Source organism: Streptomyces albus subsp. chlorinus (assembly GCF_013302895.1).
GTDB lineage: Bacteria > Actinomycetota > Actinomycetes > Streptomycetales > Streptomycetaceae > Streptomyces > Streptomyces chlorinus.
This window is the reverse complement of record NZ_VJOK01000001.1, coordinates 3087683-3145353: the sequence shown is the minus strand read 5'-3', so window position 1 is coordinate 3145353 and position 57671 is coordinate 3087683. Positions and strand designations below refer to the sequence as shown.

Annotated in this window: 49 protein-coding genes, 1 tRNA gene and 2 pseudogenes (2 of these 52 running past the window's edge); 25 read left to right on the top strand and 27 right to left on the bottom strand. The window is 70.3% G+C overall.

The window, feature by feature from the left end; translation table 11 throughout:
* Positions 1-697: the end of a hypothetical protein gene (locus FM076_RS14005; protein WP_173870787.1), read on the top strand. The gene continues 3449 nt to the left of window position 1, outside the view; 697 of the gene's 4146 nt are visible here — the last part of the coding sequence; its start codon lies beyond the left edge, outside the window; its stop codon occupies positions 695-697.
* Between the two features lie 280 nt (positions 698-977).
* Here the strand turns inward: FM076_RS14005 and FM076_RS14000 are convergent, their stop codons facing one another.
* A complete protein-coding gene (locus FM076_RS14000) occupies positions 978-1772 on the bottom strand; it encodes an SDR family oxidoreductase (RefSeq protein ID WP_173874733.1) in 795 nt (264 codons plus the stop codon).
* 383 nt (positions 1773-2155) lie between these two features.
* Between FM076_RS14000 and FM076_RS13995 the strand changes: the two genes are divergently transcribed.
* On the top strand, positions 2156-2959 hold the full coding sequence (locus tag FM076_RS13995; protein WP_173874732.1) for a hypothetical protein: 804 nt from the start codon (positions 2156-2158) through the stop codon (positions 2957-2959).
* Positions 2960-3275: 316 nt separating this feature from the next.
* On the opposite strand, the gene FM076_RS13990 is transcribed toward FM076_RS13995, so the two are convergent.
* The 3 genes from FM076_RS13990 to FM076_RS13980 form a co-directional block, all read right to left on the bottom strand.
* Positions 3276-3479 (bottom strand): DUF397 domain-containing protein, encoded by a 204-nt coding sequence (locus tag FM076_RS13990; protein ID WP_173870785.1) that lies wholly within the window; start codon positions 3477-3479, stop codon positions 3276-3278.
* Between the two features lie 151 nt (positions 3480-3630).
* Positions 3631-4491 (bottom strand): Scr1 family TA system antitoxin-like transcriptional regulator, encoded by an 861-nt coding sequence (locus FM076_RS13985; RefSeq protein WP_173870783.1) that lies wholly within the window; start codon positions 4489-4491, stop codon positions 3631-3633.
* Between the two features lie 564 nt (positions 4492-5055).
* On the bottom strand, positions 5056-5832 hold the full coding sequence (locus tag FM076_RS13980; RefSeq protein WP_173870781.1) for a GOLPH3/VPS74 family protein: 777 nt from the start codon (positions 5830-5832) through the stop codon (positions 5056-5058).
* A gap of 335 nt (positions 5833-6167) precedes the next feature.
* Between FM076_RS13980 and FM076_RS13975 the strand changes: the two genes are divergently transcribed.
* On the top strand, positions 6168-9077 hold the full coding sequence (locus tag FM076_RS13975; RefSeq protein ID WP_243274492.1) for a D-alanyl-D-alanine carboxypeptidase family protein: 2910 nt from the start codon (positions 6168-6170) through the stop codon (positions 9075-9077).
* 842 nt (positions 9078-9919) lie between these two features.
* Positions 9920-11674: an MFS transporter gene (locus FM076_RS13970; protein WP_345945001.1), complete on the top strand. Its 1755-nt coding sequence runs from the start codon at positions 9920-9922 to the stop codon at positions 11672-11674.
* 182 nt (positions 11675-11856) lie between these two features.
* Here the strand turns inward: FM076_RS13970 and FM076_RS13965 are convergent, their stop codons facing one another.
* From FM076_RS13965 to FM076_RS13955, 3 genes are all read right to left on the bottom strand, one after another.
* A complete protein-coding gene (locus FM076_RS13965) occupies positions 11857-12252 on the bottom strand; it encodes a VOC family protein (protein ID WP_173870777.1) in 396 nt (131 codons plus the stop codon).
* A 178-nt stretch (positions 12253-12430) separates the two neighbouring features.
* Positions 12431-12835 (bottom strand): VOC family protein, encoded by a 405-nt coding sequence (locus FM076_RS13960; protein WP_173870775.1) that lies wholly within the window; start codon positions 12833-12835, stop codon positions 12431-12433.
* A 715-nt stretch (positions 12836-13550) separates the two neighbouring features.
* Complete coding sequence (locus tag FM076_RS13955) at positions 13551-14156, bottom strand: flavoprotein (RefSeq protein WP_173870773.1); 606 nt, start codon at positions 14154-14156, stop codon at positions 13551-13553.
* 200 nt (positions 14157-14356) lie between these two features.
* On the opposite strand from FM076_RS13955, the gene FM076_RS13950 reads away from it, so the two are divergent.
* Both FM076_RS13950 and FM076_RS13945 read left to right on the top strand, forming a co-directional pair.
* Positions 14357-15733 carry a helix-turn-helix domain-containing protein gene (locus FM076_RS13950; RefSeq protein ID WP_173870771.1) on the top strand — a complete coding sequence of 459 codons (1377 nt, stop codon included), beginning with the start codon at positions 14357-14359 and terminating at the stop codon, positions 15731-15733.
* Between the two features lie 298 nt (positions 15734-16031).
* Positions 16032-16451, top strand: coding sequence for a hypothetical protein (locus tag FM076_RS13945; protein WP_173870769.1), 420 nt, complete (start codon positions 16032-16034; stop codon positions 16449-16451).
* Between the two features lie 103 nt (positions 16452-16554).
* Here FM076_RS13945 and FM076_RS13940 read toward each other — a convergent pair whose 3' ends face one another.
* Positions 16555-18030 (bottom strand): MFS transporter, encoded by a 1476-nt coding sequence (locus FM076_RS13940; RefSeq protein WP_202034917.1) that lies wholly within the window; start codon positions 18028-18030, stop codon positions 16555-16557.
* A gap of 168 nt (positions 18031-18198) precedes the next feature.
* Between FM076_RS13940 and FM076_RS13935 the strand changes: the two genes are divergently transcribed.
* The 3 genes from FM076_RS13935 to FM076_RS13925 all read left to right on the top strand — a co-directional run bounded on the left by FM076_RS13935 (position 18199) and on the right by FM076_RS13925 (position 23089).
* A complete protein-coding gene (locus FM076_RS13935; RefSeq protein WP_173870766.1) occupies positions 18199-19026 on the top strand; it encodes an ArsR/SmtB family transcription factor in 828 nt (275 codons plus the stop codon).
* Positions 19027-19294: 268 nt separating this feature from the next.
* Positions 19295-20449 (top strand): hypothetical protein, encoded by a 1155-nt coding sequence (locus tag FM076_RS13930; protein ID WP_173870764.1) that lies wholly within the window; start codon positions 19295-19297, stop codon positions 20447-20449.
* Positions 20450-21535: 1086 nt separating this feature from the next.
* Positions 21536-23089 (top strand): hypothetical protein, encoded by a 1554-nt coding sequence (locus FM076_RS13925; RefSeq protein WP_173870762.1) that lies wholly within the window; start codon positions 21536-21538, stop codon positions 23087-23089.
* A 375-nt stretch (positions 23090-23464) separates the two neighbouring features.
* Here FM076_RS13925 and FM076_RS13920 read toward each other — a convergent pair whose 3' ends face one another.
* From FM076_RS13920 to FM076_RS13915, 3 genes and pseudogenes are all read right to left on the bottom strand, one after another.
* The gene (locus FM076_RS13920; RefSeq protein ID WP_173870760.1) at positions 23465-24481 is read right to left on the bottom strand and encodes a Shedu anti-phage system protein SduA domain-containing protein; all 1017 of its coding nucleotides are present in this window, start codon (positions 24479-24481) and stop codon (positions 23465-23467) included.
* Between the two features lie 857 nt (positions 24482-25338).
* Positions 25339-25473, bottom strand: a complete 135-nt coding sequence (locus tag FM076_RS34960; RefSeq protein WP_345945000.1) for a hypothetical protein — start codon at positions 25471-25473, stop codon at positions 25339-25341.
* 154 nt (positions 25474-25627) lie between these two features.
* Positions 25628-25970, bottom strand: a pseudogene (locus FM076_RS13915) (hypothetical protein); the annotation flags it as partial.
* Between the two features lie 515 nt (positions 25971-26485).
* On the opposite strand from FM076_RS13915, the gene FM076_RS13910 reads away from it, so the two are divergent.
* Positions 26486-26893, top strand: coding sequence for a hypothetical protein (locus FM076_RS13910; protein ID WP_173870758.1), 408 nt, complete (start codon positions 26486-26488; stop codon positions 26891-26893).
* Positions 26890-27675, top strand: a complete 786-nt coding sequence (locus tag FM076_RS13905; protein WP_173870756.1) for a hypothetical protein — start codon at positions 26890-26892, stop codon at positions 27673-27675. Before FM076_RS13910 ends, FM076_RS13905 begins: the two co-directional genes overlap by 4 nt.
* A gap of 199 nt (positions 27676-27874) precedes the next feature.
* On the opposite strand, the gene FM076_RS13900 is transcribed toward FM076_RS13905, so the two are convergent.
* Both FM076_RS13900 and FM076_RS13895 read right to left on the bottom strand, forming a co-directional pair.
* Positions 27875-28117, bottom strand: coding sequence for a DUF397 domain-containing protein (locus tag FM076_RS13900; protein WP_173870754.1), 243 nt, complete (start codon positions 28115-28117; stop codon positions 27875-27877).
* Positions 28114-28986 carry a Scr1 family TA system antitoxin-like transcriptional regulator gene (locus tag FM076_RS13895; RefSeq protein WP_173870752.1) on the bottom strand — a complete coding sequence of 291 codons (873 nt, stop codon included), beginning with the start codon at positions 28984-28986 and terminating at the stop codon, positions 28114-28116. The genes FM076_RS13900 and FM076_RS13895 overlap by 4 nt, the downstream gene beginning before the upstream one ends.
* A 289-nt stretch (positions 28987-29275) precedes the next feature.
* Between FM076_RS13895 and FM076_RS13890 the strand changes: the two genes are divergently transcribed.
* From FM076_RS13890 to FM076_RS13860, 8 genes and pseudogenes are all read left to right on the top strand, one after another.
* Positions 29276-29485, top strand: a complete 210-nt coding sequence (locus FM076_RS13890) for a hypothetical protein (protein WP_173870750.1) — start codon at positions 29276-29278, stop codon at positions 29483-29485.
* A complete protein-coding gene (locus tag FM076_RS13885; RefSeq protein ID WP_173870748.1) occupies positions 29482-29739 on the top strand; it encodes a hypothetical protein in 258 nt (85 codons plus the stop codon). Before FM076_RS13890 ends, FM076_RS13885 begins: the two co-directional genes overlap by 4 nt.
* A 387-nt stretch (positions 29740-30126) precedes the next feature.
* Entirely contained in the window at positions 30127-30288 is a 162-nt protein-coding gene (locus FM076_RS13880) for an FxLD family lanthipeptide (protein WP_173874729.1), read from the top strand.
* 77 nt (positions 30289-30365) lie between these two features.
* A pseudogene (locus tag FM076_RS33760) lies at positions 30366-32379 on the top strand (lantibiotic dehydratase family protein); the annotation flags it as partial.
* Between the two features lie 69 nt (positions 32380-32448).
* Positions 32449-33447, top strand: coding sequence for a thiopeptide-type bacteriocin biosynthesis protein (locus tag FM076_RS33755; protein WP_428815153.1), 999 nt, complete (start codon positions 32449-32451; stop codon positions 33445-33447).
* The gene (locus FM076_RS13870) at positions 33444-34679 is read left to right on the top strand and encodes a lanthionine synthetase C family protein (RefSeq protein WP_173870746.1); all 1236 of its coding nucleotides are present in this window, start codon (positions 33444-33446) and stop codon (positions 34677-34679) included. The genes FM076_RS33755 and FM076_RS13870 overlap by 4 nt, the downstream gene beginning before the upstream one ends.
* Before the next feature lie 21 nt (positions 34680-34700).
* Positions 34701-35525: a thiopeptide-type bacteriocin biosynthesis protein gene (locus FM076_RS13865; protein WP_173870744.1), complete on the top strand. Its 825-nt coding sequence runs from the start codon at positions 34701-34703 to the stop codon at positions 35523-35525.
* Entirely contained in the window at positions 35522-36664 is a 1143-nt protein-coding gene (locus FM076_RS13860; RefSeq protein WP_173870742.1) for a hypothetical protein, read from the top strand. Before FM076_RS13865 ends, FM076_RS13860 begins: the two co-directional genes overlap by 4 nt.
* 114 nt (positions 36665-36778) lie before the next feature.
* Here FM076_RS13860 and FM076_RS13855 read toward each other — a convergent pair whose 3' ends face one another.
* The 4 genes from FM076_RS13855 to FM076_RS13840 all read right to left on the bottom strand — a co-directional run bounded on the left by FM076_RS13855 (position 36779) and on the right by FM076_RS13840 (position 41266).
* Complete coding sequence (locus FM076_RS13855; protein ID WP_173870740.1) at positions 36779-38488, bottom strand: relaxase/mobilization nuclease domain-containing protein; 1710 nt, start codon at positions 38486-38488, stop codon at positions 36779-36781.
* Positions 38478-39011: a hypothetical protein gene (locus tag FM076_RS13850; RefSeq protein ID WP_173870738.1), complete on the bottom strand. Its 534-nt coding sequence runs from the start codon at positions 39009-39011 to the stop codon at positions 38478-38480. The genes FM076_RS13855 and FM076_RS13850 overlap by 11 nt, the downstream gene beginning before the upstream one ends.
* 383 nt (positions 39012-39394) lie before the next feature.
* Complete coding sequence (locus FM076_RS13845; protein WP_173874728.1) at positions 39395-40888, bottom strand: DUF3631 domain-containing protein; 1494 nt, start codon at positions 40886-40888, stop codon at positions 39395-39397.
* A gap of 159 nt (positions 40889-41047) precedes the next feature.
* Positions 41048-41266, bottom strand: a complete 219-nt coding sequence (locus FM076_RS13840; RefSeq protein ID WP_173870736.1) for a helix-turn-helix transcriptional regulator — start codon at positions 41264-41266, stop codon at positions 41048-41050.
* A gap of 379 nt (positions 41267-41645) precedes the next feature.
* Between FM076_RS13840 and FM076_RS13835 the strand changes: the two genes are divergently transcribed.
* Positions 41646-41900: a helix-turn-helix domain-containing protein gene (locus tag FM076_RS13835; protein WP_173874727.1), complete on the top strand. Its 255-nt coding sequence runs from the start codon at positions 41646-41648 to the stop codon at positions 41898-41900.
* The gene (locus tag FM076_RS13830) at positions 41900-43138 is read left to right on the top strand and encodes a tyrosine-type recombinase/integrase (protein WP_173870734.1); all 1239 of its coding nucleotides are present in this window, start codon (positions 41900-41902) and stop codon (positions 43136-43138) included. Before FM076_RS13835 ends, FM076_RS13830 begins: the two co-directional genes overlap by 1 nt.
* Before the next feature lie 97 nt (positions 43139-43235).
* Here the strand turns inward: FM076_RS13830 and FM076_RS13825 are convergent, their stop codons facing one another.
* The 3 genes from FM076_RS13825 to FM076_RS13815 all read right to left on the bottom strand — a co-directional run bounded on the left by FM076_RS13825 (position 43236) and on the right by FM076_RS13815 (position 45495).
* Positions 43236-43568: a hypothetical protein gene (locus tag FM076_RS13825; RefSeq protein ID WP_173870731.1), complete on the bottom strand. Its 333-nt coding sequence runs from the start codon at positions 43566-43568 to the stop codon at positions 43236-43238.
* 114 nt (positions 43569-43682) lie between these two features.
* Positions 43683-43755 (bottom strand) — tRNA-Arg (locus FM076_RS13820).
* Positions 43756-43833: 78 nt separating this feature from the next.
* On the bottom strand, positions 43834-45495 hold the full coding sequence (locus FM076_RS13815) for a glycoside hydrolase family 3 protein (RefSeq protein WP_243274489.1): 1662 nt from the start codon (positions 45493-45495) through the stop codon (positions 43834-43836).
* 881 nt (positions 45496-46376) lie between these two features.
* On the opposite strand from FM076_RS13815, the gene FM076_RS13810 reads away from it, so the two are divergent.
* From FM076_RS13810 to FM076_RS13800, 3 genes are all read left to right on the top strand, one after another.
* Entirely contained in the window at positions 46377-47036 is a 660-nt protein-coding gene (locus FM076_RS13810) for a TetR/AcrR family transcriptional regulator (protein ID WP_173870727.1), read from the top strand.
* Between the two features lie 248 nt (positions 47037-47284).
* Positions 47285-48832: an MFS transporter gene (locus FM076_RS13805; RefSeq protein WP_173870725.1), complete on the top strand. Its 1548-nt coding sequence runs from the start codon at positions 47285-47287 to the stop codon at positions 48830-48832.
* An 832-nt stretch (positions 48833-49664) separates the two neighbouring features.
* The gene (locus FM076_RS13800) at positions 49665-50681 is read left to right on the top strand and encodes a sigma-70 family RNA polymerase sigma factor (RefSeq protein WP_173870724.1); all 1017 of its coding nucleotides are present in this window, start codon (positions 49665-49667) and stop codon (positions 50679-50681) included.
* Between the two features lie 183 nt (positions 50682-50864).
* Here the strand turns inward: FM076_RS13800 and FM076_RS13795 are convergent, their stop codons facing one another.
* Positions 50865-51986 (bottom strand): P1 family peptidase, encoded by a 1122-nt coding sequence (locus FM076_RS13795; protein ID WP_173870722.1) that lies wholly within the window; start codon positions 51984-51986, stop codon positions 50865-50867.
* Positions 51987-52033: 47 nt separating this feature from the next.
* On the opposite strand from FM076_RS13795, the gene FM076_RS13790 reads away from it, so the two are divergent.
* Positions 52034-52237, top strand: a complete 204-nt coding sequence (locus FM076_RS13790) for a hypothetical protein (RefSeq protein ID WP_173870720.1) — start codon at positions 52034-52036, stop codon at positions 52235-52237.
* A 106-nt stretch (positions 52238-52343) separates the two neighbouring features.
* Here FM076_RS13790 and mscL read toward each other — a convergent pair whose 3' ends face one another.
* From mscL to FM076_RS13760, 6 genes are all read right to left on the bottom strand, one after another.
* A complete protein-coding gene (mscL, locus tag FM076_RS13785) occupies positions 52344-52928 on the bottom strand; it encodes a large conductance mechanosensitive channel protein MscL (protein ID WP_173870718.1) in 585 nt (194 codons plus the stop codon).
* Positions 52929-53096: 168 nt separating this feature from the next.
* Complete coding sequence (locus FM076_RS13780; RefSeq protein ID WP_345944993.1) at positions 53097-53510, bottom strand: hypothetical protein; 414 nt, start codon at positions 53508-53510, stop codon at positions 53097-53099.
* Between the two features lie 387 nt (positions 53511-53897).
* Entirely contained in the window at positions 53898-54734 is an 837-nt protein-coding gene (locus tag FM076_RS13775; protein ID WP_173870713.1) for an S-methyl-5'-thioadenosine phosphorylase, read from the bottom strand.
* A 101-nt stretch (positions 54735-54835) separates the two neighbouring features.
* Entirely contained in the window at positions 54836-55192 is a 357-nt protein-coding gene (locus FM076_RS13770) for an FmdB family zinc ribbon protein (protein WP_173870711.1), read from the bottom strand.
* A 67-nt stretch (positions 55193-55259) separates the two neighbouring features.
* Entirely contained in the window at positions 55260-56522 is a 1263-nt protein-coding gene (locus tag FM076_RS13765) for an MFS transporter (protein WP_180218302.1), read from the bottom strand.
* Between the two features lie 460 nt (positions 56523-56982).
* Positions 56983-57671, bottom strand: partial view of a potassium/proton antiporter gene (locus FM076_RS13760; protein WP_243274487.1) — the final stretch only. Its footprint extends 928 nt past the window's final position; only the last 689 of its 1617 coding nucleotides appear in the window; its start codon lies beyond the right edge, outside the window; the stop codon is at positions 56983-56985.

The window sequence follows — 57671 nt, the reverse complement described above, 5'->3', positions numbered from 1 at the left end:
TGCCCCGCCCTCCATCGAGCCGCTCACGGCCCACCCGGCGGTCACGGTCGCCGACGACGAGACGTACGAGATACGGCACGTCCTCGTGGACCCCGCGCACCTGACAGGCGCCGACGACCCGGTCCTCCAGAAACTGGACACCTACCTGGAGGGCCTCTACCCCTCCCAGTGGCTGCCCACCCCCTCCGGCCTCCCCGCCCTCGCGGACCTGCGGCTGCTGCTGAGCGAGGACTTCGCGGCCCTGGGCGCCCATCTGGAAGCCGACCGGACGCTGCCCCCGGGATGGGAACAGCACCCGGCCCGCTCGGTCCCCCACCTGGTGACCCGGTGCGCGGAGCGCCACGGCCTCGGTGAGGACGCCGCCGCGCTCTATCTGATGCTGCTGGCCCTGCCGGACCCGACCGACCGCAATGTGAAGACGTGGACGGGCTGGAGGCCGGCCCGCTTCAAGGAGGCGGCGGCACAGCTGGCGGCCACCCCGCTGGTCGTGCGGGCCGCCCGCTCCCGGGCGGGCCGCGCCCTGTTCGTCCCCGGCGCCTGGCACGAGCGCGCGGCACCACGCCTCCCGCTGGAGGCCGGCAAGCTCCCGCTGCTCCCCCAGGCGGAGAACCGCCGCTCGGCCACGCACATGGCGGTGGTGCCGTCGATGCCGATACCGAGGCTGTTCGAGCGGGCGTGGGAGCGGACGGGGGCGTAGCGCCCTGGTGTGTGGGTCCCCGACGTGCGAGCCCGTGTGCAGGTGCCGGCTCGATGCGGCCTCGGCCCGGGGCGGCCTCTGGCATGACGCGGCCCCGGCCCGAGGCGCTCCCGGACCGAGGCGCTCCCGGACCGGGGCAGCCACGGTTCCCCGACAGCAGCCGGAAGCGCGCCGGCTCCTCCACGGCCTGCGGCGGGCTCTTCAACGGGCTGCGGCCGGCTCCTCCACGCCCTGCGGTTCCGAGGGCGCGCTCGGAACGAGGGCGCGGGTGGGCGGGTGGTCAGCGCATGTGCTCGCCCGCGTTGACCAGCAGGCACTGCCCCGTGATCCCGCGGGCCCGCGCGGAGGCGAAGAACGCGACGGCCTCGGCCACGTCGCCGTCCTCCGCCATCCGCGGCAGCGCCATGCGCGCATCCAGCCGGGCGCGCACCTGCTCGGGTGCCGTGCCCTCCGACTCGGCCGCCCACGCCACGTAACCCTCGACCATCGGCCCCCACATCCAGCCGGGCTGCACGGTGTTGACCCGTACGCCGTGGGGTCCCAGTTCCCGGGCGAGGGAGTACATGGCGGAGACGAGGGCGCCCTTGGAAGCGGCGTAGGCGGCCTGTCGCACCTGGGTCGGGGCCGCGACGGAGGACTGGGTGCCGATCATCACCACGGAGCCGTCCCCACGGGCCCCGGCCTCCTTGAGGGCGGGCAGGCAGGCCCGTGTCATGCGCAGGGTCCCCAGCAGGTTGACGTCCAGGACGCGCTGCCATTCGGTGAGGTCGGCATCCTGGAGCCCGCCCATGACGGTGTCGAGGGCGGCGACGTGCACGACGGCGTCGATGCCGCCGAACCGTTCCACGGCCAGCGCGGCGAGCTGCTCGCACTGCGCCTCGTCGCGGATGTCGGCGGTCCGGTGGGCGCTGCGGGTGCCGTCCGGGTCGACGGCCTCGGCACACGCGCTGAGCCTGGCCTCCGTGCGGGCGCCGAGGACGACGCGGGCGCCTTCCCGTACGCAGGCGGCGGCCACCTCGTGTCCGAGTCCGGCACCGACACCTGAGACCACCACGGTCCTGTCCGCGAGCAGCACGCCGGATCCCTCCCGCACGGGTAACGAATTCTGACGCCTCGTCAGTTACACAGCTGGGTACACCGTACGGGAGGAACCGAGGGGGAGGAAGAGCCACGATGGAGCCATCGGCCGACCGGCCCGCACCCGGCACCGCACCACCACCCACCGCCGCGACCGGCGGCACACCCGCCACCGCACCGGACACCCCGTCCCCCTCGGGCCCGGACGTCCCGGGTTCCCCGGGTTCCCCTGCCGTCTCGGGTTCCCCGGCCTCCCCGCATTCCGCGGCCTCCTCGGGATCCGCGGCCTCCTCGGGCTCCCCGGACGTCACGGGGGCTGCCGACGGGCGGGGTGCCGGGGCAGGGCGAAGCGCCGGTACGGACAGCGAGGACTACGCGCGGCTGGCCGCTGTCGGATCGTACGGCGTGCGGCCCGGCCACGCGCTGATCACCATGGTCGAACCGCACCCGGGCCATGAGTACGCCTACAACCGCTGGTACGAGGACGACCACTACATCGCCGGCGCCATGGCCATGCCCTGGATCTACGCGGGGCGCCGCTGGGTGGCGACCCGTGAGCTGCGGAGTCTGCGCTCTCCGGCGGATTCGGCGGTGGCCCGGCCGGTGACGGCGGGCTGCTACCTGTCGACGTACTGGATCACCGAGGGCCGCTACGCCGAGCACATGAAGTGGACCGTGGCGATCAACAAGCGCCTCAACCGCGACGGGCGCGTCTACCGCGACCGCACCCACGTCTTCACCAGCTTCCAGGACCACGAGGCCACCGTCTACCGCGACGGCGCGGCCGGACCGCGCGACCACCACGCGCTCGACCACCCCTACCGCGGGCTGATCCTGCAGGTCGTCGAGGCCGCGGGCCCGCGCGAGCGGGCCGCCCTGCTGGAGTGGCTGCGCGCCCGGCACCTCCCGGCGCGGCTGGCGGGCTCACCGGCCGCCATGGTCACCGTCTTCCGGCCCACCCCGCTGCCGGTGGACAGGATGTCGTACGTCAAGCAGGTGGAGGGCGTGGACACCCGGCTGACGCTGCTGTGGTTCCTCCAGGAGGATCCGCGCGCCTGCTGGGAGCCATGGTTCGCGGACCTGGGGGAGGCGCTCGCGGAGGGTGGGGCGGGGCGGACGGAGTTGGTGGCACCGTTCATCCCGACGATCCCGGGCACCGACACCTACGTGGACCAGCTCCGCTGAGCCACGGGGCACTCCGCTGAGCCACGAGGCACGGTTCCGGGCCGGGCTCCGGGTTCCGTATCGGGTTCCGGTTCCGGTTCCGGGCCCCCGACGTCGGACCTCCTGCCGCAGACCCCCGACATCGGGCCCCGCTTCGGGCCCCCGTCTTCGGGACCCGGTTTCCGGGGCCGCGTCGCCGGCCCGGACGCGTGGAGCGGTTCAGCGAACTCATGGCTGCTCCAGGGGGAACAACTCACGGCTGTTCCCAGGGAAGTGAAAAGCCCTCTCGGCGGGGACGGCGAGTCTGTCGAGAGGGCCGGATCGGTGGCGGGGTCGCTCAGAGGTCGAGGGACCCGGTGCTCACCGCCTGGACGAAGAGGTTCCAGGACGCCTGGTCGAACCCGAGGTGGGGTCCGTCGGACGCCTTCGAGTCACGCACCGCGATCGTGCGCACGGTCGTGGGCCTTACTTCGACGCATGCGCCATTTGCCGAGTACGACGACTTGATCCACGTCTGACCTGGTCCCTGCGGGATTGTCATCTCAACTCCGGTTCTGAGTCCGTTTGCGGGTGGTGTGGCGGTGACGCTACCGCCCTGCTGTCGGACTCCGGAGCAGCCGTTCACTCGACCGGATGGCATATACCAAGAGACTCTTCCCAGCGTCTCTCAGGCAGGTGTACAGTCCCCGGACTCAGCCGCGGGCAAAGTCTTTTGCCACGTTTCCGATGAACTCCCGTGTCTGTTCGGGGTTGAGAGCCCCCGCCCTCAGGTGCTCGTACATCATGCTGTAGCGCTGGACGTCCTGGGTCTTCTCCAGGTACAGGTCGCTGGTCACGCCCTCCAGGTACACCACGGAGGAGTCCGTGGCCTCGGGGAACTCCAAGATGGCGTACTGGCCGTTGACGCCCGGGTGGGCACCCATCGAGAACGGCATGGCCTGGATCGTCAGGTGCGGCACATGGGACAGCTCGATCAGGTACTCCAGTTGCTCCACCATGATCTGCGGCCCGCCGACGGCCCTCCGCAGCGCCGCTTCGTCCAGGACCGCCCAGACGCGCAACGGGTTCTTGGGGTCCTTGATGCGCTCCTGCCTGCGCATGCGCACCTGGACCCGCTTCTCGACCTCGGTGGTCGACGCCTCGGGCAGAGCGCCCTCGCACACCGCCTCCGCGTACTGCCGGGTCTGCAGCAGGCCCGGGACGACCTGGGGTTCGTAGACGCGCAGCGAGGCGGCGTCGGTCTCCAGGCCGATGTAGACGCTGTAGGGGATGTCGCCGAAGGCGTGCCACCAGCCCTGCTGGCGGGACTCCTTGGCCATCTGCATCAGCGAATCGACTATGCGGTGGTCCTCGACCTCGTAGACGCCGCACAGGTCGCGCACGTCCCGCTGGCTGATGCTGCGCCTGCCGTTCTCCAGACGGCTGATCTTCGACTGGGACACCAGCAGCCGGTCCGCGACCTCCTCGGCCGTCATACCGCTCTGCTCGCGCAGGCGACGCAACTCCTGGCCCAGTCGGCGACGCCGGACTGTGGGGTTGACGTTCGACGCCACGGGACCGCACCTCCGTGTAAGTACGACTACTCCCAGCAGGTTGCCATCAACATGTGCGCCCGCGCTGGGAAATGACAACAGAGAGTGCGGGATCGAGTACGGAATCGGGCGGACGGCACCCGCGCGGGGGTCACGCGCGGGTGGGGTTGCCGGCCCTCGTCCTCGGGGCCGGACCGCCCTCCCGCGCGTGCGCCCGGGTTCCTCGTGCGCGCCACTCCGTCGTACGGCACCTTCGCGCAGCACCTCCATCGGGCACATGCCGACGGCAGGCTCCACCGGAGCCCGTCGGCCCCCGTCAGACGCCCTTTCCCCTGCCTTGCGGGTGCCTCCGTGCGGGGCCCTCGGACCACGCGCCACGCCCGCCGTCCTCGCGGACGAGGCGGAGCGCGGTGCCCGTGGACGCGGTGCCCCGGTGGCCCGTGGCGCGGTCCGCGGACTGCCCGGAGCACGGGCCACCGGGGCCTGTTCATGTGCCTTCTCGGATGCCGCCGACGGAGGCGACTTACGGAAGCGAGACGCTCGGTCGGCGCGCCGCGCGGCTTCGCGTGCGCCGGAGCGAACCGCTCAGCGTGCGCCCGCGCGGACCATGCCGCCCGCCAGGTGCCGTGCCTGTTCCGGAACGCGCCGTCCCGTGGTGGTCGCGGACGCGGAGACCGACGCCCGGGCCGGGGAGCGGCCGGCCGTGGAGCCGCCCGCCTGGGCCCTGCGCGGCTGCGCCGCGGCGCCGTTCTGGACGTCCATCACCGCGTGCGCGACGAGTCCGCCCATCGGGTCGTGCCTGATCAGGTCCCGTAGCCGGGAGCGGCAGGACCGCCCCTCGTTGCCGGGATAGAGGTGCTTGCCGAGGCCGACCGCGTGGGCCAGCGCGGCCAGCGCCGCCGTCCGCGGGTCCGGCGGGACCCCGGTGCGGATCGCGGCGTCGAGCCGGGCCCTGATCTCCCGGCTGATGGCCGTGTCCGTCGCCTGGTAGCGCGTCGTCGGCAGCACCCCGCACATGTGGCCGGAAACGGCATGCACCATGCCGCACCGCTCCAGATGTGTGAGATAGGTTTGGCGCAGCCCCAGCCGGGGCCCGCCGATCCAGTGGACCGCGCGCACGGGGCTGCCGCGCCTGCGCAGCAGTTCCAGCGCGGAGTCCAGTGTCGGATCTCCGGTCGGCCGTGGCAGTACCACGGCGATACGATCCCCATCCGGGGCTATCCGTCCCGCCAGGGCCAGCTCCACTAGCTGTGCCCCGGCCAGACCGAGGTCAAGCGACTGCGGCTGCGCCGTGGTACCCGTGGCCGGGTCCAGGGCGAGCAGCAGAAGCTCCTCAGGAATTGTTCTGCGGCTCCTGCCCATCCATGCCTCCCCGCGTGGATGAATGACAGGGTGACCCCTCTCACAATGGTCTGTCGAGAGTGCCTGGATGTTATGGGCGGGAACCAGTAGGTATGTCGTTCTCGTCTGCCGTCAGGGGAGGCTGTTGGAGCCGCCCCGAGAGGAGCGCCGCCACGCCGGTGGCGGCTTCTGTGCACGGGACACTGTTAACTGGTATGGCGAGCGGCGAGCAGCTTCAGGAGGCATTGGTGGCGGGCGAATCCCCCGACAGGTCGGATCGGGAGAGGTCGTCGGGGGAGACGACGGGGAGTGGCGGCACGGTTGCGCGCCCGGGTGAGACGGCCGAAAACGAACGGTTGAGCGGCGCCGAATCGGAGAAGAGCGCCGGCTCGGGCTCCGAGGGCACCTCTTCTTCCCCGACTTCTTCCTCCTCGGCGTCCTCTTCCTCGACGTCGTCCTCTTCCTCGACGTCTTCCCCGGCGCCGTCCTCGGGTGCGTCGGGCTCCTCGGCGTCCTCGCGGATCCCCGCCCCGGCGTCCCCCGCCGGAGAAGAGGGCGAGGCGCCGGCGGCCGGCGAGGCCGGGCGTTCCGGCGCCGACGGTGGCCGGGACGGCGACGGAGGCGGCAGCGGCGGTGGACGTGCGGGCGACGAGGGTGACGAGGGTGACGAGCGGCTGAAGTCGGCCGTGGCCGCCTGGGTCGCCGGCGACGACAGCCACCCGGAGGAAACCGGGGACTCCCCCGACGACGGGGACGGCAAGGGTGCGATGAGCGCGAAGGGTGCGAAGGGCTCCGGGAGCGGTGCGGGTTCCGACCGCTCCGGTGGCGCCGCGACCGCCTCGGACCTCCCGGTCCGGCCGAAGTCACCGGACGCCGGGCAGGGCGGGGGCCAGGGTCCGTCCGAGCGAAACGGGAAGGCCGGGAAGGCCGGAAAAGCCGCGCAGGCCGCGCGCGCGGCGGACAACGGCGCCCAGGCGGACCCGCCGACCGCGATGTTCGGGATCATCCGCCGCGGGGAGGAGAAGCCCGGCACGGAGGACGAGGCGGCGGCCGACCGCGCCGAACGGCTGACGTCGGCCTTCTTCGGCGCGCCCAAGAGCACCAAGGACGACGGCGCCGGGACGCGGACCGGCAGCCGCGACGGCGGAAGCGGTACCGGGAACGGCAGCGGCGGCAGCGGTGACGGCGGCAGGAGCGCCGGCAGCGGGAAAGCCGACGGCAAGGGGTCCGGCGCCAAGGGTTCCGCGACCGCCGGGCAGTCCGCGGGCGCGCGGGAGAAGCCCGCCGTCGACCAGCCCACCGCGGTCTTCCGTACGTCCGACGTCGAGTCCCGGGTGGCGCAGCAGTCCGAAAAGGGCGGTAAGTCGGAAAGCTCCAAGAGAAAGGGTTCAGCCACCCCCGATCCCCGTACCGCCGCCGCACAGGGCACCGGCACCGCGGCGGACAGTGCGGGCAAGGGCGCGGTGGCCGACCCCCGCAAGCCGGAGCAGTACCGCTCCGACCAGGGCAAGCCCGTGCCGGACAAGCCCGTCCAGGACAAGCCAGCCCAGGACAAGCCCGTCCAAGACAAGCCGGGTCAGGACAAGACCGGCGGGAGCCGGTCCGGCCAGGACAAATCCGGCGGGAACGAGCCCGGCCCGAAGGCGGGCGCAGGCGCGGGACGGGCGGACGAGCGGGGCAGTGACGAGTCGGACGCGGAGCGGACCAGTCAGTTCGTCCCGCTGAGGTCCGCCGACGAGCCGCGGCGGCCCGTGAACCCGCTGCCTCCCACCGCGTCGGCGGCCCCCACGGCGCCGGCCAAGCCCGCGACGCCTCCGGCGGGCGGCACCACGAACCCGTGGGCGACAGCTCCGTCGCGCCCCGCGGGCCCACCGCCGGCCCCCGGCGCCGCCGAGGCGCCGGCTGCCGCCGAGAGCGAGGTGGAGCGCACCCGGCAGCAGCCCATGCCGGGCACGCCGGAGGCCGAGGCGGCAGGCCGGGCCGGGCCGCAGCCGCAGCCGCTGGATCTCCTCGCGCAGCTCACCAACTCGCCGCCCCCGCCCGAGACGCCGCTGCGCACGGTCGCCCGCCGGGTGAAGATCTGGACGCCGCTGGTGCTGCTGCTCGCGGTGGTCTTCGTCGTCGTGCAGGCCGTGCGTCCGCTGCCGGACCCGAAGCTGTCGATGACGTCGTCGGGGACGTACACGTTCTCCGGCTCCAAGCCGTCCATGCCCTGGCCCTCCGAGGGGCAGGCCGTGATCGACGTGGACGGGCTGGGCTCGTTCGGCTCGTACGGCGAGCAGAAGCCGGTGCCGATCGCGAGTGTCGCGAAGGTGATGACGGCCTATGTGATGCTGCGCGACCACCCGGTCAAGAAGAGCGGCAAGGGGCAGCTGATCCCGGTCGACCAGAAGGCCGAGAAAGAGGCGGGGCTCAGCGCCCAGAACGAGTCGACGGTCGAGGTCGAGGCGGGGCAGAAGATCTCGCAGCGCGAGGCGCTCAACGCGATCATGATCGCGTCCGCGAACAACGTGGCGCGGCTGATCGCACGCTGGGACGCGGGTTCGGAAAAGGCGTTCGTGAAGAAGATGAACGCCGCCGCCAAGGACCTGGGCATGACGAACACCCACTACACCGACCCCTCCGGTCTGACGGCCTCGACGGTCAGCACGGCCGCCGACCAGGTGAAGCTGGGCAAGAAGGTCATGGAGTACCCGGTCTTCCGCGACGTCGTACGGCAGCCGCAGTACACCGACACCAACGGCAAGGCGCAGCCCAACTGGAACCGGCTCGTCCCGATGGACGGCGTCGTCGGCATCAAGACGGGTACGACCACCAAGGCGGGCGGCAACCTGCTGTTCGCGGCGGAGAAGGAGATCGGCGGCACGAAGCAGCTCATCATCGGTGCCGTGCTGGGGCAGTACAAGCCCTCGATCCTGGACAGCGTGCTGGCCGCCAGTAAGAAGCTGATCGACGCGGCACAGGACTCGCTCACCTCGCGGACGGTGGTCAAGAAGGGCGAGGTCGTCGGCTATGTGGACGACCAGCTCGGCGGCAAGACCCCGGTCGTGGCCACCAAGGACGTGACGGCGGTGGGCTGGCCCGGCCTCAAGGTGAAGCTCGGACTGACCGACAGCGGGAAGGGCGTTCCGCACACGGCGGAGCCCGGCACCAGGGTCGGTACCCTGACCGCGGGTGACGGCCCCGGCCAGGTGAAGGTCCCGGTGGCGGTCAAGGACGGCCTCAGCGAGCCCGGTTTCCCGGACAAGCTGACGCATCTCGGCTGAACCTTTCCGCGTGCTGCGGCGTCCCCCGTTCCAGTCGGCACGCCCGGTTCGTCCGCGCGTCCCGCGCGCCCCACACGCTCCCTGTGGTGAATCACGGGGAGCGTGTTGGGGCGTCGGGGGAGCGTCGCGGCGTGGTCCGGTAACGTCATGCGGATCTGAGCCGCACATCTGTACGGGGAGGACGGGGAGAGAGCGCAGTGGCCACCGTGCACCCACCTCCGACGCCGGAGTCGGGGCCTGACTCCGGCGCCGGCGCCGGTGAGATAGCCGGGAGTCCGGGCGTGGAGGACGCCTTGGATGCCGTTCGCGCACCCGTTCCCGGGCAGCGCCCGCAGGGGAACCGGCCGGAACCGGATCCCCTGCCCCCGCCCGCCCGCGAACGGACCGCGGCCCCGGCGACGTCCGGGCTCCCAGGGCGCTCCGGGTCCTCCGGGTCCCCTGGGCTCTCCGGGACTTCCGGGTCCGCCGGGATCTCCGAGTCCTCCGGGGCTTCCGGGCCGTTCGGGACTTCCGAGCTTTCCGGGGCGGCCGACCCGGCCGAGCCGGCGGGGGCCGCCGCATCCGTCGGGACCGAGGCACCTGTTGGGACCGGGGGGTCCATCGAGACCGAGGCGCCCGTCGGGCCCGGCGTACCCGTCGGGACCGAGACACCCGCCGAGGCTGGCGCGCCCGTCGGGACCGAGGCACCCATCGGGGGCGGCGCACCCGTCGGGACCGGGACACCCGCCGAGGCCGGCGTACCCGTCGGGACCGAGGGGTCCGTCAGGGCAGCGGCGTCCGCCGAGGGTGCTCCGGCAGTCGAGCGCGGCACCGAGCGGCGGCTGTCGCGCTGGTGGAGCGGCGTGCGCCATGTGCTGTCCCGGCCGTACGGCGTCGTCGGCGCCGCCCTGGCGGCAGGGGCCCTGCTCCATCTGCTCTGGCTCTGGTTCCTGGCCAGCGGCGGCGGCGACCTGGCCGCGCAGGACGCCTGGGCCGAGTTCGCGGGCGAACACCCGGGCTCCGCCTACAACCTCGCCTGGTACGGCGGGATGCACCCCGTCTCCTACAGCGTCATCTCGCCCTATTTGATGGCGGTGCTCGGCGTCCGCTCGACGCTGATACTGGCCGGTGTGCTCTCGGCCGGGCTGCTGGCCCTGCTGCTGGCCCGGACGGTGCCCGAACCGCTGGTGCCCTCGCTGTGGGGCGCGTTCGCGTTCGCGTGCAACGCGGCCTCGGGACGGGTGACCTTCGCGCTGGGCATGCTCTTCGGCCTCGGCGCGGTCGCGGTCGTGTGGACGTGGCCGGGGCGCTGGCGCGGGTCACGTGCCAGCCGCCCGGCGCGGTATGTGCGGGCGGCGCTCGCGATACTGCTGGCCGCGCTCGCCACCGCCGCCAGCCCCGTCGCCGGGCTCTTCCTGGAGGTCGTCGCCGCCTCGCTGCTGCTGGCCCGCAGGCCCGCGGCCATGTTCGCGGTGGCCGTGCCGCCGCCGGTGGTCGTCGCCGCTTCCACCCTCCTCTTCCCGTTCACGGGCGTGCAGCCGATGCCGTTCGTGTCGCTGATCTTCCCCGTCCTCGGTGCCGTCGCGGTGACGCTGATGGTGCCCAAGACCTGGATGGCCGTCCGCGTCGGCGGCGCCATCTACGCGCTGGGTATCGTGCTGACCTGGGCGATCCCCTCGCAGGTCGGCTCGAACGTCGAACGGCTCGGGCTGCTGTTCGGGGCGGTGGCGCTGCTGGCGGCGGTGCCGATCGTGGTGGGCCGCGGCTGGCGGCCGTGGAAGTCACGCCGGGGGCTCGCCATGGCCCTCGCGCTGCTGGTGACCATGGGCTGGCAGATCGCCAAGCCCACCTGGGACGTCCTGCACACCACCCCCGACACCGACTGGTCGGCGGAGCTGAAACCCCTGGTCGCCCAGTTGAAGAAGGCCGACGCGGACCGCGCCCGTGTGGAGGTCGTCCCCGTCAACAGCCACCGCGAGGCGTCGGCCCTGGCGCCGTACGTCAACCTCGCCCGCGGCTGGAACCGCCAGGCAGACCTGGAGCGCAACCCCCTCTTCTACGAGAAGGAACTCAGCCCCGACCGCTACTACGCGTGGCTGCGCCGCTGGGCCGTCCACTACGTCGTCCTGCCCGCCGACCCGCCTGACATCGCGGGTGGTGTCGCCGAGGCCAAGCTGGTGAGCGAGGGCCAGCCGTACCTGGAGGAGATCTGGTCCGACGACAGCTGGCGCCTCTTCCGCGTCAAGGGCGCCGTGCCCCTGGTGGATGCCTCGGCGTCGGTCGAGCGGGCCGACGCCGAGAGCGTCACCGTCCGGGTGCGGGAGAGCGGGCGTGTGCTGGTGCGGGTGCCGTACTCGCCGTGGCTGGGGCTGGTCGACGCGGACGGCGACCGCGTGGTGCCGCCCTCCCGGGAGGAGGACAACGTCAACGGATGCCTGCGCGAGGCCGAACCGACCTTCGGAGGCCCGCCGCCGCAGGGCAAGGACGAACCCGTACAGGACACCTGGACGGTGCTGGACGCGCCACGCCCCGGCGTCTACCGCATCGCAGCCCCCTACGAGCTGCCGCGCGGCACACCGTGCCCCGACCGGGAGGATGCCGGGGACTCGCGGGACTGACGCCTCATGGGCCCGCCCGGAGCCGCACGGGGCCGATGCCTCACGACCGGCATCTCACGGGACCGCTGCCTCACGGGACCGCTGCCTCACCGGATCGCCGCTTCACCGGATCGCCGCTTCACCGGACCGCTGCCTCGCGGGACTGACGGGTGCCCGCCCCGGGCCCCCGCGGCTTCCGGGCGTCAGCCGGTCCGGCCCTCGGCGCCGTAGTGGCGGGTGATGATCTCCAGGACGTGGCCGTCCGGGTCGAGCCAGTACACGCCCCGGCCGCCGTCGTTGTGGTTGATCTGACCGGGCCGCGTGCGTCCCGGGTCCGCGTAGTACGCCAGACCGGCGGCCTTGATCCGGCCGAAGATCGCGTCGAACTCCTCCTCGGACACCAGGAACGCGTAGTGCTGCGGAACGACGGGTTCCGCACCCGCGTCGGCGAAGTCCAGGGCCACGTCGTTGGCGGTGACGACCGGGAGGAACGGCCCGAACTGGGGCTGCACCTCGAGGTCCAGCAGCTCCGCGAGGAACTGGGCGGACCGCTTCTTGTCGCGGGCGCGCACGATGGTGTGGTTGAGCTGGACCGGCATGGCCGCCTCCTCTTTCACGCTTCGTACCGGGTCGGTCACCGAGATCAACGACCGGGAGCCGGGCGGAATTTCACCTTCCGGCTCGGTACTTCGGCGTACGTCTGTCGTCGGAGGCAGTGCAGCGCGCCGGCGGGCCCGTCGCGGACCGCGGGACCGCGGGACCCGCCCGGCACGGCCGTCAGCCCTCGAGGGCCGTCGGGTCCATCCACATGACCTCCCAGATGTGACCGTCCGGGTCGGTGAAGGAACGGCCGTACATCGGGCCGTCCGCCTGGGGCTCGCCGTGAGCCTCGGCGCCGGCGTCGAGCGCGCGCTCCACCAGCTCGTCCACCTCCTCGCGGCTCTCGGCGGACAGAGCGACCAGCACCTCGCTGGTACGCGCGGTGTCGGGGATCTCCCGCCGGGAGAAGGAGCGGAAGAACGGCTCGACGAGCAGCATCACGCGGATGTCCTCACCGACGACCATGCAGGTGGCGTTCTCGTCGGTGAACCGGGGGTCGAAGGAGAAACCGCACTTGGTGAAGAAGTCGATGCTGCGGTTCAGGTCCTTGACCGGCAGGTTGACGAAGATCTTCCGGGACATGGCTGCCTCTTCTCTCGGGTTCTCACGTGTTCACTCAGGTTCTTCACGGGCGCCGCCCCTGGGGCGGTGAAGCTTCACACAGAGACAGACCGGCCGACGCGGCGGAACTCATCGCGCGGGCGGAAGAAAACCGGAAGAAAACCAGAAGAAACCCGGAAGTGCAGCGGAAGAAAGAGCGGCCTTCGCCGGACGGTGCGCCCAGACACGTCCTCGTCCGACCCCGGCCGGTCAGCCGTCGGCTCCCGCCATTGTCAGTTCCGCCACCCTCCGCCAGTTCCGCCACCCTCCGCCAGTTCCGCCAGTTCCGCCAGTTCCGCCAGCTCCGCCAGCTCCGGCGGCTCGGACGGCTCGCGTTCCCGTGGGCGCTCCCGCGCGCATCCCCGAGCGCGCTCCCGCAGGCGCCGGCCAGTTGCGTCGCCAGTACGTGCGCGCCGGCGATCCCGAGGGAGGCGTCTTGGCCCGCGCCAGCAGGGAGACGGCCAACAGGCGTCGCCGAGCAGCACCGTCCGGCCCGTGCTCGGCGGTGCACGACTGTCTGCGCCACGCAGTCGGTCGTGGGAGACCTCCTTCGAGGAACCCACGCGCAGCCCGCAGTCGCCTCGCATGCGGCCCGCAAACCGCAGCCCGTGAGCACCGGACAGAGTCACCCCCCATCGGGACAACGGAAAGGACCCGGCGAGATCCGCCGCGGCGGGCTTCCGCGGTCGCGTCCGGTTCAGTTCGTGACTTCTCCCGGACGGTGCCCGGCCGGCTCGGCTCCCTCGGCCCACCCGGACCCCTCTCCCCCTTCGGCCTCTCCTGCGGCCCGCAGTGCCAAGTCCCAGGGGAACGCGCCCGGGCGGCCCTCACCGGGAGGGTTCGGCACGAAACCGCCCTCCCCGTACAGGACTCGTACGCCCGCCCCGCGCAGCACGTCGAGGGAGCGGGCGAACTGAGGGTGCCGGGCGTAGGCCGCGTTCACGCACGGCATGGTCACCAGGGGGATGCTTTTGCCGATCGCCTCGGCGGCGAAACCCACCACGAACTTGTCCGTGATTCCTAGCGCCCACTGGTTGACGGTGTTGAACGTCGCGGGCGCCACCAGGGCCACCGTCGCGGGCGGCCACACATCGGGCCCGCCGGGGAGCTTGTAGCGGGAGCGCACGGGGTGTCCCGTCCGGCGCTCCAGGGCGGGCAGGCGGTCCTCCAGCCAGAGCGCCGCCGTGGGGGTGAGCCCCAGGCACACGTCCCAGCCGGCGCGTTGGGCGTCCTCGACGACATCGGCCACCCGGAGAACGGGAGGTGCCGCGCAGGCGAGCAGGTACAGGACGGGTGAGGGCATAGTCGCATCCCACCACGAATGCCTGCGGTTTCGCCCTCTGCCGGGCCCTCTGCCGTCTCCTCTGCGCGCATCTCCCACAACGCGCCCCCCGGCGCAACTCAACTGAACACGATCGGGTGGAACCTCCGGCTGAAAAGCACCTACTTGCCACAACGTGCGTACCGTGCCGGGTCATCGCAGGGAGCGGAACGGAGACGCTGATGCGCGGGCCGAAGGAAGAACACGCGGGCGTCCGTATCGCCCACCAACGCAAGCTGGCAGGGCTGACCCAGCGCGGACTGGCGGCGAGACTCCCCTACTCCTACAGCCTGTTGCGCCAGGTCGAGGAGGGCCGCAAGAACGCCTCGCCCGACCTGATCTCCGCGGTGGCGCGGCTGCTGCGGATCGACGTGACGGTGCTGACCGGGCAGCCGTACGTCAACGAGCTCCAGCAGGACAAGCTCGCCGCACTCATCCGTCCCATCCGCGAGTCGCTGGACCTCTACGACCTGGAGGACGGTCTGGAGGGCCGCCCGGTGAGCGATCCGGGTGACCGCCGGGGAACCGGTACGGGAACCGACCTGGACAGCTGTCCGGGCAGCGGCCCCGCAGGTGGCCCTGCGGGCGGCGCGCGGGACGGGACGGGAGGCGGACCGGCGGGCCGGCTGACGGGCGGACGGGGTGAGCTTCGGGGCGGCGGCGCGACGGAGCGGGAACGCACCCCCGCCGAACTCGCCGCCCAGGCCGACGACCTGTGCCGGATGGTGCGCGCCACCCAGCTGAGCAAGGCCGCCCACGTGCTGCCCTCCTTCATCGCGGAGGTCACCACAGCCGCCCACCGCACGCCCAGTACCGAGCTGTGGCAGACACTGGGCTCGGCGTACCGCACGGCGCACGACATCGCCACCAAGCTCGGCTTCTACGATCTGGCCACCATCGCCCTCGACCGGCTGGGCTGGGCCGCGGAGCGCGGTTCGGACCCCCTGCTCGCGGCCGTACGCCAGTACATGCGCGCCCTCGCGTACTTCCGCGAGGGTGAGCACACCATCGGTCTGCGCCTCATCGAAGCGGGTCACAAGGCGGTCTCCCGTACGGACGCCGATGCCCGGGAGGCGCGGGAGACCCTCGCCGTCCGGGGGCAGTTGCACCTGGGAGCGAGCGTCATCGCCGCCCGTGCGCACGACGCCGACGCGGTGGCGGCCCACCTGCGCGAGGCCGCCCTCTACGCCGGACGCACCGGAGAGGCGGGCCGTGTCCACTGGCTCAGCTTCGGACCGGCCAATGTGGCGGTGCACGAGGTGTCCGCACAGGTGGAGATGCGGCGGTACGGGGCGGCGCTGGAGCGGTCCCGCACGGTCCGCCTCCCCAACGGGTGGCCGATGTCGCGGCGTGCGCACTTCTATGTGGACCGCGCCCGCGCGGAGATGGAGACGGGACGCTGCGACGCCGCCCTGGAGTCGGTGATGGCGGCCCGCAAACTGGCGCCGGAACAGACCCGTTACCACCCCGGCGCCCGCGAGACCATCAACGGCCTGGTCGCCCAGCGCCGCCGCACCCCCGACACGCTCGACAACCTGGCGGCATGGCTCGGCCTGTGAGCATGGTGCCGGGGCAACGGGGCAACGGGGCAACGGGGCAACGGGGCAACGGGGCAATGCGGTAGGCGGGAGCGGGACTTTCGCGGTGATGTGGTGCGGGGCATTGGGCAAGTGACTACACTGTGCGAGCAAAGTGTCACTCAGTGGTGACACTTTGCCACTTGCCTCGTAGGCAAGCTGAGCGGGTCACAACCTGAGGCGCCGACGGTGCGGTGGTTGTCGGCGCCTCGGGAGCCGACGAAGCCACCGACGGCGACGCTTAAGACGCATACGAGGCGCAAGACGCACAGGAGAAGCCGTGACCGTATGGTGGCCGCTGCCGAAGGGCCTGGATGCCGTGCTGTTACCCGCGGGGGAGTGGTGGGACGCCGTACGGGTCCCCGCCTACCTCGGCGAGGGTGTACTGGCCCGGATCGGCGCCTTGTCAGGAGCCGTCATCCGCGATCCGTACGGCAGCCGCCTCTACTGGCTCATCGAGCCGGGCAGCGCCAACGAGTGGTCGTTCGACGAGTTCACCGCCGTCCAGGTGCTGGGCACCGCGAACTGGGTGACCGTACCGCCCAGGAACCGTCTGCACCCGCCCGGCCCCCACTGGGCCGTCCCCTGCTCCCCGGCGGCCTCCCTCACACCCGCGGCGTGCCTCCACGCGGCGCTCCAGGCGACGATCCACCACACCCTCGGCCCCCGCCACGGCTCGACTCCCCGGAGCCGCGGATGACGGCGCACCCGGCCCGCCGCGTACCCCCCGCCCGCCGGGGGCCACTGGCCGACCGGGGACCGCTGGCCGGCCAGGCGGCGTCAGCGCGCCAGGCGCCGTGGCCTCATTCCCGTCTCGGCACGCGCCGAAATTCCTGTTCCGGCACGTGCCGAGAGGCGGCGCTGTCCTGCCCGGGGGACGTCTCCCCGGGGAACGTTTCCCGTGCCGCCTCACGGCCCCGTGGCACCGTCACGGCGGTGAGCGCGAGGACGGCGGCCCACAGCACGGCTCCCAGCAGCCCGAGATGACGCAGCGCAGCGGTGAAGGCCGCCGGGTCGTCCGGCGACCCGGCGACAGCGCCGAAGACGGCGATGCCGAGGGCCGTACCCGTCTGCCGGGCGGCGTTGTTGACGCCGCCGGCCAGCCCCGAGCGGTCGTCGGGCACGGCGGCGACGGCGGCGGTGACCACAGCGGCCGTGAACAGCCCGGCCCCGGTACCGAGTCCGGCCAGTCCGGGTGTCAGGACGGCGATGCCGCTGTCGGCCCGTACGAAGAGCAGGGCAGCACACCCGCAGGCGGCGGCGCAGGCACCGGCGACCATGGGAACGCGCGGCCCGTAGCGGGCGGTGAGCCGTCCCGCGACAGGTGCGAGGAGGGCGAGCGGGATGAACAGCGGCAACAGTGCCACGCCGGCGGCGAGCGGGGAGCGGTGCTGCACGGACTGCAGGTACAGCGTCGTCACGAAGAGCGTTCCGTTGGCGACGGCGTTCATCACCAGGGCGGCGATGTTCGGCCCCGCGAAGGCGGGACGGCGCAGCAGAGGGAGCGGCAGTACGGGGGCGGGCGCACACCGCTGGGCCCGCGAGAGACCGGCCCCGGCCACTACGGCGACCGCGAGCGCGCACGCGCCCACGGCGCGCGGCCCGTGGTGCCCGGCGTCGATCACGGCGAAGACGACCGCGGCCGGCAGCAGGGCGGTGCCGGCCGTCCCCAGCCAGTCGGTCCGGTTCCCGGCCCGCCCTCCGCGGCCGGGCACCAGCCGTGCCACAGCGACCAGTGCAGCGGCCACGACGGGCAGGTTGACCCAGAACACCATCCGCCAGCCCACGGTCCCGACCAGCGCGCCGCCGAGCAGCGGTCCGGCGGGCAGCGCCAGCGACGAGACGCCCGCCCAGACACCCAGCGCGCGGGCGCGGGCCGCCGGGTCGGTGAAGGTGTCCGTGATCACCGCGAGGCTGCCGGGCAGCAGCAGCGCGGCCCCCGTGCCCTGGACGGCCCGTGCGGCCACCAGGACCTCGGAGCCGGGCGCGAGGGCGCACCCGGCGGAGGCGAGACCGAACAGCGCGAGCCCGGCCAGGACGACCCGTCGGTGTCCCACCCGGTCGCCGATCGCGCCCGCACCCAGCAGGAGGCCCGCGATGGCCACCGCGTAGGCGTCGACCACCCACTGCACCGTCCCTGTGCCCGCACCCGTTCCGGGTCCCGGCGTCGTCCCGGACGACGCCGCACCGAGGGAACGCCCGATCGACGGGAGCGCGACATTGACGACGGTGACATCGAGCAGCACCAGGAACATGCCCGTGCACATCACCCCCAGCACCCACCGGTCCCTCGTCCGGGTCCGGACAGGGGCTGGGGCAGACGAAGAGGAAGGAGGGGCGGAGTGGCCACCCGAACGGTTGGGAAAACGAGCCGAGGTCATGGCTCCCCACCCTCACCCGCGAACGTTTCCACGCGGCCCGAAGTGTCCCCGACCCAGACTGGAGCCATGACGACAACCGGCACCCATCCCACCCCGTCCGCTCCACAACAGCAGCGCGGCGGCGAGGCGGACCCGGCGACAGCGGCGTCCCTCTTCGCGGACCCCGCCCGCGCCCGGGTCCTGATGGCCCTGGTCGACGGCAGGGCCCTGCCCGCCTCGGTGCTGGCCGACGAGGCAGGTGTCTCGGCGCCGGCTGCCAGTGCGCACCTGGCCAAGCTGCGGGACGGCGGCCTGGTCACCATGGAGAAGTCGGGCAGGCACCGCTACTACCGGCTCTCCGGACCCCAGGTCGCCACGGCACTGGAGGCGCTCACCGCCCTCTCGCCTCCCCGGCCGGTCCGCTCCCTGCGCGCCCACACCCGTGCGGCCGCCCTGCGCCGGGCACGCAGCTGCTACGACCACCTCGCGGGCGACCTCGGCGTCCAGATGACCGCCGCCCTGGTCACCGCCGAAGCCCTCCTTCCCACCGACGGCATCCCCGACACCCGCCGCCGCCCCCGCGACCCCCTCTCCGCCCAGCTCCGCGACCACCCCTACGCACTGGGCCCCCGGGCCGAAGAGGTCTTCACGGCCCTCGGTGTCGACCTCGCGGGAACCACCCGCCCCTCCAGCCCGACCCGGCGCCCCCTGCTGCGCTTCTGCCTGGACTGGACGGAACAGCGCCATCATCTGGCGGGGCGCCTGGGCGCGGCCCTCCTGACCGCCTTGCTGACCCGCTCCTGGCTCACCCCCGGACCCCGCCCCCGTACGCTCATCCTCACCGCCGAGGGGCATCACCACCTGCCCGACATCCTTCCGCTGTCCCCCGAGGAGCTGGCCTCCACAAACACCTAGCCCTCCAGGCCCAAAAGCAGTACCTCTTTCGCTTGAAGCCGGTGGCCACGACCGTGGAGTCGCCGGAACGGCCGCAAAACTCGGCTGCATGAGTGAGGACAGCGCAAAAGGGCCGGAAGAACGCGAGGAAAGTGCCGACTCCGCGAAGCCCGCGGGTTCTGAACCGGCGGAATCCGAACCGGCGGGACCTGAACCGGCGGGATCCGCGAAACCGGTGGGATCCGCGAAACCCGCGGGTTCCGCGGAATCCGCGAAATCGGCGGAGTTCGTGAAGCACGGCCGGTCGGCGACGCCCGCGGAGTCTGCGCACTCCGCGGGCGCGGCACGGAACACAGGCACCACCACGGAGAACGGCGCCGCGCCGAAGACCGCGTCCTGTTCGGCGGCGGAACACGGTTCATGGGAACTCCGCCAGGTCCTCATCGCGCGGACGAACGAACTCCAGGCCCTTCTCGAAGACCGGGTGCGCACCCACGGAAAAGAGCGGAAAGACCTGCTGGAGAAGGCGAAAGGAGAGCTGAGAAGCGCCCGCGACGTGCTGTCCCATGAGCACGGCCGAAGGAAGTCCGCCGCGCACATCGCGGTGGGCCAGATCCACGTGGACACCGCGCACAATCTCCTGCTGCGCCTTTCCGGACCGGAAGAGATCACCGCGATGATGCCGGGGGTGCTGGCATCGGTGAGAGAGGCGCTGCACGTCGAGGACCCCCGGCGGGTGGCCGTCGAGCGCATCGCCAGGTCCCCCGCGGACATCACGGACGCCGAACGGGAATCCATCCTGGACGCCGTGAGCGTGGCCCGGCAGGTCCGCATCCAAAAGACGCTCCGGGTCCGCAGTTTCGTCACCATCGTGCGCTGGGTCGCGGGCGGCCTGGCGACGGCGGCGGTTCTTGTGGCGGTTTTCGGATGGTTCTTCGACGACACCGTCCCGCTGTGCTTCTCCCCCGACCGGGCCTCGGGCGCCGCCGAATACCACGTCGTCTGCCCTACGGGTTCCGAACCGGAGGCGAAGGCGAAGAACATCGATGCGAGCCTCGCGGCAACAACCGCGCCCGCCGACTATGTGGTGATCGAATTCGTCGGGCTGGTGGCCGCGGGAATCGCCGCCGCGGCGACGATCCGACGCATCGGTGGAACCGCGGAACCCTACAACGTCCCGTTCTCCCTCGCCCTGTTGAAACTCCCCTTGGGCGCACTGACCGCCGTCCTCGGTCTCCTCCTCATGCGCGGCGGCTTCGTACCCGGCCTGACCGCATTGGACTCCTCGGCCCAGATCATTTCCTGGGCGATCATCTTCGGCTACGCGCAGCAGATCTTCACCCGGCTCGTCGACACCCAGGCCCAGAACGTCCTGTCCGCCGCCGCGAACACCTCCACCACGACCCCCCGGCCCGCCCCCAAACCACGCCCCCGTACGGAGTGACCGCCCGGGGGCTCATTCATTTCTGGCGCTCAGACAGCGCGGGCCGTGCGTTCGCCAACCACCGAGGTCCGCACCAACAGCCGTCCCCGTCGCGGTCACCCGCGGACGGCACAGTGCGGTGCGGTCACGTCTTGTCGCCCTTCCACCCCTCGCCACGCTTGGGCTCCATCTTCCGCCACCCTGCAGCCTCCCTTGCCCGCGGACCGCACCGACCCGGAAGTGGGAAGCGGCAGGGGCAGCGTCTGCCCGAGGAAGGTGGCGAGGTCGTCGAAGACAGTGAGGGCACCGACGATGCCGCAGACGCCGCGCAGGAGGCGGGCCGAGAAAGCGTGGGCGAGTCCCTTGAGAGGCATGGGGCGCCCTGGTCGATAGTGCTGCGCCTGCGAAGGCCCTCCCGTCCGACGGACGGAAGGGCCCCATGCCAGGTATGTCCCTGTGCCCCCGGCAGGATTCGAACCTGCGACACCCGCTTTAGGAGATTTCCTGGGGTGGGGCTGTGACCTGCCGAAACGTTGGCTGTGGGGTGTCTGGCCTGGGGAAACACCCCTCCGTAGTTCTCACGTGTTCATGGGGTTTCCCGTCCCCATGTGTGCTGAATCCGTTTCGGCGAAACGAGGTGTAGCCGGTACGGCAGAGCTCCGCCATGCCGCCTTCGGTGGAGTACGGGCCGGTATGGTGGATCATCATGCAGTGGACCGGGCCCAGGCGCCTTGGCGGGTACGCCGGTTGCAGTGCCCGACGACGCGGACGCCGGACCTTTTCAGGACGGCGAGGAACTGGTCGGCGGACAGTGGCTGGGCCACGGTGGGGCGCTTTCTCCCCCACGCCTCCACCAGCTTCAACTACGTAAAGAGCCAACTGGCGGTCTCTTGCTGAGTAGATTCCGAATGTCCGTCCAGCGCCGATGGCCGGTGGAGGGTCACCTGGGGCGGGGGACCTAGCGCATGTGGAGCTGGCAATCTGCTGGTGTCGTACTGCTTGGTGTACGAGGATCACATGCGGACCCAAGACCGTGGTCTGCGCTCGGGGCGTCCAGGTATCTGACCGATGCCATTCCGAGAGTCTCGGATGGCGAGGGGGAGAGAGATGAAACCGGTGGAAGAGCTTCTGGAGGAGATTTCCAGAAAGAGGTCCGCACTGCGGCTACACCGTGCATGGAGTGCAGGAGCGGGACGCATCTACGCGCTACTGCGGAAGGCGGCCGAGTTCAGGGCCAGGGAGATAGATTCCGGGATACAGACTGATGTTCCCTGGGAAACCCTCTTCGAGTTCGTGATTGAGTGGCATCACCAGTTTCCGCTTGGTGATGGTGACTGTGATGAGGAGGCGGCTTTCGAAGTGCTCACCTCCGCCATCGAGTTCTCACGGTGGGAGCAGATAGAACACAGTATCCGCATGGGAGGTTACTCGGTTAGGCGCAGAGGCAGGGATCTTCGAGTTCGCCACGCCTGGGATGTGGCCCTTGAGGCAGCCGACATGTATCTGGAATCACGAGCGCGTCCCAGAGGACTACCACCGTTCTCCGAGGTGGAACGGAGGTGGGCCGGGGCTCGCCCCGTCGAGTCGCGCGAGGGGCCGCCGTTCGAGGTTTTGAAGGCGTCCGCAGACCGGGCAATGGTGTCTATTGATGCCTGGAGGAAGTCTGCGCCGGAAGGATATTTGCCCGATCCCTTCGCCCTCGGCAACGGACTCACTATAAGGGAAGCCACGGTTCTCCTGGCCGGCATCATGGGGCTTGCCGACCTCTGTGAACTTGCGGCTCGCTCTGCCGCGAGACTGGAGAGCACGCTTGCTCATCTGGATCGGCAAGTGATGGTCGATGCCTTGGGCCAGCTGTGCCCCGAAGTTCCGACCGCGCATATCGACGACCTGCTGGAGCGGTTGACCTATCGGGTGGGCCGTTCGGCCCGGACCGCGCCCCTCGTCGAGAGTGGAGAAAGGATCATCCTTTGTCCTCCTCTCATCACTTCGAGGGCGGTTGATGTCATTGCGCTGAGAACGGCGGCTCAAGATGCGAGTCGGTTCGGTCGGGTGGGTCACACCCTGGGGAAACGGGCAAAAGAGTGGGAGGACTGGTTTGCCGCGATTCCGGGGGTATCAGCACGGAGCGGTGTGAAGGTGCTGCGTGCTGATGGAAAACGCGCGGGAGACCTGGACGTCATAGCTGTCGACACCAAGAATAAGCTTGGAATCTGCCTCGAAATCAAGTGGCCCATCGACGGTGTCACGCGGCGGGAAGTAGGTAAAGTGGAGAGCTGGGTCACCTCTGCCGCAGACCAGTTGGGGAGGGTGCGTGGCGAACTGGAGTCAGGGACTGCCGTGGCTGAGCTGCCGGGCGGATGGCCCCAGCTAAGTGAGATTGAGATGACCTGGGGCGTGGGCACACCCCAGCAGCTCTGTCTGCGGCCGATTTCCGTGCAGGGCATCTACCCGACCTCGTTGCGCTATCTAATCGAGTCCGGAGACCCGCCGTCGCTTCGCAGCGTTGTGGAGATGCTCAAGCGTCCGGATCTGCCGAAGCGGGGCCTGCACTATTCCGAGGAGGCGTTCACCTTGAGGATGGGACACTATGCCGTCGTCGTTGACAGAGTCGGACTCAGGCAGTTCGGATGGCGCCCGAGATTTCCTAACCTCGTATGACGCATACGTCATACGAGTGCCTTTCCTTTCACAGAGTGGTCACTTGGTGCACGTGACTCGCGGCTTCGCCGGGTAAGTCTGCCCGACCCTCTGCGCCCGCCCGTATCCTGGAGGGGGCCATGAGAGCCGTCTCCGAGTGCTTGGAACAGGTGGAGAGGGCCCGTTCCGCGTCCGACATTGAGGGCAGTCGGAGTGAGGCCGAATCCTTGCCAGGCAGTGCTACACCCTGCCGCAGGGCGCTGTTCTGCCTGATTAGCACCCTGCGGCTTCGTACCCCATCCAGCTCGCGACGCTGTGCCGGATCTCCGGTCACGCATCGCGCACGCACGTGAGGCCGGTCCAGAGTTCAGGCTCTTACGACACAGGGGCAGCCCTCTATCCGTCTGAGGCCGTTAGATTGATTGTCCGCTGCGCGTTCTCGATTAGGCGGCCGTATGTAGTGACGCTCAAGCGCGTCAGGTACGAGTTGAAGGTACGAATGGTTTCGTCGATCTCTTGGGGCGATGCACCTGTAGTCACGAATCCGCTGTGCCCGATCACTACCGTCATCGACGCGCGTCGGCAATCGATACCCAAGTCCACTAGGATCTGTGGGCGCTTCTCGTCCAGCTCGCGTAGGTAGTTCATTGCCTGCCCGACCGCTTTGTTGATCTCTGTGCCAACAATCAGATGGTTCCGCTGGCCGGTGACCAGTCGCGTGATGTTGGCCTTCTTGAGTTCGACGCCGTGCAGGGTGCCGTCTGGCCGGAGCAGAGCCAGGTCCAGCTGGTCTCGCAGGGTGATGTTGCGGCGGACCGTGCCTGGCAGGAACTCGCCCCCGAAGATCCAGGTCATCCGCTCGACGAGTCTCTGCAGGTCGCCTTCGCTGCTTTCGGGGTCCGCGACTGCGGCGCGTAGCTCATTCAGATCAGCCTGCCATCTTGCGCGTTGAACCAAAGTCGCGAGCAGCTGAGCCTCGTCGAGCTCAACGAGGGACGTGGCGGTTGCTGGCTCGCTTTCCAGAACGGTAAGCAGCTTGCGGATGGCGGTCGCGGCTGGCTGGTTACCGACAGGTTGCAGCCGAAGGCTCATGCGAGAGGCATTCTGGAACGGGTCTACCTCGTCCGTTGGCATCGACACGCCGTTCAGCTGGCGAAGCCGGAATAGCGGTGCTCGAGTGTCCACTACGTGTGGCCGACGAGCGTAGGAGGGCCGGATATTCCGTTTGCCGGTATCCACCCAGTGCTCCACCGGTGATTCGGGTTCAATCGCGAATTCACCGAGATAGAGACTCTCGCTGCGGTGCGCGACGAAGACCCTCAGCGGGACACCGCGCCGCCTGTGCGCGAGCGCGGCCAGGTTGTCGTCCGAGATGGTATCTGTCCACTGCGACTGTCCGGGAGCAAGCAGCACAGGGCCATCCCACCGAGGGGCAAGTTCGCCTGTGGCGGAGCGATCGAGGAAGAGTAATGCGTTGGGAGTCCTTGCACTGGAACCGACAGTGAGTCGTGGACTGCCTCCGTAAACATCGTGCAGTTCGCTCCGTTTGACGACGGCCCCGGGTGGGATGCTCCAACCTGTGGGCATGTCATCCGGTTCGTGTATCTCCTCCATGAGTTGAATCAAATCTCTCCATCGCTTGGCGGCCAGATTGAGTGCTACCAACTGGCGCCCCTTAGTCGCTGACCGCGCCCGCTTCACTACGTGATCAAGGCCCGAAGTCCGGAGTATCGAGGCCGAGACAGGGGCGGCGAACGAGAGCTTGCCGAAGTACAGATGCACTCTCACGTGAGGGGGAGCCGATCTCTCGTCGTCCCTCTCTATGAGCCGCGCGAGCGGCCAACCAAGCGTGTCGGACTCCACAGGGATAGTGCTGGTGATTTCTCCCAGCGCCACTACACCGCCGCCTCGGCCCCTCCGCCACAGTAGGACTGCGTCGCCCTCCTCAACATCGAGGCTGGTGACGGTTGAAAGCGACGAATCCCAGCCCCCGGCCGACTGGGAAGATCCGCGGGTCATCTCGTACGCGGACGTCTTGTTCTCGGCGGCTAACAGCCAGTACTTCACGTCTTCCCTCCCAAGCCTGGAATACCGCGAACGTACAGCGACTCGTTCGCCCGTAGAGGGAGATCGACACTGCCTGTTGTGGGCTGTCCCCTACGAGCGGCTGCCCCGTTCGGAGGCGGGGGTTACGGGCGCCGGTCAGCGGGTGGCGCATCACCCTGGGGACCGGACTGTGAAGGTCCGCAGTTCGACGGTCGGCGCCGTGGTCATGCGGCCATCCTCCAGGTGACGGTGTGTTCGGTCCAGGTTCTGCCCGGTGTGGCGGCGCGCAGCGCGGCCCTGAACTCCAGCGTGTGTGTGACCCGGGCGTGCTGGGCGACGGCTTCGGTAGGGACCTTCATCGCGGTGGCAGTGGCGGTGTCGGAGGCGTCCCAGGCGAGCCGGGCGCGGGTGAGACGGGCGGTGGTGATGCCTCGCTTGACGTTCGGGCGGTTCCGGGGAAGGCCCGGTGAGCCGTCATTCCGGACCAACTGTGCCGAGCCGCACTGGGTGCCGTCAGCGTGAGGCGCCCTCCGGCCACAGCACCCGGACGGGCACACCGTTCCGCTGGGCGTACGCCACGACGTCCGTCGTGCCGCCGTACCCCATGCTGGCTTCCCGTCCCATACGGCAATCAGCTCGTCAGCGAGCCCGACGAGGATTTCGGAGCCGGCCATGTGCGCTTCGGAGTCGGACGCGGCCATGCCGGTCTCGTGCACGTCGCTCGCGCGGGACATCAGCGCGTCGTACGTGGAGTGGTGCCACTCCGGCAGTCTGTCGCGGTACTCGGTGGCCGGGACGACGGCCTCAAGGCGTCCGCCGCAGACAGCACGGCCTCGGCGAGCCATGCGTCGGGGCCGCCGTCCGATGGACGGAAAAGCCTCTGAGCAGGCATTTTGCTGTGCCCCCGGCAGGATGCGAACCTGCGACACCCGCTTTAGGGGATTTCCCTGATCAAGGCGGTGACCTGCGGAAACGTTGCTCGCGGTCGTCTGACCTGGGAAAACTCCTCTTCGTGGTTGTCACGTGTTCGCAGGGCTTCCCGTCCTCATGTGTGCGGAATCCGTTCTGCTGTGTCGCTGCCGGACAGGGCATCAACAAGAGACAGCACAGCCGCACCTTCGACCCTTGAGCCTGACTCGGCAGGAGAACGTGGGCCATTGGGACAGGGGGGCGGGTCGATTGCACGCCGGGAACCCCGATCACCCGCCCGGGCAGCGTGCGCCGCTCAGAAGTATGCGATCCGGCCAACTGTCCCTCTGCATTTGGCTACTTGAGCCAGGTACCGGCGCCGGGCCACCGTTTCGAGGGACGATCTACTCATCAACGATGCGTGTAGGACCGTGCACAACATCGACTTCGGGGGGCTAAGACATGCTCGACGCAGCAGCTACCGCCATCGCCACTGGCGCTGCCAGCAACGTTCTCGCCTATCTGCTTCAAGGGCGGGCCGACGCCTTGCGGGCCCGAATCTCCACGATCTTCCGCCGCGGGACAGCGGACGAAGAGTCTGACGCGCTGCGAGCGCTTGAGGAGCATGCCGAGGGCTTGGAACAACATCGGCTTACCCAAGCTGAGGTTACTGCCCAGTGGAGCAGTGTGCTTACCGCGTTCCTCACCGCCTACCCCGAGGCCAGAGAGGATATTGAGGCGCTGAGCTCTTCGACGCCGACTGACACGAAAACGGTCAACATCGGAGCACAGCACAACCACGGGCGAGGCACCTTCATCGGCGGGGACAACTACGGTTCTGTCCGTGCCGATGGGCAGGACGAGCGTTGACAGACATCGATGATTCCCCTGAACGCCGCGTCACAGAGCAGCACAACCACGGTGACGGCGCTTTCGTCGGGGGCGACAACCATGGCGAGATCCACATCGAGGCGCTCGATGAGAAGACCAAAGCCCTGTTGGAGAAGATCTCCGACGATTCCCCTGCTCTGGCCGAGATGCTTGAAGAGGCTCTGACGGAGGGGCTGATCTCCTCAGAAACCGCGACGTTGCTCGCGCTAGCAGCGCGTAGTATCAACGAAGATGTCGCTGACACCCTCTTGCGGGCTGCTCAGAGCATCAACGAGGACGTGGCAGGGTTGATCTCCCGTGCAAGCCGTAGCATTAACGAGGATGTCGCGGGGTTGCTCACGGAGGCGAGTCGGAGCATCAACGAGGATGTCGCTGGCCAGATGTCACACGTCGCGGACACCCTTGTCAAAGTGACCGGCAAACTCGATATTGATGAGCTTGGCCTGGTTGTCAACCGTTTTGAAAACGCCATCAGCGTGCGAGGGTCCGACGATCTGATGGGGTTGGTATCCCGTCTTGAAAAAGGACTAAGTTCCATTGACCGGCTTGCCCAAGACTTGGAGAACATGCAGCGCAGGGACAAGCCTCTCGGCCGGATCGAGGAGATAGGGAGCGCACTGAATGGTGCGGCGGACCGTATTGAGGCCACGGTGACTCCACCGCCACCGAAGGTTCTTCCCGACCACAGGGCGCGACTCTTCGCGTTCGCCTGGGGCGTCCTAGCCGGCGCACTTTTCATCCTCTACATGGCGAATCGCTGACTCGATCCTGAACGCAGCACCTTGTTGGCTGCGGCCTGCGACATGTGCCGCTCCCGTCCGGGTGGGGTGGCGAGCTCCCCCGGTGGCCCTTCCTCGCTGGGCAGTTCCCGCAGAGGCGGGTGGGGGAGCTGGGATGGCTGGCCGGTCCGAGCACTCTGGATTCGTTCGGCTCGGCCAGCACGTACCAGAGTCGGTGGGATTAGGCGGCGAGACGCCCGCCACGTACGCCCTCGACGAGGGCGGCGAAGCGCTCGGGTTCGATCAGCACGATGGGGCCTTCGGGGTTCTTCGAGTCGCGGATGGCGACCACGCGGTGGGCGGTGTGGGTCAGGTCGGCGATCTCCACGCAGTTGTTGCCGGATCCGCTGCTGTAGGAGGACTTGAACCAGCTGGTCACACCGTCCAGGTCGAGGGCTGTGAGGGCGCGGGTGTGTGTGGTCATTCCGTGATCTCTCGCGATAGTTGGTGCAGGAAATTCGGGGTGTCCTCGGGCGGTAGGGACGACGCCACCAGGGCGTTGAACTTCCGCGAGAACTTTGCGACCTCGCGCGGAGTATCGGAGACCGACGAGGCGCCCCAGGCGTTGTCCACCTGGATCGTGGTCGGCAATGTGTCGCCGAGGTGAAGGATGCTGAAGTCGTTCACCGCGACATACCCGCGAACGGAGTGCGGGAGAACCTGGACGGTCACATTGTCGAGCGCGGCCAGCCTAGTGATCTCGTCGTACTGCTCGCGCATCACATCAGGGCCGCCGACGAGGTAGCGCAGGGCCGGCTCGTAGAGGATTGCCCACAGCTTGCCCGGCTCCTCATCGCGGGTGAGGTACTCCTTGCGCTTCATCCGCAGCGTCACGCCCTGGTCGATGAACTCGTTGGTGGTGTCCTCGACCTGCTTGGAGATCTCGTACAGCGCCCGCGCGTAGCGCTCGGTCTGTAGCAGGCCGAGGACGACGACGGGGTGGAACGCCTGTATCTCGACGGCGGCGGACTCGATGCCGATGAAGCGCGGCATACCCGAGGGCATCGAGCCTTTGAACTGGGTCCACCATTCGCGGCTGGAGGCCGCACGCTGGATCGTCAGCAGCCTCTCGATGTCCTCTTCCTCGCCCACGCCGTAGCGGGTGAGGAGTTTGCGCAGGTCGCCTGCGTTGCGCAGGTCCTGCAAGCCGGTCTCGACGCGGTAGAGCTTGGTGTCCGACAGCGGCAGTCCGTGGACTGCCTCTTCCAGGGTGAGGTCGGCCTGCTTGCGCAACTCTCGCAGCGCGTATCCCAGTTCGATGCGCCGTGCTGTTGGTCTGGCTCGTGCTGGCACCCGCTTGCCTCCCCGGCGTTTGTGTCCGCTGCCGCTGCGATGTGCGGAGTGTGGCACGGCACGCGCCCGTCGAAACAGCGATGCGCCTGCCCTGGCATGTGCCACTTTCCCCGCAGCGACATTTTCGGTGCGGTTTCACTTGCGGACCCACTATGCCTGCGGCCACGGTGAATGAGCCCCCGGATCACAGAAGTTGGACACCGACGGGCACGAAGGTTCTGCCTGCCCCCGCGCCCTTATCGGGAGGGCAGGCAGACACCCCCTCTGGCGGCTCACTCTGGGAGGCAGCATGTCTGGGCGCTCCAGCTCCAGCGAACCAACGACGCCCCCGCGCCTCATGGACGAGGAGGCGACGGCCCCGATAGCCGCTGACGCTGTCGCCTTCCGCGCCGCACACGGCGCCCCGGCGACCTGGAGCGCCGAGGACTTCGAGGTCTATTTGGATCTGGAGCGCCCCGGCGCCCCTGCCGCGGGAGTGGTGGGAGGCGGCGCGGCGTGAGCTGGCAAGAGACAGCCCCTTTCCGGGTCGGCGACCGCGTACGCGGCACCTCCTACGTACCACCCGAGCGCCGGGACAAGGAGAAGCCGGAAGAGTTCGAGGGCATCGTGGTGCAGCTCGGCAGCGGCTACGCCGGGGTGGACGCGGACCGCGCCTTGGTGTGGGCGCGGCTTGCCGACGGCACCGAACGCCAGGCCCTCATCCACGAGACCGAGCTGCTCACACCGGCCGACACCGCAGAGGCGGACGGATGAGCGCCCGCCACCGCCTGCCCATGTCGCCGGGGCCGGACGGGGACGGCATGTTCGCCGGCATCGTCCTGGTCGCGGCGAATCTCTTCGGTCTTGGCGTCATCGTGGCAGGGCAGCCCCACAACCGGCGCATGCGGCCGTCGCCCTCGACGCCCCGCCCGCCGAGGACACCCCGGACGCCGGTCCGTTCACCGCGGAGAAGGACGGCGGACCGGCCGCGCCGCCCGCACCCCCGAGGGCGGCCCAGCCCGCATGCCACGACGCGGGCTGTTCCACCGTCCCGTCCCGCCCGGAGAGCAGTGACCTGGGCGGGACGGGACGGCACCACCAGACTCCGCCCGGCAGCAGCGTCAACCTCCGTGGCTCTGCTGCCCCGAGGAAGCGGTGGCTATGGTCCCCGCGGCAGCAGAGGGCCAGGAAGGGACGCTCGACGGCTGGGACCTGGATGTCTCCATCGTCGAGTCCGGCCCCGAGGCCGACCGGCTCATCCAGATGACCGACGACGGCTGCGGGCAGACCTGCGAATCCGCCTGCCAGCAGACCTGCCCGTAGGCCGTCCGAATTAGGAGAGCCGTGGTGTCCGGCTGCAACCCGCGGCCGGACACCACGCGGCGACAGGGGGGTGGCCGGTGTACGAGTTCATCGACGGGGCGGTTCTGCGGGCGGCGGCCTGGCCACCGGATCACCGCATCCAGTCCTGGCCCGATCTGACCGGCGACGGCGGCGGCCCGGAACCGTGGCGTTCGTGGCTGGAGCAGACTTTGCAGATCCCCGGCTTCGCCGCCGCGGTGGAGCAGGCCAGCCCGGTGCTGGCACACCGCGTCCAGCAGATCTGCGAGGGGCGGCAGCTTCCCGCACCGGCCGTCCGCAAAGTGGTCGTGGCCCTCCTGCGCTACGTGCTGCGCGCCTCGGGACGGGCCACTCCCTTCGGCCTGTTCGCCGGAGTAGCGCCGACCCGCATCGCCAGTGCGCCGGCAGCCCGCATCGGCACTCGCCACCAGGCCATCGCCAGGCCCGACGCGGCGTGGGTGACGGCGATGGTCGAACGACTGGAAGCCGACCGCAAGCTCCAGCCGCACCTCACCGTCCAGGCTCAGCCGCTCGCGGTGGAGCGGGACGGCTCGTTGGTACTGGAACACCGTCCGACGGGCAGCAGCGGCGGTGCCCCGGAGCACGTGCAGGTCCGCCTCACCACACCCGTCAAGGCGGCACTGGACGCGGCCCGCGCCCCTATCCGCACGGCAGACCTTGCGGCCAAACTGGCCACCGGCTTCCCCCACGTCCCCGCAGCCACCGTCCACCGGCTCCTGGCGGACTTGATCGACCAGCGCTTCCTGGTCACGGATCTCCGCCCGGCGCTCACGGCGACGGACCCGCTCGCCCATCTGCTGACCGTCCTCGGCACCGAGGACACCTCTGCGGCGTCCGAGCCGACGGCGAAGCTGCGCGAGATCGCCCACGCGCTGACGCGGCACAACATCACGACCGACCCAGCGACCGCCCAGGCCGAGCGAGCCGAGGCCACTGCGGTGATGCGCGAGTTCAACCCGGTCTCCGGGCCGGTGCTGTCCCTCGATCTGCGCCTGAACGCCGAGATGACGCTCCCCCGTGCGGTGGCGGCCGAGGCTGCGCGGGCGGCTGCTGCGCTTATCCGGCTCTCGGGCCGCTCGGCGCTCTCCCGCAGCTGGGTGGCGTGGCACGGCCGCTTCCTGGAGCGCTACGGCCCGCGCGCCGTGGTCCCGCTCCTGGATGCCGTGGACAGTGGCACGGGCTTGGACTACCCGGCCGGCTTCCTCGGCGGTCCACCCGCCCCGGCCGAGGCAGCTGTGAGTGAGCGGGACACCAAGCTGCTGACGCTCGCCCAGAACGCGGCCCTGCGCCGCAGCCGCGAGACCGTGCTGGACGATGCCATGGTCACCGACCTCACTGAGGCCGGGCCGGAGAGACGCATCCAGCCGACGACTGAGGTGACCGTGCGCATCGCGGCGCCCAGCGTGGGGGCCCTGGCCGCCGGGGAGTTCACGCTGGCGGTCGTGGGGGTCTCGCGGTCCGCCGGGACGACGACCGGCAGATTCCTCAGCCTGCTCGACAGGCGCGACCGGGATCGAATGGCGGCGGTGTACGCGACGGCATCCACCGCCACCGAGAACGCGCTGAAGGTGCAGGTCGTTGCGCCCCCGCTGTATGCGGGCACCGGGAACGTCTCCCGGACCGCGCAGATGATGCCCGCCGCCGTCCGACTCGGCGAGTGCCACGACGGCGGCAGCACGGACCTGGTGCCCGTGGAGGACATCGCCGTCACCGCGGACGCCGACCGTCTGTACCTGATATCGACCTCGCGGCGCTGTCCGCTGGAGTTCGTGACCATGAACGCGGTGGAGCCCACCCGCCGTACCCACCCGCTGGTGCGGTTCCTTACCGAAGCCCCTCACGCCATGAGCGTCCCGTGCACCATTCGACTGGGGCACGGCCTCACGTCTGCCGTTCCGGCCCGCCCTGCGTTACGGACGCACGATCCTCACCCCGGCACGCTGGCGGCTCACCACCGCCGACCTCGCCGACCCCACGACGGGCTGGGACCGGTGGGACCGGTCTCTGTCCGCCTGGCGCGACCAGATCAGGGTGCCGAGCGCCGTCTACCTGGGTGAGGGCGACCAGCGCCTCCGCCTGGACCTGGACGAGCCCTCCCACCGGGCCCTGCTGCACACCCACATGCGGCGTCACGGCAGCGCGGTCCTGCGCGCCGAAACCGCCGCCGACGCGGGCTGGATCAACGGCCACCCCCACGAAGTCGTCATCCCCCTCACCACCACCAGCAGCCCCGTCAAGATGCCGCACTGGCTGCACACGGCCCCGGTGTCGGAACGCGCGCACGGCCGCCTGCCCGGCTGCGACGGACACTTTTTCCTCAAGCTCTACGCACACCGCGACCGCCACGCCGGCATCCTCACCCGCCACCTTCCGGACCTGCTCCACCGGTTGCGTGATCTGCGGGGCGGCGGGGTGCGGTGGTGGTTCCTGCCCTACCGCGACCCCGAGGATCACTTGCGGTTACGCCTGACCGTCGGAAACGACCAGGCCGAGGCCGCAGCCACGGTAGTCGGCGCCTGGACCAAGCGACTGCGTCAGGCGGGGACGCTGGCCCGGGTGCAGTGGGACACGGACTTCCCCGAGACCGCCCGCTTCGGAGGCCCCCAGGCATGGGATGCCGCCGAGGCGTACTTCGCGGCTGACTCCGAAGCCGCCGTCGCGCAACTGGCCGCCTGTGCGGCCACCGGCGGGCCCGATCGGCGGGCCATGACCGCGGCCAGCATGCTCGATGTGGTCATCGGCCTGGTCGGTGATGCGGGCGAGGCCATGCGGTGGTTCATCGACTGCGCCCAGACCACCGGCACGGCGCCGGACCGCGGCCTGTACGACCAGGCAATCGCTCTGGCCAACCTCCACGACCGCACCCACCTGTCCCAACAGCCAGGGGGCGAGGAGCTCTTGGCCCGCTGGACGCTGCGGCGCGACGCGCTGGCCCTCTACCGCAGTGCCCTCGCGACGGCGGGAGGGCTCACGGCGACCGTCGTGCTGCCGGAACTGCTGCACCTGCACCACACCCGCATGGCCGCCCTGGACATGGAGGCCGAACGCCGCTGCGTACACCTGGCCCGTGCCGCGGCCCTGAGCTGGACCGCCCGCAGCAAAGAGGGAAGAACCTCGTGAGGCCGATACCGCAGTCTCTGGCCCTGGCCGACACGCTGGCCGCGCAGCTGTCCGACCCGCGCACCGCCTGGGATACGGCACCGTCGGCCGGTCGGGCGTGGCCGCAGTCACTGGCGGGCGGCGCCGCGGGCATCGCCCTGCTCCACATCGAACGCGCCCACTGCGGCCGGGGCGAGTGGGACACCGTGCACACCTGGCTGGCATCGGCCGCCCACAGCGATCTGACCGCTGCTTCGAACGCCAGCCTCTACATGGGAGCCCCGGCCCTGGCCTTCGCCATGAACGCCGCCGCCGGGGACTCCAGCCGCTACCAGCGAGCCCTGAAGAACCTGGACGACGCCACGCTCTCCGTCACCCGCCGACGCCTGGCTCACGCCCACGCCCGCATCGAGCGCGGCGAGGCCCCGGCGATGAAGGAATTCGACGTGATCCGCGGCCTCGCCGGGCTGGGTGCCCACCACCTCAAGCGTCACCCAGACCACCCGGTCACCACCGATGTCCTCGCCTACCTGGTACGCCTGACCGAACCCCGCTCCCCAAGCCTCGACCTCCCAGCATGGTGGACCGGCGTGGCGCCCAACGGCGAAGTCAGCCCCGACTACCCCGGCGGGCACGGGAACTTCGGCATGGCTCACGGCATCGGTTCCGTACTCGCCCTGCTCTCCCTGTCCCTGCTTGACGGCCCGGCCGTCCCCGGTGCGCGCGAAGCCGCAGAACGGATCTGCGCCTGGACGGACCGGTGGCGCCAGGACGATGCCACCGGTCCCTGGTGGCCCGGCTTCATCACCCTCGACCAGGTCCGGCGCCACCACGTCGATCCGGCACTGCGACCGAGGCCCTCGTGGTGCTACGGCATCGCCGGCACCGCCCGAGCACAGCAACTCGCGGGCATGGCCCTGGGTGATAGCTCCCGCCGGCAGACCGCCGAGCGCGCCATGCTCACCACTCTCCAGGCCCCGGGCCAGCTGGAGATGCTCACCGAGACCGGGCTCTGCCACGGCACCGCCGGACTGCTCCAGGCCGCCTGGCGCATGGCCACCGACGCGACCACCGGTGTCCTTGCCGCCGAACTGCCCCGCCTGACTACCCGGCTCAGCCAGCAGATCACCCACCTCCAGCAGCGCGACCCCGAACTCTTGGACGGCCTTGCCGGCAGCGCGCTCGCCCTGCACACCCTCGGCACCAACACGCCCCCGCGATCGGGCTGGGACGCCTTCCTCCTCCTGGCATAGACGAGACGGAGCCGAACCCGTATGGACACCTCCTGGCGGCAGATCACCATCGCTTTCCCCAACTGGGACAGCGCCGAGCACACGGCCCTCACCCACGTCGTCCCGCTCCTGGCCACCGCCGAGACCGGCCCCTGGTTCTTCGTCCGCAAAACCCCTACCTGGCGCATCCGCTACCAGCCGCCCGACAACCCCGTGGCGGCCGAGGACCACCTCCTGTACGTCCTCGGCCCCCTCCAGCGCGATCAGCACCTCACCGCCGTGACCCCCGCGATCTACGAGCCGGAAACCCACGCCTTCGGCGGGACGGAGGCCATGAACACAGCTCATGAACTCTTCCACCGCGACAGCCACCACCTGATCGCCCACCTGAACTGCCACCGTGACCGTCCGCGCCGCCGCGAACTGGCGGTCCTGCTGTGCACCGCGCTGCTGCGCGCCGCCGGCCTCGACTGGTACGAGCAGGGCGATGTCTGGGCACGCGTTGCCGACCACCGCGACCGGCCGCAGCCTGAGCCCGACGGCAGACTCAAGAGCCTGCGGGAAGGGCTGCGCCACCTGATGACCGCCGACGTCACGCAGCTCACCCGGGACGGCGCCCCGCTCACGGTCCCCGCCGCCTGGCCGCAGGCATTCACCACCGCGGGCCGCGATCTGGCTGCGCTCGCCGCTGGCGGGCGGCTGCACCGTGGGCTGCGCGCCGTCCTGGCTCACCACCTCATCTTCGCCTTCAACCGGTTCGGGCTCCCGCACGCGACCCAGGCCACCCTGGCTACAGGCGCCAAGGCCGTCGTCTTCGGCCCTGACCCCGCCCTCAAGGACCAGAGCGGGCAAGGGGCCCCGGCATGAACGACCGGCTTCTGGCATGGTTCCCCCTCATCCAGCGGCCCCGCCCACCTGCGCTCCCCCTCACGACCCGGATCACCCAGCTGACGGACCTTGCCGCACAACCCGCCACCGGCACCCTCCAGCAGCAAGCCACCCGCGCCGCCGAGGTGTGCAACAAGGCTGCCCTCATTGCTTCCGACTGCGCAGTGCCCGACCTCGCCCGCACCCTGTGCTGGTCCCAGTACGCGGTCTTCGAACAGGCAAGGCCGCTTCCTTCCTGGGCGGTGAAACTCGCGCTCCAACCGATCCTCAACGTCGCCCGACAGCTCATCCGCGAGGGCGATGGCAACAGCGCCTACGCCACGCTCGACGCACTCTTCCGCGCCGCCCGCACCCGCACCTCCGCCCAGATCACTGGCCGCACCGTCACCCTCCACACGCTCACCAACTCCGCGGACGAGCACAAGACGCTCTGCACCCTGGTGTGGGCGGCACTGCTGGCCGACGGCACCCGCGCCCTGACCCAGGCCGGCCGCTGGAGCGAAGCGGCCAATGCCGCAGCAGCCCACCGCGGCGTTGGCGCCCGGCTCCTCGACGGCCGCCAGATCACCATCCTCGCCCTCCTCCACAAGGGGCATCACGACGAGGCGACCGCCCTGCTTACCGACAGCCGGCTCGCCGAGCCGTGGGAAGAAGCGGTACGGAGCCTGCTGCGCGCCCTGTGCCGGGACGCCTCCGGTGCCGTTCCAGCGGTGCACCTGGAGGACATGCTCACCGCAGCGCTCACCTTGCAGCAGCAGCCCGTCGCCGGCACGAGCGTTTTCCGCGCCCGGGTCGGCATCGCCTCGCTGATCCTGGCCGAAGCCCACACCAGCGCGCGAATACCCCAGTTGCACGCGGACGTCCTTGCTACGACCCACGCCGACGGCTACGCGGCCCGGGACGCGCTCGCCCAGCCGCAGCTCCGATGCGCGATGTCCGTCGGCCAGCGCCGAGCCCTCACCAGCGTGGTTCGCACGGCCGGACTCGACGCCGGGACCGTACCGGAACCCTGGCGAAGCGACCTGATGCGGACCGTGACATCGGCCCAGGACCGGCTGCGCCTCTGTCTTGAGCGCAGTGCGGACGCCCCGCCCACCACTACTCCTCTTGGAAGCTGAAGCATCGAGCGGAACGGTCAGCGAGACGCCGTAGCGTGGAGCGCACGGGGCCGACGGGACACCGGCGAGGATGGCTGCTTGCGCTTCCGCCTTCCCCGCGCAGCGTGAGCCCCGCTACCGGCTACGTCGACGGCGCTGCTCCTCCTGGGCAGCCTGCGACGAGGCGACACCGGAGATGGCCGTCGAGGTCGTGCTCACCTGGCCCGTCCCGGGCGAGGTGCTGCGGATGGCTGCCGCTGCTTGACGCTTGTTGGGCTGCGTGGTGACGCGCCAGACCAGTACCTGAGCCGGGAACTTGGCCGTGTCGAGCTCGCGTACCGCTCCCAGTTCCGTCAAAAGGCGTCGCGGGTTGTGGCCCGCCGTTTCGGCCTTCGCGAGGGTGGTGGCCAGGGCGGGCCACGCGGTGTCGCTCAGGATGCGGTCGGCGTCAGTCGGCAGAGCCTCACGGACGACCTCGGCACACCGTTCGGCGACCTTGGGAGCGGGGGAGTGGCGGGCGAGGTCGGCCAGTACCGGTGCGGACGCCCTCTCGTACCCCGCTTGGAGAAAGGCGCTTGCCTGTGCGGCAGCAGCGGCCTGCTGTTCGTGGCCGCGTTGCTCGTGCCACTTGGCGGCGGCGCGGGCCAAGTGGAGGGCGGCGAAGACCAGGGCGATAGCGATACCGCCCGGCTTGCTGGATGTGTTGACGAGGTCTTTGGCCGCCTGGCGCAGGGCGGTGGCGGCTTGGTGGTCGGCCCGAATAGCTGAACGGCGAGCGCGATCGAAGGCCGTTGCTGCTGCGTGGAGTTCGCTCCGGATAGGTCCCTTGGTGGCGAGGGCCAGGTTGTGCAGGGTGTCGCCGAAGGCATCCAGATGGCCTTGTGCGGCGGGGCTGTCGTCCGAGTCGAGCCTGGTACGGGCCGTGCGTACGGCGGATTCGGCGCGGCGCCACACTTCGGCCGGGCCCGCGGTTTCTCGTGGGCGCTCGGCCACGCCCTGGGCCGCGAGCCGTTCGCGCAGGCGGTTGATGGACAGGTCAGGGGCGAGCTTGGAGCCGCCATACCAGATCGGTGCGTTGTCAGCGTTGGTGTCGTCGGGCGCGGCGAGGCTGTAGCCGATCACGTCACCTGTCTCGGGGCCGATGCGCGGCTTGACCCTGATGCCCAGAGATTCCAGCACGGTGAAGTATTCGGTCTCGGTGCGCACTGCGGCGGCCACCGTGTATGCCTGCTCGCGCAGCCACTCGCGGGAGGCGGTTTGCCGCCCCTGGCGCTGGGCCTTGGAGCGCTCGGCGCCCGTGAGGGTTCGGGGCGCGGTGAGATCACCTGACTTGAGTCGGCGCAGCCCGAACTCGGCTTCGATCTTGCGGCATTCCCGCTGGGCGCGCTGGCCGTCGCGATGCGTGCGGGGGCGGCGTCCGTCGGCGCGGACGGTGGTGGCGAGGAGGTGAATGTGGTCGTCCGCGTGCCGCACCGCGATCCACCGGCACCCCTTGTCGTCGCCCTCGGGCGCGATGCCCGTTGCGGCCACCACTCGGCGGGCGACATCGGCCCACTCGGTGTCGGTCAGGTAGCGGTCACCGGGGGCGGTACGTACTGGGCAGTGCCATACATGCCGCGCGGGCTTGGTGCCGCTCAGCTCGCGGGCACGCAGGTCAACGTGATGGTCGAGGCGTTTGGCGAGGCTGGTGTAAGTGGCCTCGGGATCGCGGCCGGGGTCGGGGGCGCCGGCCATGTCCCAGGCGGCGACGATGTGGGCGTCGGTGTGCTCGTCGCGCCGACCCGGGCCGAAGAGGTAGGCGACCAGGCCACGAGTGTCGGAGCCGGTGGAGACGTCAGGCACCATGACGGAGGCCCTCCACCATGATCTCGTCCATCAGCCGGTAGCTGTGCTGGACTGCTTGATCGACGGTATCCAGGACGGCATGGGTGCGTTCAGGGATCGTGTCCCGGTGGATGGCTGCGGTGATCTGGTTGAGGTTGGTGCCGATCCGGTTCAACGCCTTGATGTGCGCCTCGACGGCCTCCACCAGCGGGCGAACGTGGTCGTCCTCCGGACTACCGGCGAGTCCCGGCTTGCCGAGAGCTGCGGCGAGTGCGGCGTCGCCGACGAAGCTGGCGAAGCGTTGGCCGCGCTGCTCGGCCGCTGCGTTGATGAGGCGTACTGCGGTCGGGGTGAAGCGGATGTTCTTGACCTGGTCGCGCTTCTCGACAGTGCGCTTGCGGTTCATCATCGCGGGCAGCACCGGAGCGTCGAGCTCACGCCAGGAGGGCGACTCAGCGGCCGGTCCGGCATCGAGAGCCAGCTCGGAGTGCGGGACGTCGGAGTCAGGAGCGTCGGCTATGGACGCGGCACTGGGCTCGGCCACTCCCACCCCCAGCTCGGGCGCCCCCTGGCGCCCGGCTGTGCCCCCCGCTTCCCCAGGGGCGGGGGCAAGCGCGGACGAAGCCTCGTTAGAGGCTCGTTCGCTCCAGCTTGCTGCTGATCGGTGGGAGCGGTCTGCCGATCGAGGGGAGCGGTGGAACAGTCCCCAGCGGCGCTTGCGGCTGCCGGGGGTGTTGTCGTCGTGCATGGGGTGCTCCGTGGAATGAGGCGGGGTGCTGTCACGTGCGTCCCGTCCGTCCCGTGGCTGGTCAGGGCAGGTACGGATGCGGGCACAGGTACGGATAGATCCGTCCCGGTGAGGACGTCCGTCCCCGTGCTGACCTGCACGGGGACGGACGGGACGGTTCGAGACGGATCCGGACGCGGTCAGCGGGCCCGCTTGGGGCCGCTCGGAAGTCCTGGTGGGGCAGGAGGTACCGGCCCGGACGGGGGCGCGAGTGGCCCACGCTGACGGGGCGACCCGGGTTCGTTTGCCGCTGCAGAGGGTTCGGGGCAGTAGCGCTCCCACGCGTCGCGGAACTTGTTTCGTGTGAAGCCCTTGGCCTGGCGTCCGTCTGAGAAGCGGACGTTGGCGGGCTTGATATCGAAGTCCCGCAGCAGGTTGGCCAAATGGTAGGCGTTCAGGCCGTTGGCTCCGTGTTCCGCCCAGGGGGCTTCGGGGTCGCTGCGCAGCGCCTCGATCAGGTCGTGTGTGCGGAGGGCCTCCGGGTCGTCCCTCTTGGCGAAGATGTGGCGGATGTCGCGCAGGAGCCGTGTCTTGAGGGCGGTCTCCTCGTCCTGGTCGGCTTCGTACCGAGTCATGGTCGAACAGGCGGCACGGGCGAGGCCGGGCCAGTCACCACCGGCCAGGTCGGCGGCGAGGACGAGGGGTTCCCAGGTATCCGCGGCCCGGTCCTGGACCGGCATCTCGGGCACGAGGTCGGCGGCGGACTCCGCCAGCGGGGTCAGCCAGGCATCGAGCCGGTCACGCAGACGGTGCAGGGCGGGGACGCTGGTACGGGAGCGGAACTGCGCGATCTTCTCTCCGGCCTTGCGCTTCTGCATGCGGATGACGATGGCCCGGTCCATGATCGTGTCCGGCAGGTTGCCGATTCCGGCGAGGGCGGCCATGGCGAAGGTGGGGAACTGGGTCGGCTTGTGTTCGGGACCGCTGATCCGCCAGGCGGGCCGATTGCGCTGGTGGCCCGCGTTCAGCAGGCCGCGCAGGTCCTCCTTGTCGCCCGCCTTGGGGCCGAAGATGGTGTCGGCCTCGTCCACCAGCAGGGTGGGCGGGTTCTTCCCGATGACCCGGTAGACCACCGCCGGGGACGTGTTGACCGTGATCATCGGTCGGTGCACGGTCTCGGTGATCACATCCAGCAGGCGGGACTTCCCGCACCCCTTGGTCGGTCCGACGACCGCTAGCCGTGGCGCGTGCTGGAGCACCGGCTGGAGGTGGGTGGCCGCCACCCACAAGGTGACCGCGGTCAGCGCCTCCGGGCTGGGCAGGACCACATACCGACCGACCGCAGCTCGCAACTCGGTCAGCAACTCGGCTCCCTCGCTGACCGCTTGGTCCCCACGGGACGCAGATCCGCCGGGGTTTGCGGGACCGTCCGCCCCTTCAGGCCCCCGGGCCACGTGGGGACCGGTCCCGGTCTCGTCCCCCGCCCCCAAGCCGCTGGCCTGCACTTCTTCCCCGGAGGCGGCAGCTCGGTCCCCGGCCTCCGACGCTTGGGGACCAGCTTCACGACGGGGACCGTCTCCGGCCCCGGCCACGGCGGTCCCACCGTCCCCGCTCGGGACCGTGCGGTCTGACCGGAGGCCCTGACCGGGGACGGCCACCGGCGGCCACTCCACCTGCGGGCGGCGCGGGGGCATAGGGTCGTTCATACAGATGCTCCTCATGCGGTGGGGCCGGCACGTGCGAAGTGCCAGCCCCACCAGGTCAAACGTTTAGCGATGGGTGACGGCTCGGGGAGCCTGCGGCCTCCGGCGTTGGCGCGCTGGAGGCCGCTCTTTTGCTCCCCCCGGGGCGATTCAGGAAGCCAGATCCATGTCGCGGTCCAGCCAGGCATCGACCTCGACCCAGCGGTAGCGCAGGTGCTTGCCAACCTTGTGGACCTGCGGGCCGATGCCCCGGTACTTCCACTGGTAGAGGGTCGGAACCGGCACGCCGAGATAGTCGGCGACCTCCTTCGGGCTGGCCAGCGCCCGAGGGCTGGTGGGGGCGGAATTGCGGGGCGAGGTGGGAGGCATGCATTTCCCTTCTGGTCGGAGCCGTACGGCGGTGTGGACAACACAGCCACACGTTCGTCGTGAAAGCGAGCGCCATTGTGCGGACGAATCACGGCCGCACCAAACGGCAGCTCTACGAAGCAGTAAAAAGCCTATGGAGAAACGCCGGTTTGGGTAACCGGCGATGTGCTGCTATGTTCCGCCCCGCGTCGACGGAGGTGGCTCACATCGGACGCTTGAGCAGGGAACCTTCGGCGCAACGTGCCAGGGCCGCCGCAGGCAGCCCGAACTCGTAATACGCAGCATCACTGCCCCTGCGGCCCCCTCGAAGTGCGCGCGAGGGCTTATACACCACGATTCGCGGTTTCCAAAAACGCGAATGTCGAGCTACAACATCGACATGGCGAAACGACCCCTTGCAATCGGGCCTGCTGGATTCCGGACCGCCCGACTGATCGAGCATGTCCGCAATGAGCGTGGCCTCAGCCAGCGTGAACTGGCTGCGCGTTTGAACCGGCTCGGTCATCCACTCGCGCACACGGCCCTCAGCCGTATCGAATGTCTGCGACGGCGCTGCGATGTCGACGATCTCGTTGCCATAGCCGGGGCCCTCGAAGTCCCGCCGGTGGCCCTGCTCCAGCGGAGGGAGAGCTGATGGCGCGCGTCTGGATCGAGGACCGTATCGATCACACGTCGTACGCGCGCGCCCTGGCGCTGGCCAAGCAGGCGGGCCGTACTCCGCCGGGCCGTTATCGCGTGCGCTGGTACGACCTTGACGGCAAGCCGAAGATGAAGACCGTGGCCCGCAAGGTCGACGCGGAGAACGAGCGGACGAAGGTCGAGTCCCGCCTCTCCGACGGCACGTACCGCGATCCGGCGGCGGCACGGGTCAAGTTCGCCGAGCTGGCGGAGTCCTGGCTGGCAGCACAGGTCCATCTGAAGCGCTCAACACGCAATCGCTACCGAGGAGTTCTCGACGTTCACGTGATTCCCCGGTGGGGGGACACACGTCTGGACCGTATCCGTTTCGAGGACGTCTCCGAGTGGCTCGCGGCGATGCTGTCCGGTGAGGTCACGGGCGGCAGGAAGCTCAGCGCACGCTCGGTGCGCAAGGCGTACGTCGTGTTCAGCCGCGTGCTCGGATTCGCGGTCAAGTCCCGTCGTCTGGCGTTCAATCCGGCTGTCGGCGTGGAGCTGCCCAAGGCGGTGCCGGCCGATCATGTCTACCTCGATGACATGCAGGTCGAAGCCCTGGCGGACGCGGCTGGCGCGTACCGGGTGTTCATCCTGCTGCTCGCCTATACGGGCCTGCGCTGGGGCGAGGCGTCAGCATTGAAGGTGGGGCGGGTGGATCTCGACGCGTGCCGTGCGCACGTCGTCGAGGCGTACGTCGAGGACAACGGCAAGCTCTACCTCGACAGCCCCAAGAACCACGAGCGCCGGTCCGTACCGATCCCGCGCTTCCTCGTCGAGGAACTCCAGCCGTACGTCGAGGGGCGGCACGAAAGCGAGCTACTGTTCACCGCCCCGCATGACGGGCCGCTCCGTGCCCGCAACTTCCGTCAGCGGCTCTTCGCGCCCGCCGTGGCCAAGGCGGGACTGGGCCATCTGAAGCTCACCCCGCACAAGCTGCGCCACACGGCAGCCTCGCTCGCCATTGCCAGCGGCGCGGACGTCAACGTCGTCCAGTCCATGCTCGGCCACAAGTCCGCGACCCTGACGCTGGACACCTACGGCCATCTTTTCCCGGACCGTCTGGACGAGGTCTCGAAGAAGATGCACAAGCGCCGCGCCAAGCAACTGGCCAAGGCGAAGGACAAGCTGAAGAAGGCGGAGAAGAAGGCACGCAGGGCCGCGGAAGAGGTGGTTGAACTGGAGGGCTCCGCAGCGTGATGTGTGCTTTACCCGTGCTGGGCAGTCGCTGGGGCCGTGTCGTCACTTCCGGGGGAAGGCGTGGCCCCAGCGGCAGATCGGCCTGGGGATGGAGCGTTCAGGGCTTCCGGCGGAAGGCTTCGTCCATGGCTTCGGCCGCATGTTCTTCGGCGAGCCGTGCGATCTTCTCCGGAACCTCGCGTGTGTCGAGTACGAAGAGTCGGCCGCCCACGAGCCTGGTGACGGGCTTCCAACCAAGGCGTCGGCCCGCCTCGCGCGCCGCTCGGCGGACGTCGCCCAGCTCGCCCAGTTCCGCGAGGTCTCGGCTGCCGAGGATCAGCTGCCCGTAGTAGCCCTCGTATTCGGGCTTCAGCGCTGCCCTCATCAGGCCCTCAAGGCGATCCACCAGGTTCCGGTACCGGCGCTGGGACAGCTCGTCCTTCTTGGGCATCGGGCACAGCTCCCACAGGGATGGGCACAGGCGCATGTGTGCCATATGTGTGCTGCAAGCCGGAGGCCCCGCCGCCCTCCCGGACGACAGGGCCTCTGACCTGCTGTTTTGCTGTGCCCCCGGCAGGATTCGAACCTGCGACACCCGCTTTAGGAGAGCGGTGCTCTATCCCCTGAGCTACGGAGGCCCGCGGAGTGGTGATCCGCGGGCCTAGCCTAGCGGATGGGGGATCGGCTTCGGCAACGTCGTTCGCCGGGGTGCGGGGTCAGTAGTGGAGGCCGTGGCCGAAGGGGTAGAGGGTGCGGTCGGGGGAGGTGAGGTCGGGGATGGGGGCGGGGAGCTTGCCCTCGGGACCGATCTCGCCGTAAAGGACGCGGGCGAGCGCCTTCATGGAGGGCGCGGTGTAGGAGTAGGTCGCCAGGTAGGCGGGGACGTCGGGGAAGCGGCGGATGTCGTAGGGGAGGCGGACACCGGCCACGATCACGCGCCCTCCCGTGCCGATCAGGGCCTCGATCAGTTTGGCCTGCGCGGCGCCGTCCTCCTTGCCCGCTGCTGCCGCGTTCGCGAGAACGACGGTGACATCGTGTACGCGGGCGGCGTCCGTGGCCTGGGCGATCTTCGCGGCGTTCGGGACGGTGCCGGTCTCCAGCGTGGTCGTCCGCTGTCCGCGCCGTTCGCCGATGGCGCGGGCGAGGTCGGCGAGAGGAGCGGTGCCCCAGCCTGTCACCAGGACCGAGCCGGGGGCGTCGGGGAGGGGCAGGGCGCCGTCCTGGTTCCGGACCAGGGTGATCGACCGCTCGGTGATCTCCCGCGCCCGTGCGCGGTGCCGCCGGCTTCCGACTGTCCGTGCGGCGTGCCGCTCGTTCACGTACGGGTGGGAGAAGAGCCTCCGTCGCAGTTTGTGCTCCAGGATCCGCCGCACCGACGCGTCGAGCCGCTCCTCACTGACCGCTCCCGACCGTACGGCCCGCAGCACGGCCCCGAAAGCCGTGTCGAGCTTCGGGGCGAGTACCAGTTGGTCGCAGCCGGCTTGAAGGGCGCGCACGGGTGCGACATCGGGCGGGAACTGAGCTGTCGCACCACCCATGTCCAGTGCGTCCGTCGCCACGAGGCCGTCGAAGCCGAGTTCCTCGCGCAGCAGGCCGGTCACGATCGGCCGTGACATGGTCGCCGGAACCCGCGAGGGGTCGAGGGAGGGCACCAGGATGTGAGCTGTCATGATCGTGTCCACTCCGCGGCGGATAGCGGCGCGGAACGGCGGCAGGTCGATGCGGTCCAGTTCGGCCCGGGTGTGCTTGATCTCCGGAAGCCCCGTGTGGCTGTCCACGTCCGTGTCGCCGTGACCGGGGAAGTGCTTGGCCGCGCTGGCGACGCCGCCGTGGTGGTAGCCGCGTACGGCGGTGGAAACGTACTCCGCGCACAGCCGGGTGTCCGACCCGAAAGAGCGAACGCCGATGACGGGGTTCTGCGGATTGATGTTGACGTCCGCCACCGGGGCGTAGTTCTGGTTGATGCCAACGGAGGCGAGTTCGGTGGCGATGATGCCGGCGCTGTCGTGGACGTCGCGCGGGGAGCGGGTGGCGGCCAGCGCCATGTTTCCCGGGAGCTGCGTGGCCGGCTCCAGCATGCGGTAGACGACGCTGCCGCCCTCCTGGTCGATGGAGACGAGGAGCGGGATGCGGGCCCCGGTACGGGCGGCGGCGCGCTGGAGGCCGTTGGACAGGCGCGCGATCTGGCGCGGCTCGCGGACGTTGTCGGGTCCGCGACGCGCGTCGAAGTAGATGACGCCGCCCGGACGGTACTTCTCGATCACCTCGGAGGGTGTGGAGACCCCGTACAGCTCACTGTTCTTGGCGTGCTCGGTCTCCGGCGTCTGCCCGTAGAGCTCGACGACGAACAACTGTCCGATCTTCTCCTCCAGGCTCATCCGGCGCAGCAGGGCCGACGTGCGGGCCCGGACGGCGGACGACGAGGGGGATGAGGGGGATGAGGAGAGCGGGGAGGACGCGGGGGAGGCTGGGGTGGTGCCCCGGTGTCCGGGGGCCACGGAGGCCGCTGACGCGGAGAGCGCCGGGGCGCCGAACGCCGCCACGGCAGCCGCGGCACCCGCAGCCGCCGTGACGACGCACCGCCGCGAGACGTTCCCGGTCCCGGAAGAGTCCCCGGCGGCGGAAGACCCCCCGCCACCGGGGGCGTCCCCGGCTCCGGTGGAGTCGTGGTTGTTCGAGGCCGGTCGGGGGGAGGGAGGCTGCTGCATCGGAACGCTCCTCACATGGGCGGGCGGGCGGCACGGGGTGCATGTGGGGGACACCGCTGGATGCGACAGCACATCGTCGCAGCGTGGGGAGGACCCGGACCAGACGCCGCGCGGTACTTCATGGGTCCAGTCCAGTGGCGTCGGACGGGTCCTGTCCTGTCGGCCTTCCGGGGGACGGTCCGGAGGGACAGCACCAGGGAGGACGGGGATCGGGCATCGGGCGTCTGGCATCGGGCATCGGGGAGAGCAGAGGCCTGGAGAGGGCGGGCAGCAGGTTTTCCGAAGCGTGAGGTGAGTCACAGGCGTCAGGGGAAATAACCGGGGAGCGCGTCCCCGTTTACGTAACCGTCTCCGCGAAACGGGGACCAGGTCCCCGGATGGCAGGCCTGGGTATCACCAGTGATCAGTGTCGATCACCGTCGCAGCGCCACCACGGGCACTGCACCCGAACACGTATCAACCTCCAGTGCGAGCCCTCGCCGGGCGTGACTCCGCAGGTCGGAGAAACCCCGGCGGGGCAGCACCGGAGAGCGAGGAACGAGGAGCCGGACATGGGCAGCGCCACCAGCGTCACCGAGCGGGTCACCGCATGCGGTGCGCCCAAGGGGCGCGCGGATGCTGCCCGCAACCGGGAGCGCATCCTCAACGCCGCACGCGAGGCGTTCGTCGTCCACGGCGCCGACGCCTCTCTGGATGAAATCGCTCGCGCGGCGGGGGTCGGTAATGCGACCCTCTACCGGCACTTCCCCGACCGGGATGCCCTCGTGCACGGCGTGATGCACGCCGTCACCGAACGGATCGCGGACCGGGCAGAGCGGGCGCTGGCCGAGGAGAACTCCTTCGAGGCGTTGCGCAGCTTCGTGTTCGCCGCGGCGGAGGAACGGATCGGCGCCCTCTGTCCGATGCTCTCCGGTCGTTTCGACCCTGTGGATCCGCAATCCTTGGCGGCTCGCCGCCGGGTGGAGGGACTGACGGAAGAGCTCATCCGTCGGGCCCAGCGGGCGGGAGAGGTGCGCGAGGACATCGGCGTCGGTGACGTGATGGTCGCGCTCAGCCAGCTCACCCGGCCGCTGCCGGGCGTCGGCTGCGGACGCATCGCACGTTTCGTCGAACGCCATGTGCAGCTCTACCTGGACGGGCTGCGCGCCCCCGCCAAATCCGAACTACCCGGCCATGCCGCGACTCTGGAGGAGCTGCGAGAAGACAACTGAGCCCTCAGGTACCTGATCCGAACAGTTCAGCTCCAACTGCTCCAGCTCCGCTTACTTTCGCTTCCCTCCCGAGTCCTCACTTCTGACCAGTCCTCCCGTCCCGTGCGGCCGGTTCCGGCCCGCGAGGCCAGGAGGGCCGGCGTCTCGGGAGCGGCACATGTCTCTCATACCCACCGACCGGGCCTGACGGGGCATGCAACCCTCTACGTCCCTTATTTCGTACTCCGCACCATGAGGTAGGCACGTCCATGCCAGAAATATCCACCTCGGCCACCGCACAGAAGGCCGGTCCCGACCCCCGGCGATGGAAGGCCCTCGCCTTCATCGCCATCGCGCAGCTCATGGTCGTCCTCGACGCGACGATCGTGAACATCGCGCTTCCCTCCGCCCAGTCCGACCTGGGAATCTCCGACGCCAACCGGCAGTGGGTCATCACCGCCTACGCCCTCGCCTTCGGCGGTCTGCTCCTCTTCGGCGGCCGGATCGCCGACATGTGGGGCCGCAAGCGCACGTTCGTGACCGGCCTCGCCGGTTTCGCAGCGGCCTCCGCCCTCGGCGGCGCGGCCACCGGCGAGACCATGATGCTGGTGGCGCGGGCGCTGCAGGGCGCCTTCGGCGCGCTGCTCGCACCTGCCGCTCTCTCCCTGCTCGCGGTGATGTTCACCGACGGCAAGGAGCGCGCCAAGGCGTTCGGCATCTACGGCGCCATCGCGGGCGGGGGCGGGGCCATCGGCCTCATCCTGGGCGGTGTCCTGACCGAGTACATGGACTGGCGCTGGACCTTCTACGTCAACGTCCCGTTCGCGATCATCGCAGCACTCGGTGCCGCCACCGTCATCCGTGAGCCCGGCGGGACCCGCAACCGGGCCGCACTTGACATCCCCGGCGTCATCCTCTCCACGCTCGGCCTGGTCTCCCTCGTCTACGGGTTCACCCGCGCCGAGACGGACGGCTGGCGGGACGGCGGCACCATCGGCATGTTCGTCGCGGCGGCCGTGCTGCTGGTCTCCTTCGCCCTGGTCGAGGCCAAGGTGCGGACCCCCCTGCTGCCGCTGCGCGTGGTCACCGACCGGAACCGCGGCGGGATCTACCTCTCGCTTGGTCTGGCCACCATCGCCATGTTCGGGCTCTTCCTGTTCCTGACCTACTACCTGCAGGTGGTCAAGGGCTACTCCCCGGTGCGCACCGGTGTCGCCTTCCTGCCGATGGTCGCCGGCATGATCACCGGATCCACGCAGATCGGCGCGCGGCTGATGACCCGGGTCCCGTCCCGGCTGCTCATGGCCCCGGGCTTCCTGGTCGCCGCGCTGGGCATGCTGCTGCTGACCCAGTTGGAGGTGGACAGCTCCTATCCGGCGCTGATCCTGCCCGCCGAGATCCTGCTCGGACTGGGACTGGGCACGGCCTTCATGCCCGCCATGTCGCTGGCCACGCACGGTGTGCAGCCGAGTGACGCGGGCGTCGCCTCCGCGATGGTCAACACCTCGCAGCAGGTGGGCGGTGCCATCGGTACGGCACTGCTCAACACCATCGCGGCCAGCGCCACCACCTCGTACGTCACCTCGCACGTGGCAGAGGCCACCACCAAGCCGGCTCAGCAGATGCTGAAGCTGGAGGCGATGGTGCACGGCTACACCTCCGCCATCTGGTGGGCCGTGGGCATCCTGCTCGTCTCCGCCACGATCGTCACGGTCTTCGTGAACGCCCGCGGCCAGGGCGGCCAGTCCCCGGCCAAGCCGGCCGACAGCGAGGCCACCGGCGACGACGCCGAACCGGTCCTGGTCGCGATGCACTGACGAGCGCACTCCTGCTCCGGAGGCCGGGCGGCTCGGACGGTCAGGGCGGCTCGGGCGGCCCGGGCGGCTGAATGGCCCGGGTGGCCCGGACGGGGGCCGGGCGACCCAGTAGTCGGGCGGCCCCGGCTCGGGGCCCGGCAGTCGGTGCCAAGTGGCCCGGCAATGCGCTGCTGGGCAGGTCGATAGGGGCGGCACGCGGACCGGTTCCGGTCCGCGTGCCGCCCCATGACCACGTGTCGTGCGGCACGCACCACACATCATCTGTGTGACCTCACCCGCCGCCGACATCAAGGGCGGCCCCGCACCCACTCGCACGGGCGCGGGGCCGCCCTCGCGCTGTCTCTCGTGCTTTCTCTCAGGGGCTCAGAAGTCTCCGTCGGCCCCCGGCGCTCCCCGCGAGCCCCGAGCCGGTCTGCCGGGGGGACCGCCCGCCGGGAACCGCACCAGGGCCCGCGACCGTTTCCTGCGCGGGGCACCTGGCGAGGGGCTCGGCTCCGGTGACCCGAAACAGACCGCGCAACCAAGGCGGGGTATCAGCCGTCTAGTCAGGTGAAGGGCGGCCGAGGACGACGCCTTCCAGCGGCCCGCGCGCCCTCTGGGTGACCCTCGCCGAGCGGCGCCCACACCGCTCTGACCAGCCTATATGTGCGCTCTGTCACCATCACCTCCGTATGGGTAGCCGCACAGGGTACTGCATGATCGGAAAAATGTTGCGCAGGTTGGGAATTTAGTCCGGATTCCAGCCGTTGAGATCTACGCAGGGCGGGCACTCGGGGAGTGTCCGAGTCAGCCACCAGGCCAAAGTTTGAAGACCACTCGCAAGGGAGCACGCATGGCAACCCGTGCCGTCGCCCGTCGTCAGGAGAACACCGCCGGTGTCTCCGACGCGGCAAGCAGTGTTCGCGCCGCTGGCAGCGAAGTCGCGGACCGCGACCTGGTCGGCATGTATCTCGACGAGATCGCCCGGACCCCGCTGCTGGACGCTGAGAAGGAAGTCGAGCTGTCGCTCGCGATCGAGGCGGGCGTGTACGCCCGGCGCATACTGGACGGGCTCGAGGAGCCGGTTTCGGGTGACTCGCCCAGCGCGGGCGCGAGCCGCGAGGAGCTTGAGGCGATCGTCGCCGAGGGGGAACGGGCCAAGGATGTCTTCATCCGGTCCAACCTGCGTCTTGTCGTCGCTGTGGCGCGCCGCTACCCCCGGAGCGGCCTGCCCCTGCTGGACCTGATCCAGGAGGGCAACGCCGGACTCGTGCGCGCCGTGGAGAAGTTCGACTACACCAAGGGCTTCAAGTTCTCCACCTACGCGACGTGGTGGATCCGCCAGGCCATCACGCGTTCGATCGCCGATCAGTCCCGCACCATCCGGCTGCCCGTCCACCTGGTGGAGGAACTGGGCCGCATCCGGCGCGTGCAGCGCGAGTTCAACCGCGAGCACGGCCGCGACCCGGAGCCCGCCGAGGTCGCGGCGGAGCTGAACTCCACAGCCGAGCGCGTCACCGACGTGCTCGACTGGGCCCGCGACCCGGTCAGCCTGAACATGTCCGTGGACGACGAGGGCGAGACCCAGTTCGGCGACCTGCTGGAGGACACCTCGGCCGACTCCCCGGAGCAGTCCGTGCTCACGGTGCTGCGCCGCGAGGAACTCGACGACCTCATCAGCAGGCTGGACGACCGCACTGCCTCGATCATCAAGGCCCGCTACGGCATGGTGGACGGCCGCGAGCGCACGTTGACCGAGGTCGGCAAGCAGCACGGCCTCACCCGTGAGCGCATCCGCCAGATCGAGAAGCACGCTCTGCTGGAACTCAAGAAGATGGCCCATGACACGGGCTTCGACGCAGCGGCGTAAGACCGGCTCCCCGAGCCCGCCGCCGTCGCCGCCCCCTTGGACGAGCCCCGGTGCCCTCCCCCGAGCACCGGGGCTCTTTGCTGCCTGCCTCCGGGTCGGCCGGGTCCGTTGCCCGGTTGGTTCCCTCGGCCAGCCACCTGAGTGCAGCCGCCAGTCCCCGGCGCCCGGCCGCCACGGCTTCTGTTACGAGCCGTCCGAGTCCTGCGCCCAGGGCGCGCGGCCGTAGAGCTCGCTGTACGAGGGAAAGACACCTCCTGGCCCGTCCACGCCGACTGCGGTCCGCACCGCCTTCACCACCGCGCGGCTCACCACATCGGCCCCCGCCGAGAGCACCTCGTTGAACTCGCCGGCCGCCAACTCGCGGGCGCTCGTGGACAGCGCGAAGACCGTGTCCCCGTCGTGCATGAGGTGTGCCGGGTGTATCGCCCGCGCCAGCCCGTCCTGCCCGCTGCCCGCCAGCCGCTGTGCCTGCGGCCTGGTGAGCGCCGCGTCGGTGCCCACCACGGCGAGTGTCGTGTTCAGCGCGGGGCGCAGCGTCCCGGCCGTGCGTCTGACGGTCTCCTCCCTCGCTTCCGCCCGCAGCGCTTCCGCTTCGGTGTGCCGCTCGCGGGAGGGCAGGTGCGGCGGGCCGCCCGCCAGCTCCGCGTAAAGGGCTCCTGTCGCCGGGTCCGTGGCCGATCCGGCTGCGTTGAGCACCACCAGGGCTCCGACGACCGTCCCCGACGGCAGCCGGATGCTCGCTGTGCCCACTCCTCCCTTGAGGCCACCGACCACTGCTCCCGTCCCGGCACCGACGCAGCCCTGCGGGACGGGGGCTCCCGACTCCGTCGCGGCGGCTGCTTCCACCGCTCGCCGGCCCAGCGCCGCGTCCGGCCGGGCGCTCCAGCGTCCGCCACGTCCCAGGTCGAAGATCACCGCTGCCGGGACCACCGGCACCACCTGGGAAGGCTCGGAGCCCACCGGGACCCCGCGTCCTTGTTCCTCCAGCCAGGCCATCACTCCCGAGGCGCTGTCCAGACCGTAGGCGCTGCCTCCGCTCAGGACGACAGCGTGCACCCGTTCCACCAAGTTGCGGGGGTCGAGTGCGTCCGTCTCGCGGGTTCCCGGGGCCCCGCCCCGGGCGTCCACTCCCGCGACGGCGCCCTCCTTCGGGGGCAGCACGACGGTCACGCCCGTCAGCCAGCCGTCGTCCGTCCGCTGGGCGTGGCCCACGCGCAGGCCGCGAACGTTGGTGAGCGCGTCCAGCGGACCGGTGGCCACCTCCGGAGAGCCGTCGTTCGGTTCCTGGGTGTCGTGAGTCTCCATGTGGCATCCCTACCAGGAGGTGCGGGCGGCCGCCGTACGCTTGAGGCATGAACGTCGATCCGCAGTTCCCCGACCGGTCGGTGACGTCGCCTGACGCGGCGTCCGCGCTGGTCTTCGACGATCCGCTGTCCCGTCCGTCCGGTGATGACACCGACCGGGGCTGGGGCGAAGGGGCGGGTGCCGGCGAGCCCGGTGGTCCCAACGCCGACCTGGCGCGTTTCCTCGACGAGAAGCCGCCCCACCACCTCTGAGCCCGGGCGAGCACCGGGACAGCCCTGACCCGAGGGCGTGGCCACCGTGTGGGCGGCGTGCCACGGGGCCGGCGTGGTGTCTTCCCCTCGCCGTGGTGGGCTGCCGCTACTTCTGCGTGCTGACGCCGCCATCGCGCTGCGGCCCCACGGAGCCACCGGATCCACTGGCGGAGCCGGGACCGGAGGCGTCCGCGCCGACCGGCACCGAGCCGTCGCCCCGCTCGTCGGGGCCGCTTCCGGCACTCCGCTGGGCGAGCAGCGTGTCGCGGATCTCCGTGAGCAGTTCCACCTCCGTCTTGGGCACCTCCACCGGGCCCGCCTTGGCCTGCTGCCGCTCCTTGAACTTGTTCATCGGCAGGATCATCAGGAAGTAGACGACCGCCGCCGTGATCAGGAAGGTCAGCGTGGCGCTGAGCACCGGGCCCCAGTTCATGAAGACGCCCTGCTTCACCTCGCCGTCCGCAGTGAAGGTGCACGGGCCCTTGAGGCAGGAGTGGTACCTGTCCAGGTCCTTCGTGCCGATGGCCCCGACCAGCGGGTTGATGAATCCCTTGACGACGGCGTCGACGATCTTGCTGAAGGCCGCTCCCACGACCACGGCAACGGCCAACTCGACCACGTTGCCGCGCATCAGGAATTCCTTGAACCCGGTGAGGACGCCCTTCTTCGCGGGTGCGGGTGCGTTGCTCAACGAACTGCCTCTTCCAGAACCATGTGACGATGCTGACTGCGAGCGGGAGGCCCATGACGCACAGCCCCCGGGCAGGCACGCCTCGGCCGAGCCGTCGGCTCACCTGCCCCCGGGCACGGGGGATCATGCGCGTGGTCCCTCGCAGCGGTGGTTCCGGGAGCAGCGACCTCACCACAGCGTGACCGCCAGCCGGGAGTCCGCGGCGGCACCCGCCAGGGCAGCCGCCGTGCGCCGGGGGACGATCACCACGATCAGCGCACCCTGGCCTCCGTCGCCCGAGACAGTGTCGCCGGACTTCGGCACCTGAGCCACTCGGGCACCGGTGGCCACGATCCGCGCGGCGGTGTTCTTGGAGCCGCTCGCCAGTACGTCGACCCGGTCGCCGGGGCTCAGCAGACGCACCGTGGCCGGGTCGGCGATCCGGACCGGTGCCGAGACGGGAGCCCCGCCGGGGCCGTGCGCCGTGACGGATCTCTCCGCCCCGTGCCGCCGCGGGCCGACGTCATCCGGTCCTTCGGCGGGAGCCGCGCCACCGCGCGGGGCGGCCAGTGCCAGGCCCGCCGCCGTCACGGCGAGGACCACCGAGAAAGCCCGCCGCCTCCCCGGCGTGCCGTGCCGCGGCCGGCGTCCCCGCCCCGCACGCACGGGCGGGAAGTCGGGAACGGGCGCACGCGGCCGGGTACGGGGGAAACGTTGCGGAAAGGGGTCCCGGGAACGGGTCATGACGTCCACCACCAGCCATCACAGGAGAAGACCGCCTGGTCACGGCCTCGCCGACCACGGTGGACCCGTCGGCGGAAACTCGCTGATCACATCGGAAATCTGTGGATGACCGGCCTGCTGTGGACAACTTCGTCACCCGGAAGAGGGGACATGGCAGGGTCCGGGAACTTCAGGAGGGCGAGAACCGCCCGAGCGGCGCCAGCGCAGCGTGAAGCCCGCGACGTCAGGGCATGGTGAGGCCCGGCCTCAGGGCAGCGTGATGCCCGGCTGCTGTCCGCCCAGCGCCGACCCGCAGTCGCACTTGCGTTCGTCCAGTGCGGGCAGTTCGAGAACCGCGTCGAAGAGGACCTCGCGCAGCCGCCCGATGTTCTCGCCGAAGACCCGGAGCACCTCTTCGTGCGAGACGCCCTCACCGGCCTCGGCTCCCGCGTCCAGATCCGTGACCAGGGCCAGCGACGAGTAGCACAGCTCCAGCTCGCGGGCGAGGACCGCCTCGGGATGCCCTGTCATGCCGACGACCGACCAGCCCTGGGCCGCGTGCCAGCGGGACTCGGCGCGGGTGGAGAAGCGGGGGCCCTCGATCACACACATCGTTCCGCCGTCCACCGGCTCCCAGCCACGGCCGCGCGCGGCACGCAGTGACGCCTGGCGGCCCGTCTCGCAGTAGGGGTCGGCGAAGGTCATGTGCAGGACGTTGGGGAGGCTGCCGTCGGCGAGGGGTTCCCCGTCGAAGAAGGACTGCTGACGGGATTTCGTACGGTCCACGAGCTGGTCCGGGACCACGAGCGTGCCCGGCCCGTACTGCGGCTGCAGCCCGCCCACCGCGCAGGGGGCGATGATCTGCCGTACTCCCACGGAGCGCAGCGCCCACATGTTGGCGCGGTAGTTGATGCGGTGGGGAGGCAGGTGGTGGCCGCGGCCGTGCCGGGGAAGGAAGGCCACCTTGCGGCCGCCGGTCTCCCCCAGGAAGAGGGAGTCGCTCGGCGGTCCGTAGGGCGTCTCGACGGTGACCTCGGTCACATCTTCGAGGAAGGAGTAGAGGCCGGAACCGCCGATGACGCCGATCTCTGCCTGTTCGCTCATGCGGTCACCCTACGGGTGCGCAGGGCGCGTGGGGCAGGGGAAGAACGCGGTCCGGCCGACAGGCCCGTGGAGGGCCGCCCAGGCCGGTACCGCGCCGTGCGTCAGGCCGAAGTGCCCGCCTTGGCGGTGCTCTTGCTCTCGCTCTTGCCGGAGGACTTCGACTCCGAGGAGGAGCTGGACGACGAGGACGACGACGAGTCCGAGGAACCGGAGCTCTTGGAATCGCCGTTCTTCGACGAGTCCGAGGAGCCGGAGGAGGCCGGGCTGCTGCTCGACGAGGAGTTGCGGCTGTCGTTGCGGTAGAAGCCGGAGCCCTTGAAGACGATGCCGACCGCCGAGAACACCTTCTTGAGGCGTCCCTCGCAGCTGGGGCACTCGGTCAGCGAGTCATCCGTGAACTTCTGCACCGCCTCGAGGCCCTCGCCGCACTCGGTGCACTGGTACTGGTACGTCGGCACGTTCTTCCTCCTGGCACTCTCACTTGTTGAGTGCTAACAACGCTCCATAGTGCAGCATTCCCGCGCGTCAGTCCACTGGGACCGTCGTTCGGTGACCGAGCCCACGTGCCGCGACCACTCCGCCGTGTGACGGGTGCAGGGCCTTTCGGAAGGCGAGCAGCACCAGCAGAGCGAGACCCGTGCCCGCCACTGGGGCGAAGAAGCCGGTGCCGGCGCCGGAGCGGTCGGCCAGCTGTCCCGCCACCGTGGAACCGACCGCCTGTCCCAGCGCGATCGCGCCCGTCAGCCAGGTGAAGGCCTCCGTACGGGCACCGGCCGGTACCAGCGTCTCGATCAGCGTGAAGCAGGTGATCATGCAGGGCGCCACGCACAGCCCTGTCAGCGCACCGAGCGCGCCCAGCAGGACCGCCCACGGGCCCAGTTGCGCGGCGACCGCCGTCAGGGCGGCGGCCAGTACCAGCGCCGGGTACGCGGTCAGCAGCCGGGTCTGCGGGCCCCGCTTCCACCGGATGGCGCCCACGGCGACGGCCGCCAGCATGTTGCCTCCGGCGAAGACGCCGTACATCACACCGTTGATACCGGGCCGGCCGATCGACTCGGTGAACGCGGTGAGCGAGACCTGCATGCCGCCGAAGACCATGCCGATGCCCAGCACCGCCGCGACAAGCACCCGCGCGCCCGGTACGGCCAGCGCGGACGTCGCCCGGTCGTCCTCCTGGCGGGTGCCCGTCCGGGCGGAGTCCGCGCCCTTGGCGCGTGCCGGGGCGGGCTGGGTGCGGCGCTGCGCGGCGAAGACCAGGCCGCCCACGAGTGAGATCCCGGCCTCCGCGGCGAGACCCGCGGCGGGATGCGCACCGGTGCACAGTGCGGTCGCCATCACCGGGCCGACGACGAAGGTGAACTCGTCGGTCACCGATTCGAAAGCGGCGGCCGTGTTCATCAGGGGAGACCCCTGCAGGCGTGCCGCCCACCGGGCCCGCACCATGGGGCTGATCTGCGGGGCGGTGGCGCCCGCCGGCACCGCCGCGACGAACAGCGCCCACAGAGGCGCGTCCAGCAGGGCGACGGCGATCAGCGCCCCGATGGTGAGGGAGTGCAGGAACACCTGGGGGGCCAGTACGGCACCCTGTCCGAACCGGTCGGCGAGCCTGCCGCTCTGCGGTGCGATGAGCGCCATGGAGATGCCTGCGGTCGCCGAGACGGCACCTGCGAGGCCGAAGGAGCCGGTGGTGTGCTCGACGAGCAGGACGATGCTGATGGTGAGCATCGCGTAGGGCTGGCGTGCCAGGAATCCTGGCAGCAGGAAGGACCACGCTCCCTCGGTGCGCAGGAGCTGCCCGTATCCGGGGCGCTCGGCGGGGCGCCGGGAGCGGCGGTCATGCTGTGCCTGGTCTCTCGCTGCGTGGTTGTCGCTCTTGGTGGCCGGGGATTCCACGGCCGGGCCTTTCTGCCGCCTGGTAGCGCGTTCGGGATGACGCGCCGAGAGCTGTCCTCTCGCGCAGGACCGGGGTAGATACCTGGTCCGGTGCGGGTGGGCTGTCCGGACGTTGGCCGCCGAGCGGTCGCGCCAGCTCTGCTTCAGGCAGAGTCGGGGTAAATCTGTCCTGTCCGGTATGAGGATAACGGCCGAGGTCGTTCTCCTCGAAGTCACGCTTTCCCGCCCGCACGGGAACCACCTGCGGGCCCGTCCGCCCGAAGGGGCGGGAGGGGCCCCTGTCCGGGCTGCTCGCGCACAGGGGGTACCGCTCCCTCTGTGCACAGGGGCTCGGTCCTGTGCACAGAGGGAGCCGCTAGCCCCGCAGCGCCGTGCTGCCCCCGGTGCCAAGCCAGCCGGCGAGCTTGCCGCCGCGGCTGACCGACAGCAGACGCCGTTCGGCCGCGTCGCGCACCTGGTCGGTGGTGACGACCAGAAGCTCGTCCCCGTGCCGCAGCACCGTGGACGGCAGCGGTACGAAGCTCGTGCCGTCGCGTACCACCAGGGTGACCGCGGCGCCCGAAGGGAGCCTCAGCTCGGTGACCTCCACACCGTGCATCCGCGAGGACGGCGGGATGGAGACCGACAGGAAGTGTCCGCGCAGCCGCTCCAACGGAGCGGACTCGATGTCCAGGTCCGCCGCCTCGTCGGACTCGTCCAGCCGGAGCTTGCGCGCCAGCCAGGGCAGTGTGGGCCCTTGGAGGACGGTGAAGACGACGACCAGGACGAAGACGATGTTGAAGATCCGCTGGCTGCCCTCGACATCGGCGACCATCGGGATGGTCGCCAGCACGATGGGCACCGCACCGCGCAGTCCCGCCCAGGAGAGCAGCGCCTTGTCCTGCCAGGGCAGCTTGAACCCCTCCAGGCAGAGGAAAACAGACAGCGGGCGGGCGACCAGGGTGAGTGCCAGGCCGATCAGCACGGCCGGCCAGAAGTCCTTCCACAGGTCGTGCGGAGTGACCAGCAGCCCCAGCAGGACGAAGAGCCCGATCTGCGCGATCC

Coding starts and splice junctions, on each gene's coding strand:
- FM076_RS13990 (WP_173870785.1), bottom strand. CDS start 3,479: ATGACAATCCCGCAGGGACCAGGTCAGACGTGGATCAAGTCGTCGTAC.
- FM076_RS13980 (WP_173870781.1), bottom strand. CDS start 5,832: ATGGGCAGGAGCCGCAGAACAATTCCTGAGGAGCTTCTGCTGCTCGCC.
- FM076_RS13965 (WP_173870777.1), bottom strand. CDS start 12,252: ATGCCGGTCCAGCTCAACCACACCATCGTGCGCGCCCGCGACAAGAAG.
- FM076_RS13960 (WP_173870775.1), bottom strand. CDS start 12,835: ATGTCCCGGAAGATCTTCGTCAACCTGCCGGTCAAGGACCTGAACCGC.
- FM076_RS13955 (WP_173870773.1), bottom strand. CDS start 14,156: ATGCCCTCACCCGTCCTGTACCTGCTCGCCTGCGCGGCACCTCCCGTT.
- FM076_RS13950 (WP_173870771.1), top strand. CDS start 14,357: ATGCGCGGGCCGAAGGAAGAACACGCGGGCGTCCGTATCGCCCACCAA.
- FM076_RS13935 (WP_173870766.1), top strand. CDS start 18,199: ATGACGACAACCGGCACCCATCCCACCCCGTCCGCTCCACAACAGCAG.
- FM076_RS13925 (WP_173870762.1), top strand. CDS start 21,536: ATGAAACCGGTGGAAGAGCTTCTGGAGGAGATTTCCAGAAAGAGGTCC.
- FM076_RS34960 (WP_345945000.1), bottom strand. CDS start 25,473: ATGAAGGTCCCTACCGAAGCCGTCGCCCAGCACGCCCGGGTCACACAC.
- FM076_RS13910 (WP_173870758.1), top strand. CDS start 26,486: ATGCTCGACGCAGCAGCTACCGCCATCGCCACTGGCGCTGCCAGCAAC.
- FM076_RS13900 (WP_173870754.1), bottom strand. CDS start 28,117: ATGACCACACACACCCGCGCCCTCACAGCCCTCGACCTGGACGGTGTG.
- FM076_RS13890 (WP_173870750.1), top strand. CDS start 29,276: ATGTCTGGGCGCTCCAGCTCCAGCGAACCAACGACGCCCCCGCGCCTC.
- FM076_RS13880 (WP_173874729.1), top strand. CDS start 30,127: ATGGTCCCCGCGGCAGCAGAGGGCCAGGAAGGGACGCTCGACGGCTGG.
- FM076_RS33755 (WP_428815153.1), top strand. CDS start 32,449: ATGCGGCGTCACGGCAGCGCGGTCCTGCGCGCCGAAACCGCCGCCGAC.
- FM076_RS13865 (WP_173870744.1), top strand. CDS start 34,701: ATGGACACCTCCTGGCGGCAGATCACCATCGCTTTCCCCAACTGGGAC.
- FM076_RS13860 (WP_173870742.1), top strand. CDS start 35,522: ATGAACGACCGGCTTCTGGCATGGTTCCCCCTCATCCAGCGGCCCCGC.
- FM076_RS13855 (WP_173870740.1), bottom strand. CDS start 38,488: ATGGTGCCTGACGTCTCCACCGGCTCCGACACTCGTGGCCTGGTCGCC.
- FM076_RS13845 (WP_173874728.1), bottom strand. CDS start 40,888: ATGCCCCCGCGCCGCCCGCAGGTGGAGTGGCCGCCGGTGGCCGTCCCC.
- FM076_RS13840 (WP_173870736.1), bottom strand. CDS start 41,266: ATGCCTCCCACCTCGCCCCGCAATTCCGCCCCCACCAGCCCTCGGGCG.
- FM076_RS13835 (WP_173874727.1), top strand. CDS start 41,646: ATGGCGAAACGACCCCTTGCAATCGGGCCTGCTGGATTCCGGACCGCC.
- FM076_RS13830 (WP_173870734.1), top strand. CDS start 41,900: ATGGCGCGCGTCTGGATCGAGGACCGTATCGATCACACGTCGTACGCG.
- FM076_RS13825 (WP_173870731.1), bottom strand. CDS start 43,568: ATGCCCAAGAAGGACGAGCTGTCCCAGCGCCGGTACCGGAACCTGGTG.
- FM076_RS13815 (WP_243274489.1), bottom strand. CDS start 45,495: ATGAGCCTGGAGGAGAAGATCGGACAGTTGTTCGTCGTCGAGCTCTAC.
- FM076_RS13810 (WP_173870727.1), top strand. CDS start 46,377: ATGGGCAGCGCCACCAGCGTCACCGAGCGGGTCACCGCATGCGGTGCG.
- FM076_RS13805 (WP_173870725.1), top strand. CDS start 47,285: ATGCCAGAAATATCCACCTCGGCCACCGCACAGAAGGCCGGTCCCGAC.
- FM076_RS13800 (WP_173870724.1), top strand. CDS start 49,665: ATGGCAACCCGTGCCGTCGCCCGTCGTCAGGAGAACACCGCCGGTGTC.
- FM076_RS13795 (WP_173870722.1), bottom strand. CDS start 51,986: ATGGAGACTCACGACACCCAGGAACCGAACGACGGCTCTCCGGAGGTG.
- FM076_RS13790 (WP_173870720.1), top strand. CDS start 52,034: ATGAACGTCGATCCGCAGTTCCCCGACCGGTCGGTGACGTCGCCTGAC.
- FM076_RS13775 (WP_173870713.1), bottom strand. CDS start 54,734: ATGAGCGAACAGGCAGAGATCGGCGTCATCGGCGGTTCCGGCCTCTAC.